The 53,378-nt window shown below is 57.0% G+C and carries 50 protein-coding genes (1 of these 50 cut by a window edge); 25 read left to right on the forward strand and 25 right to left on the reverse strand.

Annotation, left to right across the window (positions count from 1 at the left end; genetic code table 11):
• The 8 genes from tatA to B3K78_RS01100 form a co-directional block, all read right to left on the reverse strand.
• Positions 1 to 203 carry the 5' portion of a Sec-independent protein translocase subunit TatA gene (gene tatA, locus B3K78_RS01065; protein ID WP_204996204.1) on the reverse strand. It extends 37 nt beyond the left edge of the window, so only the first 203 of its 240 coding nucleotides appear in the window; its start codon is at positions 201 to 203; its stop codon lies beyond the left edge, outside the window.
• A 15-nt stretch (positions 204 to 218) separates the two neighbouring features.
• Positions 219 to 581: a phosphoribosyl-ATP diphosphatase gene (locus tag B3K78_RS01070; protein WP_286693976.1), complete on the reverse strand. Its 363-nt coding sequence runs from the start codon at positions 579 to 581 to the stop codon at positions 219 to 221.
• Complete coding sequence (hisI, locus tag B3K78_RS01075; RefSeq protein ID WP_444804250.1) at positions 571 to 978, reverse strand: phosphoribosyl-AMP cyclohydrolase; 408 nt, start codon at positions 976 to 978, stop codon at positions 571 to 573. Before hisI ends, B3K78_RS01070 begins: the two co-directional genes overlap by 11 nt.
• A gap of 34 nt (positions 979 to 1,012) precedes the next feature.
• On the reverse strand, positions 1,013 to 2,644 hold the full coding sequence (gene ubiB / locus B3K78_RS01080; protein ID WP_286693977.1) for a ubiquinone biosynthesis regulatory protein kinase UbiB: 1,632 nt from the start codon (positions 2,642 to 2,644) through the stop codon (positions 1,013 to 1,015).
• Between the two features lie 14 nt (positions 2,645 to 2,658).
• The gene (locus B3K78_RS01085; RefSeq protein WP_036256368.1) at positions 2,659 to 3,273 is read right to left on the reverse strand and encodes a ubiquinone biosynthesis accessory factor UbiJ; all 615 of its coding nucleotides are present in this window, start codon (positions 3,271 to 3,273) and stop codon (positions 2,659 to 2,661) included.
• Between the two features lie 8 nt (positions 3,274 to 3,281).
• Entirely contained in the window at positions 3,282 to 4,031 is a 750-nt protein-coding gene (gene ubiE / locus B3K78_RS01090) for a bifunctional demethylmenaquinone methyltransferase/2-methoxy-6-polyprenyl-1,4-benzoquinol methylase UbiE (RefSeq protein WP_204996208.1), read from the reverse strand.
• Positions 4,032 to 4,117: 86 nt separating this feature from the next.
• Positions 4,118 to 4,786: a replication protein P gene (locus tag B3K78_RS01095; RefSeq protein WP_286693978.1), complete on the reverse strand. Its 669-nt coding sequence runs from the start codon at positions 4,784 to 4,786 to the stop codon at positions 4,118 to 4,120.
• Positions 4,695 to 5,837: a DnaT-like ssDNA-binding domain-containing protein gene (locus B3K78_RS01100; RefSeq protein WP_286693979.1), complete on the reverse strand. Its 1,143-nt coding sequence runs from the start codon at positions 5,835 to 5,837 to the stop codon at positions 4,695 to 4,697. Before B3K78_RS01100 ends, B3K78_RS01095 begins: the two co-directional genes overlap by 92 nt.
• Positions 5,838 to 5,914: 77 nt before the next feature.
• Between B3K78_RS01100 and radA the strand changes: the two genes are divergently transcribed.
• Positions 5,915 to 7,276, forward strand: a complete 1,362-nt coding sequence (radA, locus tag B3K78_RS01105) for a DNA repair protein RadA (RefSeq protein ID WP_286693980.1) — start codon at positions 5,915 to 5,917, stop codon at positions 7,274 to 7,276.
• Positions 7,277 to 7,297: 21 nt separating this feature from the next.
• Here the strand turns inward: radA and B3K78_RS01110 are convergent, their stop codons facing one another.
• Positions 7,298 to 9,763, reverse strand: coding sequence for a penicillin-binding protein 1A (locus tag B3K78_RS01110; protein ID WP_286693981.1), 2,466 nt, complete (start codon positions 9,761 to 9,763; stop codon positions 7,298 to 7,300).
• A gap of 170 nt (positions 9,764 to 9,933) precedes the next feature.
• On the opposite strand from B3K78_RS01110, the gene pilM reads away from it, so the two are divergent.
• From pilM to hemE, 10 genes are all read left to right on the forward strand, one after another.
• A complete protein-coding gene (pilM, locus tag B3K78_RS01115) occupies positions 9,934 to 11,001 on the forward strand; it encodes a pilus assembly protein PilM (protein WP_286693982.1) in 1,068 nt (355 codons plus the stop codon).
• Positions 11,001 to 11,561 (forward strand): PilN domain-containing protein, encoded by a 561-nt coding sequence (locus B3K78_RS01120; RefSeq protein ID WP_204996212.1) that lies wholly within the window; start codon positions 11,001 to 11,003, stop codon positions 11,559 to 11,561. Before pilM ends, B3K78_RS01120 begins: the two co-directional genes overlap by 1 nt.
• A gap of 3 nt (positions 11,562 to 11,564) precedes the next feature.
• The gene (pilO, locus tag B3K78_RS01125; RefSeq protein WP_286693983.1) at positions 11,565 to 12,188 is read left to right on the forward strand and encodes a type IV pilus inner membrane component PilO; all 624 of its coding nucleotides are present in this window, start codon (positions 11,565 to 11,567) and stop codon (positions 12,186 to 12,188) included.
• Positions 12,188 to 12,715 (forward strand): pilus assembly protein PilP, encoded by a 528-nt coding sequence (locus B3K78_RS01130; protein WP_286693984.1) that lies wholly within the window; start codon positions 12,188 to 12,190, stop codon positions 12,713 to 12,715. Before pilO ends, B3K78_RS01130 begins: the two co-directional genes overlap by 1 nt.
• Positions 12,716 to 12,738: 23 nt before the next feature.
• A complete protein-coding gene (locus B3K78_RS01135) occupies positions 12,739 to 14,919 on the forward strand; it encodes a type IV pilus secretin PilQ (protein WP_286693985.1) in 2,181 nt (726 codons plus the stop codon).
• Between the two features lie 7 nt (positions 14,920 to 14,926).
• Complete coding sequence (aroK, locus tag B3K78_RS01140) at positions 14,927 to 15,457, forward strand: shikimate kinase AroK (RefSeq protein WP_204996216.1); 531 nt, start codon at positions 14,927 to 14,929, stop codon at positions 15,455 to 15,457.
• Between the two features lie 53 nt (positions 15,458 to 15,510).
• On the forward strand, positions 15,511 to 16,599 hold the full coding sequence (aroB, locus tag B3K78_RS01145; protein ID WP_286693986.1) for a 3-dehydroquinate synthase: 1,089 nt from the start codon (positions 15,511 to 15,513) through the stop codon (positions 16,597 to 16,599).
• 158 nt (positions 16,600 to 16,757) lie between these two features.
• Positions 16,758 to 21,206, forward strand: coding sequence for a glutamate synthase large subunit (gene gltB, locus B3K78_RS01150; protein WP_286693987.1), 4,449 nt, complete (start codon positions 16,758 to 16,760; stop codon positions 21,204 to 21,206).
• A 28-nt stretch (positions 21,207 to 21,234) separates the two neighbouring features.
• Positions 21,235 to 22,653 carry a glutamate synthase small subunit GltD family protein gene (locus tag B3K78_RS01155; protein ID WP_204996219.1) on the forward strand — a complete coding sequence of 473 codons (1,419 nt, stop codon included), beginning with the start codon at positions 21,235 to 21,237 and terminating at the stop codon, positions 22,651 to 22,653.
• Positions 22,654 to 22,741: 88 nt separating this feature from the next.
• A complete protein-coding gene (hemE, locus tag B3K78_RS01160; protein WP_204996220.1) occupies positions 22,742 to 23,806 on the forward strand; it encodes a uroporphyrinogen decarboxylase in 1,065 nt (354 codons plus the stop codon).
• A 57-nt stretch (positions 23,807 to 23,863) separates the two neighbouring features.
• Here the strand turns inward: hemE and B3K78_RS01165 are convergent, their stop codons facing one another.
• A complete protein-coding gene (locus tag B3K78_RS01165) occupies positions 23,864 to 24,418 on the reverse strand; it encodes an NAD/FAD-utilizing enzyme (protein WP_204996221.1) in 555 nt (184 codons plus the stop codon).
• Between the two features lie 224 nt (positions 24,419 to 24,642).
• On the opposite strand from B3K78_RS01165, the gene B3K78_RS01170 reads away from it, so the two are divergent.
• Positions 24,643 to 25,206 (forward strand): DUF1415 domain-containing protein, encoded by a 564-nt coding sequence (locus B3K78_RS01170; RefSeq protein ID WP_286693988.1) that lies wholly within the window; start codon positions 24,643 to 24,645, stop codon positions 25,204 to 25,206.
• Positions 25,207 to 25,216: 10 nt separating this feature from the next.
• On the opposite strand, the gene B3K78_RS01175 is transcribed toward B3K78_RS01170, so the two are convergent.
• Positions 25,217 to 25,762, reverse strand: a complete 546-nt coding sequence (locus B3K78_RS01175) for a DUF4136 domain-containing protein (RefSeq protein ID WP_286693989.1) — start codon at positions 25,760 to 25,762, stop codon at positions 25,217 to 25,219.
• 88 nt (positions 25,763 to 25,850) lie between these two features.
• Positions 25,851 to 26,423 carry a DNA-3-methyladenine glycosylase I gene (locus tag B3K78_RS01180; protein WP_286693990.1) on the reverse strand — a complete coding sequence of 191 codons (573 nt, stop codon included), beginning with the start codon at positions 26,421 to 26,423 and terminating at the stop codon, positions 25,851 to 25,853.
• Positions 26,424 to 26,526: 103 nt separating this feature from the next.
• On the opposite strand from B3K78_RS01180, the gene B3K78_RS01185 reads away from it, so the two are divergent.
• Positions 26,527 to 27,318 carry a M48 family metallopeptidase gene (locus B3K78_RS01185; protein WP_027874075.1) on the forward strand — a complete coding sequence of 264 codons (792 nt, stop codon included), beginning with the start codon at positions 26,527 to 26,529 and terminating at the stop codon, positions 27,316 to 27,318.
• A 43-nt stretch (positions 27,319 to 27,361) separates the two neighbouring features.
• Here the strand turns inward: B3K78_RS01185 and cysE are convergent, their stop codons facing one another.
• Both cysE and trmB read right to left on the reverse strand, forming a co-directional pair.
• Positions 27,362 to 28,180, reverse strand: a complete 819-nt coding sequence (cysE, locus tag B3K78_RS01190; protein ID WP_239547747.1) for a serine O-acetyltransferase — start codon at positions 28,178 to 28,180, stop codon at positions 27,362 to 27,364.
• Positions 28,181 to 28,228: 48 nt separating this feature from the next.
• A complete protein-coding gene (gene trmB / locus B3K78_RS01195; RefSeq protein WP_286693991.1) occupies positions 28,229 to 28,903 on the reverse strand; it encodes a tRNA (guanine(46)-N(7))-methyltransferase TrmB in 675 nt (224 codons plus the stop codon).
• Positions 28,904 to 28,983: 80 nt separating this feature from the next.
• Here trmB and B3K78_RS01200 point away from each other — a divergent pair, with 80 nt between their 5' ends.
• Entirely contained in the window at positions 28,984 to 29,706 is a 723-nt protein-coding gene (locus B3K78_RS01200; RefSeq protein ID WP_286693992.1) for an acyltransferase, read from the forward strand.
• Positions 29,707 to 29,755: 49 nt separating this feature from the next.
• A complete protein-coding gene (locus B3K78_RS01205) occupies positions 29,756 to 30,139 on the forward strand; it encodes an MAPEG family protein (RefSeq protein ID WP_286693993.1) in 384 nt (127 codons plus the stop codon).
• Positions 30,140 to 30,186: 47 nt separating this feature from the next.
• Here the strand turns inward: B3K78_RS01205 and B3K78_RS01210 are convergent, their stop codons facing one another.
• The 4 genes from B3K78_RS01210 to B3K78_RS01225 are packed head-to-tail and all read right to left on the reverse strand — an operon-like array spanning position 30,187 to position 34,709.
• A complete protein-coding gene (locus B3K78_RS01210; protein ID WP_286693994.1) occupies positions 30,187 to 30,576 on the reverse strand; it encodes a nuclear transport factor 2 family protein in 390 nt (129 codons plus the stop codon).
• 37 nt (positions 30,577 to 30,613) lie between these two features.
• Positions 30,614 to 31,516, reverse strand: coding sequence for a YjiK family protein (locus tag B3K78_RS01215; protein ID WP_286693995.1), 903 nt, complete (start codon positions 31,514 to 31,516; stop codon positions 30,614 to 30,616).
• 33 nt (positions 31,517 to 31,549) lie between these two features.
• Positions 31,550 to 32,641, reverse strand: a complete 1,092-nt coding sequence (locus B3K78_RS01220) for an MBL fold metallo-hydrolase (RefSeq protein ID WP_286693996.1) — start codon at positions 32,639 to 32,641, stop codon at positions 31,550 to 31,552.
• Between the two features lie 52 nt (positions 32,642 to 32,693).
• Positions 32,694 to 34,709 carry an NADPH-dependent 2,4-dienoyl-CoA reductase gene (locus B3K78_RS01225; protein ID WP_286693997.1) on the reverse strand — a complete coding sequence of 672 codons (2,016 nt, stop codon included), beginning with the start codon at positions 34,707 to 34,709 and terminating at the stop codon, positions 32,694 to 32,696.
• 75 nt (positions 34,710 to 34,784) lie between these two features.
• Between B3K78_RS01225 and B3K78_RS01230 the strand changes: the two genes are divergently transcribed.
• The 3 genes from B3K78_RS01230 (at position 34,785) to B3K78_RS01240 (ending at position 37,385) form a co-directional block, all read left to right on the forward strand.
• Positions 34,785 to 35,462 (forward strand): TetR/AcrR family transcriptional regulator, encoded by a 678-nt coding sequence (locus B3K78_RS01230; RefSeq protein WP_239547748.1) that lies wholly within the window; start codon positions 34,785 to 34,787, stop codon positions 35,460 to 35,462.
• A gap of 208 nt (positions 35,463 to 35,670) precedes the next feature.
• A complete protein-coding gene (locus B3K78_RS01235) occupies positions 35,671 to 36,627 on the forward strand; it encodes an ABC transporter ATP-binding protein (protein ID WP_204996232.1) in 957 nt (318 codons plus the stop codon).
• The gene (locus tag B3K78_RS01240; RefSeq protein WP_286693998.1) at positions 36,624 to 37,385 is read left to right on the forward strand and encodes an ABC transporter permease; all 762 of its coding nucleotides are present in this window, start codon (positions 36,624 to 36,626) and stop codon (positions 37,383 to 37,385) included. The genes B3K78_RS01235 and B3K78_RS01240 overlap by 4 nt, the downstream gene beginning before the upstream one ends.
• Positions 37,386 to 37,435: 50 nt before the next feature.
• Here the strand turns inward: B3K78_RS01240 and B3K78_RS01245 are convergent, their stop codons facing one another.
• The 5 genes from B3K78_RS01245 to B3K78_RS01265 all read right to left on the reverse strand — a co-directional run bounded on the left by B3K78_RS01245 (position 37,436) and on the right by B3K78_RS01265 (position 42,591).
• Complete coding sequence (locus tag B3K78_RS01245) at positions 37,436 to 37,972, reverse strand: hypothetical protein (protein ID WP_286693999.1); 537 nt, start codon at positions 37,970 to 37,972, stop codon at positions 37,436 to 37,438.
• Positions 37,973 to 37,985: 13 nt separating this feature from the next.
• Positions 37,986 to 40,214 carry a xanthine dehydrogenase family protein molybdopterin-binding subunit gene (locus B3K78_RS01250; RefSeq protein ID WP_286694000.1) on the reverse strand — a complete coding sequence of 743 codons (2,229 nt, stop codon included), beginning with the start codon at positions 40,212 to 40,214 and terminating at the stop codon, positions 37,986 to 37,988.
• Between the two features lie 10 nt (positions 40,215 to 40,224).
• A complete protein-coding gene (locus B3K78_RS01255) occupies positions 40,225 to 40,683 on the reverse strand; it encodes a (2Fe-2S)-binding protein (RefSeq protein ID WP_204996235.1) in 459 nt (152 codons plus the stop codon).
• 168 nt (positions 40,684 to 40,851) lie between these two features.
• Positions 40,852 to 41,853, reverse strand: a complete 1,002-nt coding sequence (srkA, locus tag B3K78_RS01260) for an SrkA family protein kinase (RefSeq protein ID WP_286694001.1) — start codon at positions 41,851 to 41,853, stop codon at positions 40,852 to 40,854.
• An 18-nt stretch (positions 41,854 to 41,871) separates the two neighbouring features.
• Complete coding sequence (locus B3K78_RS01265; protein ID WP_286694002.1) at positions 41,872 to 42,591, reverse strand: ComF family protein; 720 nt, start codon at positions 42,589 to 42,591, stop codon at positions 41,872 to 41,874.
• 79 nt (positions 42,592 to 42,670) lie between these two features.
• Between B3K78_RS01265 and bioB the strand changes: the two genes are divergently transcribed.
• From bioB to bioD, 4 genes are read left to right on the forward strand one after another with little or no spacing between them, the layout of a single operon-like run.
• A complete protein-coding gene (gene bioB, locus B3K78_RS01270) occupies positions 42,671 to 43,729 on the forward strand; it encodes a biotin synthase BioB (RefSeq protein WP_286694003.1) in 1,059 nt (352 codons plus the stop codon).
• 5 nt (positions 43,730 to 43,734) lie between these two features.
• Positions 43,735 to 44,940 (forward strand): 8-amino-7-oxononanoate synthase, encoded by a 1,206-nt coding sequence (gene bioF / locus B3K78_RS01275; RefSeq protein ID WP_286694004.1) that lies wholly within the window; start codon positions 43,735 to 43,737, stop codon positions 44,938 to 44,940.
• Positions 44,937 to 46,502 (forward strand): malonyl-ACP O-methyltransferase BioC, encoded by a 1,566-nt coding sequence (bioC, locus tag B3K78_RS01280; RefSeq protein ID WP_286694005.1) that lies wholly within the window; start codon positions 44,937 to 44,939, stop codon positions 46,500 to 46,502. Before bioF ends, bioC begins: the two co-directional genes overlap by 4 nt.
• A gap of 12 nt (positions 46,503 to 46,514) precedes the next feature.
• Complete coding sequence (bioD, locus tag B3K78_RS01285) at positions 46,515 to 47,210, forward strand: dethiobiotin synthase (RefSeq protein WP_286694006.1); 696 nt, start codon at positions 46,515 to 46,517, stop codon at positions 47,208 to 47,210.
• On the opposite strand, the gene B3K78_RS01290 is transcribed toward bioD, so the two are convergent.
• Positions 47,187 to 47,606 carry a hypothetical protein gene (locus B3K78_RS01290; protein ID WP_286694007.1) on the reverse strand — a complete coding sequence of 140 codons (420 nt, stop codon included), beginning with the start codon at positions 47,604 to 47,606 and terminating at the stop codon, positions 47,187 to 47,189. The two genes, bioD and B3K78_RS01290, sit on opposite strands and share 24 nt — an antisense overlap.
• 259 nt (positions 47,607 to 47,865) lie before the next feature.
• Between B3K78_RS01290 and B3K78_RS01295 the strand changes: the two genes are divergently transcribed.
• The 3 genes from B3K78_RS01295 (at position 47,866) to B3K78_RS01305 (ending at position 51,853) form a co-directional block, all read left to right on the forward strand.
• A complete protein-coding gene (locus B3K78_RS01295; RefSeq protein WP_286694008.1) occupies positions 47,866 to 49,653 on the forward strand; it encodes an acyl-CoA dehydrogenase C-terminal domain-containing protein in 1,788 nt (595 codons plus the stop codon).
• A 103-nt stretch (positions 49,654 to 49,756) separates the two neighbouring features.
• Complete coding sequence (locus B3K78_RS01300; protein WP_286694009.1) at positions 49,757 to 51,544, forward strand: acyl-CoA dehydrogenase C-terminal domain-containing protein; 1,788 nt, start codon at positions 49,757 to 49,759, stop codon at positions 51,542 to 51,544.
• A gap of 120 nt (positions 51,545 to 51,664) precedes the next feature.
• The gene (locus B3K78_RS01305) at positions 51,665 to 51,853 is read left to right on the forward strand and encodes a DUF3094 family protein (protein ID WP_286694010.1); all 189 of its coding nucleotides are present in this window, start codon (positions 51,665 to 51,667) and stop codon (positions 51,851 to 51,853) included.
• Positions 51,854 to 51,900: 47 nt separating this feature from the next.
• Here B3K78_RS01305 and B3K78_RS01310 read toward each other — a convergent pair.
• Positions 51,901 to 53,378 (reverse strand): CocE/NonD family hydrolase (locus B3K78_RS01310; protein ID WP_286694011.1); only part of this gene is annotated, 1,478 nt, incomplete at its 5' end.

Below are 53,378 nucleotides of genomic sequence, written 5' to 3' on the forward strand. Positions count from 1 at the left end.
TGAGCACTGTTGGCTTCGCCGTCGGCCTCTTTTTGCTCAATGTTTTTGGCCTTGTCGTCTTCGCCATCAAGGCTGTCTTTAAAGCCTTTTACGGCGCCGCCGAGGTCGCTGCCGATATTTTTAAGCTTCTTGGTACCAAACAACAGCACCACAATTGCCAGAATGATCAATAGTTGCCAGATACTAATACCACCAAGTCCCATTGCTACTTACCTCACTTATTGTTTGTTGTTGCCGCGCTGTGCTTTTTCATCATGGCCGGAAAGCCCAAAGCGCCGCGCAAGTTCATGTAAAACATCGCTGTGGTCGATGCCCAGGTGTTGAAGCATAACCATCGTGTGGAACCACAGGTCTGCGGTCTCATAGATTACGTCTTGATGGTTGCCACTGTGCTCGGCATCCTTGGCGGCGATGATCGCTTCCACGGATTCTTCGCCGACCTTTTCCAGAATTTTGTTGAGCCCCTTGTGGTACAGGCTGGCTACATATGAGCTGTCGGCGTCAGCGCTTTTACGCTCGGCGAGCACCGCATCTAACTCACTGAGTATCGATGTATCCGCGGCATCAGAATTACTTGTCATAGATCTCTTCCGGGTTCTTTAGTACCGCTTCCTGGGTTTGCCACTGCGCCTCTTTCAGGCTGCGATAGAAGCAGCTCTGGCGCCCTGTATGGCAAGCGATGCCGCCTATTTGTTCAACCTGCATAAGAATTGCGTCGCCGTCGCAGTCTAGCGCGATGTCATGAAGCGTTTGTGTATGGCCGGAACTCTCACCCTTGCGCCACAAAGCCTGGCGCGAGCGCGACCAATAAACGGCGCGTTGCTCGCTCACGGTCAGTTCAAGCGCTTCGCGATTCATCCATGCCATCATCAGCACGCGACCGCTGTGCACGTCTTGTGCAATGGCAGCGACCAAGCCAGCGTCATTCCATTTGACCTGGTCTAACCACTGTTTACTGTCTTGCCGCTGCATAAACATACTGCCTTCGTTTTCTGCGTGCGCCTACTTTACATTAGCGCGAGCGAATTAAGAAATATAAACCGGCGCCTAGCAAGGCGAGGCTCGCGGTGGGCAGTGACTGCAAGCCAAGGCTGATTTCCGGATCGGCGATCAATGCGGCGGCCAGCAGGGCGACGATACCCAGTCGTTGGTTTCGCGCGCGCCTGTCGCGTTGCTCAGCCTGTTTTTCCGCCTGTTGTAATTGCAGGCGCAGTGCGTCGTTTTGCGCTTGCTGCGGCGGTTGGCCGCGCTCAAGCAGCGTCTCGGGTAATTGCGGAAGTTGCTCCAGCCAGCCGGGCAGTCGGTGGCCGACGCGCTTCAGCATACTCTGGGGCGAATAGCGGTCGCGGATCCAGCGCTCCAAAAAAGGCATGGCGGTTGCCCACAGGTCGAGCTGCGGATACAGCTGGCGCCCCAGGCCCTCTACATTCAGCAAGGTCTTTTGCAACAGCACCAGCGAGGGTTGTACTTCCATATCGAAGCGGCGAGCAGTTTGAAACAGGTATACCAGCAACTGGCCGAAGGAAATTTCTGACAACGGTTTTTCAAAAATCGGTTCGCTGACGCTGCGGATGGCGGCTTCAAATTCGTGAACTTTGGTGTGCGGAGGCACCCAGCCGCACTCGACATGGAGCTCTGCGACTTCGCGGTAGTTGCGCTGGAAGATCGCCAGTAGGTTGCGCGCTAAATAGTACTGATCGAAGTCGCTGAGGCTGCCGATAATTGCGCAATCAATAGCGATGTACTGCGGCGACTGAGGGCGGCCTTCGGCAACGAAAATATTGCCGGGGTGCATGTCCGCGTGGAAAAAGCTGTCGCGAAAAACCTGGGTGAAGAAAATTTCCACGCCGCGCTCGGCGAGCTTCTTCATATCCGTGCCCTGTGCGTTCAGGGTCTCCACATCGGTAACGGGGATGCCGTGAATGCGCTCAATGACCAGCACGTTGCGGCGGGTATAGTCCCAGTAGACCTCGGGCACATAAAGAATATCTGAGGCGGCGAAATTGCGGCGCAGCTGCGAGGTATTGGCGCCTTCGCGCTGTAGGTCCAGCTCGTCATAGATGGTGTGACGATAGTCTTCAACGACCTCCTCGGGGCGAAGGCGGCGGCCATCGGGGAGGTGGCGGCGGACAATGCGAGCAATGCTCTGCATTAACTGGATGTCTTTGCCAATCGTGGTTTCGATGCCGGGGCGAACGACTTTAACGACGACCTGCTCGCCGGTCTTCAGCGTTGCGCAGTGCACCTGGGCAATGGAGGCCGAGGCCAGCGCGTTGCGATCGAAAGAGGCAAACACGTCATCGACGCTTTGGCCCAGCGCTTTTTCAATTACGGCGACCGCCTGGTCGCTGGGAAAAGGCGGTACGCGGTCTTGCAGTAATGCGAGTTCTTCGGCGATGTCGTCGGGCAGCAGGTCCCGCCGGGTAGAGAGCAGTTGGCCGAATTTGATAAAAATCGGCCCCAGCGACTCAAGGGCTAAGCGCAGTCGCTGCCCTCGGCTCAACGCCGGTGCAGGGCACAGGCGCCAGGGGCCGCAGCGCAGAAGTAGGCGCAATCGCAGTGGCAGTTTGTCCTGGGGAAGCAGCAAGTCGATGCGATAGCGACAGACGATAATGAGTATGGCAAGCAACCGGCGCAGGCCCATTCGGTATTCCTTTGTTACTGAGTTTTCAGGCGCTGCTGTAGGCGACGAAGTTTCGCTTCGAGACGCTCACTGCGGGCGTTCAGGTCGTCGATATCTTTGAACATCGCTTCTGCCTGCAGGGGGTGGGGCAAGAGTCGACTCTCTTCTAGTAAAAAGTCTTCAAGCTGGCGGCGCAGGTTTTTCCCGGTCCCGCTCAGCCAGCGATGCCCGGCGCGCAAGCCCCGGCCAATTTGGTGTGCGGCAACGTCGCCAAAGGCCTCGGCCAGTGGGTGTTCCCAGTCTAGTTGCAATTCGGCCAGTAGCTTGCGCAATGCCAGCAGGGGGGCGGTGTCGCCGCTGACTTGAATATTGCCGTTAATCAACGCTGCCGCCGGATCGTCAGCGGAGGCGACGGCGGCGAAGTCTCGCCAGTGCCCTCTCAGTGCGGTGCTCGGTGATTGTGGTGCGTGCAGCCCCAGTTTTAGTCGCTTGCCGTTAATGCTGAGCCCGATATTCAAGTCGGGCTCGCGCAGTTCCAGGGCAAAGCTTTCGCCATCGAGCTCGGCGAGTTTGGCGGCGCTACTCGGGTCGAGCTGCAGTGCTCGGTTGACCGCGTCCTCCAGCCCTGAGAGGGCTGCAGTGCTGATCATGGGGGGGATCACGGCTTGACGCCCCGGTGAACGGCAACCACGCCGGCCGTCATATTGTGGTAGCGGACCTCGGCAAAACCGGCTTCGGCCATCATTTCCTTAAGGGTTTCCTGGTCCGGGTGCATACGAATGCTCTCGGCGAGATAGCGGTAGCTGTCTTCGTCATTGGTGATGAGCTTGCCCATGCGCGGCAGAATGTCGAAGGAGTAGCGGTCGTAGACCTTGCTCATTAATTCATTGGTCGGCTTGGAGAATTCCAACACCAGCAAGCGCCCGCCTGGCTTCAGTACGCGCAGCATAGAGCGCAGCGCGGCGTCTTTGTCGGTGACATTGCGCAGGCCAAAGGCGATGGTAATGCAGTCGAAGCTATTGTCCGGGAAGGGCAGGCACTCGGCGTTGGCCTGCACATACTCAATATTACCGACAATGCCGCGATTGGTTAGTTTTTCGCGGCCCACCTGGAGCATTGAGTCGTTGATGTCGGCAAGCACAACCTTGCCTTCACTGCCAACTAAACGGCTGAATTTGGCCGCCAAGTCGCCGGTGCCGCCTGCGATGTCGAGCACGCTATTGCCGCGTCGGACGCCGGAAAGTTCAATGGTGAAACGCTTCCAAAGTCGGTGAATGCCCCCGGACATGAGGTCGTTCATTAAGTCGTATTTGCCGGCTACCGAGTGAAATACGCCGGCTACCATGTTTACTTTTTCACCGCGGTTGACGGTTTTAAAACCGAAGTGGGTTGTTTTGTCGTCTGCCATAGTCTTTGTCCCGAGGGGCGTGGGGCGCTGATCGCGCGCGTGCGGCGATATTGTATCCGCTGCGACGGCGGCCTGCACGGCCGTTGTTAGATATTCAATTTACTGCGCATTTCCCGCATACGACGGCGCTGTTCTTCCGGTTCCAGAGGCTTTGCCTCCGGTGCGGGGAGCGCCTCTGGATGCGGGGGTTCTAGTGTGTGACCGCTGCGCACCTGCTCGCACAGCGCCTGGTAGTGGCGCTTGTAAACCGGGAAGGCCTGCTGCTCGGTATTGTTTGCCAGAAAATACCAATCGCTTTTGCGTCCAGCGTGGTAAACCGCAGGGTGGGACCAGCGGTATTCATTTTTGGGTGAGGGCGCTCTGCAAGCCTCTACATAGGCGCTGTGGGGGTCTGGCAGGCCCAGTGCTTGGTCGTCGGGTTCGCAGTATTTCAAAATGCCTTTGATCGTCGGCAGGAATTCAGACTCGCGAATAGCGCGATGACAGGCTGCGGTAATTTGCTCTGGTGGAATATGGCAAAGGTTGCTGAACCAAAGCTTCTTGGCATAAGAGAGCTTTTCGGCGTTTGCGAAGGCTTTGTTGTATTGGTTGTGATAGACGAGCTCAAACTCCGCAAACATGCGGTTGATGGCGTCGATAACAGCGCTCTTATCCGGCAGTGGCTTAGAGGCCGTCGGCCCAGCTTCGGTCGGTGTGTTTGTCGATGAAGCCAGTTGCCGCTTGGCTTGATCCAGAAGCTTTTTGCTGTCGTGCATCGTATTTGTCCAGTTGGTGACTGTGTGCCCAGCGATATTTTACATGCTGTAGAAACTTTGTATTCCAGGAGCGTTGGGTCTGGCCGCTGTCACGCCAGAACAGTATAAACTCGGGAATCTGCTCGCGGGCAAAGTCGGCATCGATCCTCGCCATGCGCAAAATTTCAAAGACTTCCGGGCTGGGCTGCCAGTCGTTGCGAATCGGCACATGGGCTTGTTCGTGGCTGACGGCATTCGTGTATCGCGCCCACTGCAATCGAATATGTTGTAGGAATCGAGAGTTCCAGTTGCTATCTTGCGTGCCGCGCTCGCGCCAGTAAAGAATGAACTCGGGAATGGCGTCTTCAATGAAGTGCTCACTGATGCCGTCGCGCAGCAGGATGTCGAGAGCGTCTCGGCTGGGGCGCCAGAGATTGTCGATGACTTGGTGCCGGGCTTGCTCTATTTCAGCGTATTGCTGTTTTTTCCAGCGGCGGCTGACGTACTGGCTAAATGTGCTGCTCCAGGAGCTTCTGGCTTCGCCGCTTTCGCGGTAGTGGGCGATGAACTCCGGTATACACGCTTCGATAAAGTGGTTGCTCACCCGGTTGAAGCGGGTGAGGTATTCCACGGCGGCGGGGTCGGGGCGCCAATCGGCACTAATAAGCTGGCGTCCGGGAACGGCCTGGGTGGGTGCGCTGCTGCGCACTGCCGGTTCGGGCCGTGTTGATGCCGGCCGAGCTGGGGCGTTTTGGGGCGCGCCGGTTTGCTGAGCGGGCATGGCAAAGCGAATGTTGCGGGCATTGCTGATCAGCGCGCCGCCGATAATAATGAGCCCCTGGTCGTGGAGTTGTTGAAGCAGGCGGTCAATATCGGCGCTTTGCCAGAACGGCAGTTGTTCTTCGAGCCGCTGGCGGTCAATAAGCAACCAGTCTTGACCCTGGCGTGGGCGGACTTCCAGCAGGGGCTGCCAGTCGGCGAGCAACTGGTATAGCAGGGCGCACTCCAGGCCAATGGTTGCTGCCAGAGTGGGCGATACCAGTAGGGGTCTTTCCAGTAGTGGCGCCGACATGAATCATTATCCTCGCTTGGCAGAGTATTGTACGGGCTAGTCGCCTGTTCTGTCAGCACAGCAGCGGAGCACAAAGTATGGCGAAGGCCAAAACAGCCTATGTTTGTAGTGATTGCGGTTCCGACCATCGCAAGTGGCAAGGGCAGTGTCAGGACTGTGGCGCCTGGAATACGCTTACCGAGGTGCGCTTGGCTGCGGCAGGTGCCGCCTCGGCGCCTGCTGGGCGCCAAGGCTATGCCGGCGCTGTTGGCGAACTGCAAAGTCTGTCGAGCGTTCAAATAGAGGATTTACCGCGAATTGCTAGCGGCTTTGAAGAGCTGGACCGGGTGCTCGGCGGTGGTTTTGTACCGGGTTCGGCGGTGCTGCTTGGCGGTCACCCCGGGGCGGGGAAGAGCACCTTGTTGTTACAGGTGCTGTGCCGCTTGGCGACGCGCAGCCGCTGTTTGTACGTCACCGGGGAGGAGTCACTGCAGCAAGTGGCCTTACGTGCACGCCGTCTTGGTTTGTCGGCAGAGGAGTTGCAGTTGTACTCCGAAACCAGTCTGGAGGCGGTATTGGCGCAGGCGAATCAGCACCGGCCGTCGGTGTTGGTGGTCGACTCGATTCAGGTATTACATAGCGAGCAGGTGAGTTCGGCGCCCGGCAGTGTTTCCCAGGTTCGAGAGTGCGCCGCGGCGTTAACGCGCTTTGCCAAGCAGACCAATACGGTGTTGATTATGGTCGGCCATGTGACCAAAGACGGTGCGCTGGCTGGCCCGAAGGTGTTGGAGCACATCATTGATTGCTCGATTATGTTTGAGGGCGGCAGTGACAGCCGTTATCGCACCCTGCGCGGCCATAAAAACCGCTTTGGCGCGGTGAATGAGCTGGGCGTGTTTGCCATGACTGAGCAGGGCCTGAAAGAGGTTAAGAACCCGTCGGCGATTTTCCTGAATCGCGGTGATGTGCAGGCGGCGGGCAGCGTGGTGATGGTGGTGTGGGAGGGCACTCGCCCTCTGTTGGTAGAGATCCAGGCGCTGGTTGATGAAAGTAATTACGGCAATCCCCGTCGGGTTGCGGTGGGGTTAGAGCAGAACCGCTTGGCGATGTTGCTAGCGGTGCTCCACCGTCACGGAGGATTGCAGCTCGGCGATCAGGACGTGTTCGTCAATGTGGTTGGTGGCGTCAAGGTGCTGGAGACCGGGGCTGACTTGGCGCTGCTGTTCGCCATCGTATCGAGTTTTCGCGACCGCGCCTTGCCCGAAGACTTGGTCGTTTTTGGCGAGGTGGGCTTATCGGGGGAAATTCGCCCTGTGCCCAGTGGGCAAGAGCGCCTTCAAGAAGCGAAAAAGCACGGCTTTAGCCGCGCTATCGTGCCTAAGGCGAATGCTCCCCGCGGCGATATCGCAATGGATGTCGTCGCGGTCAGCACGCTTGCCGAGGCCATCGAGGCAATGTAACGCTGCCTCGCTGCGGCGCCTTTAGAACAGTTCTATCGGCTCGCCGCTGTCTTCTCCATAAGGGTTGCTGCCACCGCTGCTTGTGTTCACAGTAGTGGGCGCATTCTCTGCCCGGAAGTATTCAAAGATTGCATTGCTCTGCCCCGGCGCGGCCAGGGTGCCGGTTTCCGGGTCAATACGCACCGACACGATACCCTCGGGTTGTTTTAGGTAGCGCTCCTGGCGGCCCTGCAGTGCGACTTTCATATAGTCGATCCAGATTGGCAGGGCAACAGAGCCACCGTACTCGCGGCGGCCGAGCTTCTGGTTTTGGTCGAAGCCGACCCATGTGGAGGTGACCACGCCGCTGCTGTAGCCAGAGAACCAGGCGTCGGTTGGCCCGTTTGTGGTTCCCGTCTTGCCGGCAGCATCGCCGCGTTTTAGGACTCGGGCTTTGCGCCCGGTGCCGCGTGATATAACGTCCTTGAGAATGCTGTCGATAAGGAAGACAACTTCCTCGTCGATCACTCTCTCTGCCAGATCCTGCTGGCCGGCGGCGGTGTCGGCATGGAGGTCATCCAAAGAATCTGCTTCCACCATGCTATCGATGTCGTCGAGCCTGTCCAGGCCAGCTTCGCAGTTGCGGCAGGCGACTTTCGGTTCGGCGCGGTAAAGGGTGTTGCCATCGCGGTCGATGATTTGTTCTATCAGCCACGGCGACACCTTATAGCCACCGTTGGCAAACGTGGCGTAGCCGGTAACCACGTCGAGAGGCGTCAGTGAGTGGCTGCCCAACGCAAGAGAGAGGTCTCTTGGGAGGGTGCGGCCGTCGAAGCCAAAGCGGGAGACGTAGTCGATGGCGGTATTGATTCCCAGCTCTCGTAAGAGTCGAATCGATACCAGGTTCCTGGACAGGTACAAGGCTTTGCGCAGTCGCATTGGGCCGTTAAATTTGCCGTTGGAGTTGCTCGGGCGCCACGTTCCCCCCAGTGAGGCGTCATCGAATACGATGGGGGCATCATTGATGATGCTTGCTGGTGTAAAGCCATTGGCCAGTGCAGCGGTGTAAATAAAGGGTTTAAACGCTGAGCCTGGTTGCCGGGCAGCCTGAGTGACGCGGTTGAATGAGCTTCGCTGATAGCTGTAGCCGCCGACCAAACTGAGAATGGCGCCGGTGTCTGCGTCCAGTGAAACCAGCGCTCCCTGAATGGCGGGTAGCTGTGAAAAAATCCAGCGCTTGGGGAGTGATGAACTCATGCGCAGTCTGACAACGTCGCCAGGGGCGATAAGTTCATCTACGGATTCCACTTCGTAGCTATTTCGGTCTTCATTAATATACCGAACGCTGCCGGCAAAACCCTGTTCCCAGTCGAGGGTGGTTTGCTCGCCGGTGGCGAGTAAGAATGTTGCGCTCTGACTCTCTATGTGGAGAACAAGGGCTGGGTGCCAGGGGCCGATGGCGCCAATGTCGCGAAGCTTGTCGCTAAAGTGCTCGCGCTGTTGTTCGTTGAAATCGGCGGGGAGCGGCCATTGTTGTTCAGGGCCCCGATAACCGTGGCGACGATCGTATTCGATAACGCCGTTTATAACGGCCTGGTTTGCGGCAGTTTGTAGGGTGCTGTCGACGCTGGTGATGACGCTGTAGCCGTTTTCATAGGCATCGCGGCCATAGCGTTTCAGCATTTCGACGCGGACCATTTCGGCGGCGTACGCGGCACTGACGTCGAGTTGTGTACCGTGTCGGCGGGCGGTGATGTTTTGCTGTTTAGCCGCTTGGTAATCGGCTTGGTTGATATAGCCCAGCGCAAACATTCGGCCGAGTATCCAGTTTCGGCGAATCCGGGCTCGCTCTGGGTTGGCAACAGGGTTGTAGGCCGATGGGGCTTTGGGTAGTCCGGCGATCATTGCCATTTGGGCAAGGCTGAGTTCCTTAATGGACTTGCCGTAATAAGTTTGCGCGGCGGCCTCGATGCCATAGGAGTGGTTGCCGAGAAAGATTTTGTTGAGGTAGAGCTCGAGGATGTCGCCTTTGCTGAGTTTGCGCTCTATTTCGATGGCGAGAAAAATTTCGGTGAATTTACGCGTGAAGGTGCGCTCTTGGCTCAAAAAGTAGTTCTTTGCGACTTGCATGGTAATGGTCGAGCCGCCGGTTTGAATGCTGCCGCTGGTGATCAACTGCGATGCCGCGCGCAGCAAACTGGTGAGGTCGACGCCGCGGTGTTGGTAGAAGCGGTCGTCCTCGGCGGCCAGAAACGCCTTGATGAATGTGTCGGGGACTTCTTGAATGCTGACCGGTGAGCGGCGTTTTTCGCCGAATTCACCGATAATCTGGCCGTCTCTGCTATATATACGCAGAGGTGTTTGCAGCTCGACATCGCGTAATTTTTCCGCCTCGGGGAGCCGTGGCGCTATGTACAGGAAGGCGGCGCAGAACACCATGACAGCGCCACAGGCACCAAGGAGTGCCAGAAGGCTAAAAGAACGTAACAGCGAAGTAGTGCGAGCCATATTTTTCCAGTTATGCCAATGGGCTTTTAAAACGCGGACAATAGGATACCCAAATCTGTGACACTATCCGGGTATTTTTTTCATAACTATTTGCGCAATGGTATACACTGGTATTTAATCTTGCATATAAGAATTCGCCCTAAGTCCACGATGTAAATAGGAAAATAACAGTGCTAGATGGCTTGTTAGGCGGTCAAAAATCTCGCAATTTGCTCGGTGTAGATATCAGTTCCAGTGCGGTAAAAGTGCTGGAGTTGAGTCGTAGCGGGGAAAAACTTCGCGTTGAAAGCTACGCCGTAATGTCGCTGCCGCCTCAGTCCGTGGTTGAAAAAAATGTGGTTGAGGTCGAAGCCGTCGGTGAAATCATTAAGGCCGTATACAACCGCTCTCGGAGCAAGGTGACCAAGGCCGCGGCCGCTGTGCCCGGGTCTGCGGTGATTACCAAAATGCTGCGAATGCCCGCTGATATGAATGATAACGCCATGGAGGCGCAGATCTCCCTGGAAGCTGATCAATACATCCCCTATCCGCTTGATGAGGTGGCGCTGGACTTCGAGGTTGTTGATGTTGCCGAGGACGAGCCGGATCAAGTTGAAGTCATGCTGGTGGCCTGTCGCCGAGACAACGTCGATAGTCGTGTTGAAGCGCTGGAGATCGGTGGTCTGGAACCGAAGGTGATGGACGTTGAGGCCTACGCGGTGGAGCGCAGCTTTGAGCTGATGGCGCCGCAGATTGGCGTGGATGAAAATACCGTTGTCGCGATCGTCGACATCGGCGCGAGCATGACCTCGCTAAGCGTGATCGTCGATGGTGAGACGGTATACACGCGCGACCAAGTGTTCGGCGGTCGCCAGCTCACCGAGGAAATTCAGCGTCGCTACGGCTTGAGTGCCGAAGAGGCGGGATTGGCGAAGAAGCAGGGCGGCCTGTCGGATGACTACGACAGTGAGGTGCTGGCGCCCTTTAAAGAAGCCGCCATTCAGCAGGTTTCGAGGTCTTTGCAATTTTTCTTTTCGGCGAGTCAATACAGTGCTGTTGATACTATTTTACTCGCCGGCGGCGTTGCCGCGATGCAGGGTTTGGCTGAAATGGTCGAAGAGCGCCTGGGCGTAAATACGGTGGTTGCGAATCCCTTTGCCAATATGGCGATTGCCTCAGGAGTCGATGCCATGCGCTTGAGCAATGATGCTCCTGCCATGCTGGTGGCTTGCGGTTTGGCGCTGAGGAGTTTCGACTGATGGCGAATATTAACCTTTTGCCCTGGCGTGAAGAGCGCCGCCAGCTAATCAAGAAACAGTTTCTTATTATTCTGGGTGCCTCAGTGGCGGTTGCCGCACTGCTGATCATGCTGACGATGAGTATTTTTAACAGCGCCATCAGCGGCCAGGAAGGCCGTAATCAGTATTTGCAAAGCCACATAAAACGCATAAACAAAGAGGTGGCTGAAATTCGTGATCTGGAGCTGCGCAGGCAACAGCTGCTCGACAGAATGAATATTATCCAAAACCTTCAGGGCACACGCCCGTTAATTGTGCGGGTTTTTGATGAGATGGTTCGCACGCTACCTGACGGCCTGTTCTTTACCTCTGTGGTTCGCTCCGGCAATCGCATCGATGTTGAAGGCATTGCAGAGTCGAATAACCGGGTGTCGAGCCTGATGCGTAAATTAGACGCTTCCAGCTGGTTTTCCGAGCCAAACCTTACGGCGGTGAAGGCAGCAGAGGAATACGGTGATCAGGCGAGCAACTTCAAGCTTTCCTTCCGTATCAGCGCCCCTTCCCCTGAGAAGGAGAAATAAGAGATGGCCGTGCAGTGGCAGGAGTGGGTTGACGAGGTCAAACAGTTTGATATCAACGATATCAACGAGGGCAATATTGGTGCGTGGCCGGTACTGGTTCGCACTGCGCTTTGGGTGCTGGCCTTTGTGCTGGTATTGGTGGGCGGCTATTTTTACGTGATTGCCGACTTGCGGGTGGAGCTGGACAACGCCGTTGCCAAGGAAGCGAAGCTAAAAACAGAGTTTGAGAAAAAAGCATTTAAAGCGGCGAAGCTCGAACCGCTTAAAAAACAAATGGCGGAAATGGAAGAGTCATTTGGTATTTTGCTGGGTCAGCTGCCGGCCGATACCGAAGTGCCAGGCCTGCTTGAGGATATGACCGAAAAAGCCGTGGATAACGGCTTGGAAATTGACAGCATTAAGCTGCAGCCGGAGCGTACGCAAGAATTTTATATTGAGCTACCCATCGCCATCGAAGTGGAGGGCACCTACCACGATTTGGCGGCCTTTGTGAGCGGTATTGCGAGCTTGCCGAGAATCGTGACGCTCCACGATTACAAAATCAAAACGAACAAGCAGCTTGGCACCCAAAGCATGTCGATCACCGCGAAAACGTATCGCTACAAAGAAATTGACGGGGGATCGTAATGAGATATTTACGGCTCGCCATACCTGTGCTGTCCACGACGCTACTGGCATGCAGCAACAGTGGGCAATACGCCGATATTGATGCCTTCGTCGCCGAAAAGCGTGCAGCGCCCAGTGGTGTTATTGAGCCGATTCCCGCCCTGCAGGCTTATCGTGCCTTTACCTACACCGCATCTGGCTTGCGTGGCCCCTTCACGCAGCCCGTGGACGTAAAAGAGATTGCGCGACTGGAAGCATCCTCCAATGTGAAGCCCAATCTAGAGCGTGAGCGCGAATATTTAGAAAGCTTCTCTATCGATGCGTTGAAAATGGTCGGCACGGTGCGCTTGAACAAGGTGCTGTGGGCGCTGATGAAAACCCCCGATGGCGGTGTGCACCGAGTCAAAGAGAATAATTATTTGGGCCGCAACCACGGCAAGATTATGAAAGTTGGCGACAACTTTATTTCGGTTGTTGAAATTGTTTCCACCGGCGGAGAAGGCTGGGTGGAACGGCCGCGCTCATTAGAGCTGAGTAGCGGTAAGTGAGAATTCGAGAGGCGGAGAGATTCATGAAAACCCGAACGCAGAAGCACCTCGCCGTGCAGTACATGGCGCGAGGCCATCGCGCACTTATGGGCCAGTGTTTACTGCTGATATCCCTGCTCGCGTCGGCCGCTGTGTCGGCATCGAATCTGACTGATGTGGAATTCAATGCCCTGGAGGGCGGCCGCTTTGAGGCGCGCTTCCAGTTTGATGGCGCTGCGCCCGAAGTGAAGGGCTACACCATTGAAAAGCCTGCGCGCATTGCATTGGACTTGATTGGTGCAAAGAATCAGCTCGACCAGAAAAAATTTCCGCTGGCGTATGACAATGCCAGCAGTGCCATTGTGCTGGAGGGGCGGGATCGCACCCGCGTGGTACTGAACTTAGTCAGCCTGGCGCCCTACGAAACGCGAGTGGAAGGGAACGAGTTGGTCGTCGCGGTAGGTGGCGGCGGCAGCAAGGCCTACCTCAAGGAAAAGTATAACAACCCTGTTTTGTCGATGGCTGAAGCCGCTCCTGAAGCGAGCGGCAATCGCATCACTGACCTGGATTTTCGCCGCGGCGATGCTGGTGAGGGCCGTCTGGTCATTAAGCTGGCTGACGACAAGGCGGACATTAATGTCTTTGTCGAAGGGCCGCGAATCAAAATTGACTTTAGTGGTGTTGCACTCCCAGAGAGCCTTCAGCGACGTTTCGACGTGGCTGATTTCGCCACGCCGGTTAAGTTGATAGACGCGCGCATGGGGGAGAAGGGCGCGAAGTTATCGCTGGATGCGCGTGGAGAGTATGACTATCTCGCCTACCAAACCGACAATGAGTATGTGGTTAGCGTCAAGCCGCTGACAAAGGCAGAGGTGGAAGAGCGTCGCAAAGAATTTGCCTTTGTCGGCGAAAAGCTGTCGCTCAACTTCCAGGACATTGAGGTGCGCTCGGTTCTGCAGTTGATTGCCGACTTCACTGAACTCAACCTGGTGGCCAGTGATACCGTAAAGGGGAATATCACCCTGCGCTTGCAGAATGTGCCTTGGGACCAAGCGCTGGAGTTAGTGCTGAAAACAAAGGGCTTAGACAAGCGCCAAGTTGGCAACGTGCTGATGGTGGCGCCTGCTGCGGAGATCGCCGAGCGTGAGCGTCAGGAGATTGAGGCGCAGAAACAGGTCGAGGAGCTGGCCCCGCTACAGAGTGAATTTATTCGTATTCGCTATGCGGATGCCTCAGAACTCTTCAAGCTATTTAAAAACGAAGGTGATGGCGACGGTGGTAGCGGCGAGGGTTCTGCCAAGAGCATTTTGTCGCCGCGCGGAAATGTTATTGTCGATGAACGCACCAATTCTCTGTTGATTACGGAGACCGCGGATCGACTTGAAGAGTTTCGCCGTTTGGTGGCGCTGATTGATGTGCCGGTGCGCCAAGTACAAATTGAGGCGCGTATTGTTCGCGCTTCATCCGACTTCGATCGCGCTCTGGGTGTGCGTTGGGGCGGCGCCTACGTGAAGCAGAAAGGCAATGAAATTTATTCTGCAAATGGTGATTTGGAGAGTGATCAGGCCACACGAAATAATTTTGTCGACGCCTTGGTGAGCGGCTCAAATAGCTTTGACGCCGTCCCCGGTTTGGTGACAGATCTGGGTGTTGCCGGTGCAGCGGGCTCCTTTGCCCTGGGTTATATCGGCTCTGATGTGTTGCTGAACTTGGAGCTTTCTGCACTGGAGTCGAAGGGCCGCGGTGAAGTTGTCTCCCAGCCGCGCATCGTCACCGGCGATAAGGAGCCCGCCATTATCAAAGCGGGTACCGAAATTCCCTACCCAGAAAGTTCGGCCAGCGGTGAAACAACGATTGCCTTCAAAGAAGCGGTGCTGAAGCTGGATGTCACGCCAATTATTACGCCTGACGACCGAATTATTATGGATTTGATCATTAATCAGGATACGGTAGGGGATCTGGTGATCGCGACCGGTCTTGGTGGTCAGGTGCCGACCATTGACACTACCGAATTGCAGACGCGCGTTTTGGTCAGCAATGGTGAAACCGTTGTTTTGGGCGGCGTCTACGATCAGCTGGATGTTGAAACCGTAACGAAGGTACCCTTCCTGGGCGATATCCCCTTCCTGGGGCGTCTGTTTAAATCTACCAGTGTGACTCGCGAGAAGCAGGAAACACTTATTTTTATTACTCCTCGGATACTCGCGGACAGTTTGATAGATTGATGGAGCAATGCGGAAAACGGAAGTTATATATTTAGTCGGGCCAATGGGGGCAGGGAAGAGCACCATTGGTAAGCTGCTGGCTGACAGCCTGAACATGGAATTCTACGACGTCGATCGAGAGATTGAAGAGCGAGCCGGGGTAGACATACCCTGGATATTCGACATGGAAGGCGAGGAAGGCTTTCGCGAGCGTGAGGCGCAGATGCTTAGCGACCTCAGTGACAGCCCCGGAGCGGTAGTTTCTACCGGTGGTGGTGCGGTGCTGCGCGATGATAATCGCGCATTGATGATGACGCGGGGTACGGTTGTTTATCTTCGCACCTCGGTTGACGAACAAATTCGGCGCACAGCGAAAGACCGCAAGCGGCCCTTGCTTCAGCAGGGTAATCCTGAGGAGACGCTTAGGCGCTTAATGGCCGAACGAGAACCTCTCTATTTACAGTTGGCTGACTACAGTATTACCACTGATCAGCGAAGCCCACGCACAGTCGTGCAAGAGTTGGTCGAAAAAATTCGCAGCGGCGACCTGTCGTCGTGATGCTGATATAATTTCCCGCCTACCTCTTTCCACTAACAATATCGGGCAATTCCATGAAGCAGCTTCAGGTGTCGCTGGGTGAGCGCAGCTACCCTATTTTCATTGGTCGCGATTTACTGGCCGGCGAAGGCCTGGACTGGCAGCGCTACATAGGCGGCAAGCAGGCCTGTGTTGTTAGCAATGATCGCGTGGCTCCCCTCTACCTCGATGCAGTTGCTAGTCAGCTTGAAGGCAAGCAACTCTCCACGGTGGTTCTGCCCGACGGCGAAGCGAATAAGACGCTGGATGTTATGGCCACCGTTTTTGATCGCCTGCTCACCGATAACCACAACCGCAGCACTACGCTGATCGCCCTGGGTGGCGGTGTCGTAGGAGATATGTGCGGTTTCGCAGCAGCGAGTTACCAGCGAGGCGTCGCTTTTATTCAGCTGCCAACTACGCTGTTAGCGATGGTTGACTCCTCTGTTGGAGGGAAGACGGGCGTTAACCATCCGCTCGGTAAAAACATGATTGGTGCCTTTCACCAGCCTGAGTGTGTGGTGGCCGATCTGAGTTTGTTGGACAGCTTGCCAGAGCGCGAATACGCGGCGGGTATCGCTGAGGTGATCAAGTACGGGCTCATCTGCGACGCGCCTTTCTTTGAGTGGTTAGAGCAAAATATCGATGCACTGATGGCTCGCGATGGCGAGGCCCTGGCTGAGGCGGTGTTTCGCAGCTGTGAAAACAAAGCCAAAGTGGTCGCTGAAGACGAGAGAGAAGGCGGGCGTCGCGCTATCTTGAATCTCGGGCATACTTTTGGCCACGCAATAGAAACCGCCGAAGGTTACGGAAGCTGGCTGCACGGCGAGGCGGTTGCCGCGGGAATGTCGCTGGCAATGGCCTTGTCAGTATCGCTGGGGTGGTTGGATGCAGAGGTATTGCGCCGTGGCAATGCGCTAATGGTGAAAGCCGGTCTGCCGATATCGCCCCCGCCAGCGATGAATGTGGCGCAGTTCCTGCAACTCATGGGCCGCGACAAGAAAGTGATAGATGGGCGCTTGCGCCTGGTGCTTTTACAGGGCCTGGGTGAGGCGGTAGTTACCGAGGCGGCGAGCCCGGAGCAAATCGCGCAGATATTGGTCGATGCAGGTGTCCAGCCATAAGATTTTTGGCTGAAATTTGAGCAATTTTTGGCCGGCGTTTGTCCGGCTTGCTGCATACGTGTAGAATGTCCCTCCTTTTTTCGGGTACGCAAGCGTGCGCCGAGCTGTCATTTCGACTATCTGCTTGTTTTTCTTATATATTTTGTGAGAGTCGTTTTATGAGTACAGGCCTGTACAGACCTGAAGATGTGCGCGACAACTGTGGTTTTGGGCTAATTGCCCACATGCAGGGCACTGCTAGCCACGAATTGTTGAAGACTGCCATCGAATCACTGACCTGCATGACTCACCGCGGTGGTATCGCGGCAGATGGCAAAACCGGTGATGGCTGTGGTTTGCTGTTGAAGAAGCCGGACAGCTTTCTGCGCCAAGCGGCCCGCGACGCCTTTGGCGGCGAGCTGACCGAGTTATATGGTATCGGCCAGATCTTTTTAAGCCAGGACGAAGGCAAGGCGGCGGCTGCGCGAGCGACTCTTGGAAAGATTCTTGGTGAAAACGGCCTGCAGCAAGCGGGCTGGCGCCCTGTGCCGGTCGATGCATCGGTGTGTGGTGATATCGCCTTGGCAAGCCTGCCACGCATTGAGCAGCTGTTTATCAACGTTGAAGGCCTGACTGCCCAAGAGCTGACCACGCGCCTGTTTATTGTGCGTCGTCAAGTCGAAATGGCGCTCGCTGATGACAGTGAGTTTTACATTTGTAGCCTGTCCGCCGATGTCGTGTCATACAAAGGCTTGGTCATGCCGGTGGATTTGCCCCATTTCTACCTCGACCTTGCCAACCCCGAGTTGGAAACGGCGATTTGTGTTTTCCACCAACGCTTCTCTACCAACACCATGCCGCGCTGGCCCTTGGCTCAGCCATTCCGCATGCTGGCTCACAATGGTGAAATCAATACCGTTGAGGGCAACCGCAACTGGGCGGACGCGCGCACCAAAAATTTCAGCAGCCCCCGCATTCCCGATGTAGAGGCTCTGGCGCCGCTGGTGAATCGCACGGGCTCTGACTCGTCAAGCCTGGATAATATGCTTGAGCTGTTGGTGGCCGGTGGTATGGATCTGTTCCGTGCCGTTCGCATGCTGGTGCCACCTGCTTGGCAAAATATCGAACACATGGATGCCGACTTGAAGGCATTCTACGAATATAACTCCATGCACATGGAACCCTGGGATGGCCCTGCGGGTTTGGTAATGACCGACGGCCGTTACGCGGTATGTATGTTGGACCGCAACGGTTTGCGTCCGTCACGCTGGGTCATCACCAAAAATGGTTTCATCACCGTTGCCTCGGAAATCGGCACCTACGGCTACCAGCCGGATGACGTCGTTGCCAAGGGGCGCGTTGGGCCAGGGCAGATTCTGGTTGTTGATACCGAGACCGGCGAAGTCCTGCACACGAAAGATGTCGATGAGCGGCTGAAAAGCGCCCACCCCTACAAACAGTGGTTGCGTGATAACGCGAATCGCCTGCAGGATCAGCTCGGCCAGGGCAATCGCCCGGCGTTGCCCGAAGCGGATCACTTGGAAAGCCTGCAAAAATATTTCCAGGTAAGCTTTGAAGAGCGCGAGCAAGTGCTGTCGCCTCTGGCAGATAGCGGCAACGAGGCCGTTGGTTCGATGGGTGATGACACGCCAATGGCTGTGCTGTCGCGCAGCGAGCGGTCGCTGTACGACTACTTCCGACAAAAATTCGCTCAAGTTACCAATCCGCCCATTGACCCACTTCGTGAGTCCATCGTGATGAGTCTGGAGACGTTGCTGGGCGCAGAGCAAAATGTCTTCGAGCAAACGGCCGATCACGCTGATCGCTTGATTCTAAGCAGCCCGGTTTTGTCGCCAGACAAGTTTGACCGATTGATGGCGGTAGATTCGCCACGTTATCCGCGGGTAACCATCGACCTTTGCTACGACCCTGCAGAGAAGAACCTGCAGCAAGCCGTTCGCGATGTGGCGGCGGCGGCAGAAGACGCCGTGCGCGGTGGCGATGTGATTCTTGTGTTGAGCGACCGTGCTGTGGAGCCCGGCCTGTTGACCGTGCACAGCTTGCTGGCCACCGGTGCGGTTCACCACCACTTGATCAAGCAAGGTCTTCGCTGTGATGCCAACCTGGTGATTGAAAGTGGTAGCGCTCGCGATTCTCACCAAATGGCTTGTCTGTTCGGTTTTGGCGCCACCGCCGTCTACCCTTATATGTCTTTTGCTGTACTGAGCGACATGCTGAGCAGCGGAGAAATTCTCGGTGACGAGCAAACAACCTACGAAAATTACGTTAAAGGCATTAACAAAGGCCTGCTGAAGATCATGTCGAAAATGGGGATTTCATCGATCTCCTCATACCGTGGTGCCCAGCTCTTTGAAGCCGTTGGCCTCGACGATGATGTGATCAATAGCTGCTTTAAAGGTGTGGCTAGCCGCATCGCCGGCGTTAACTTTGCTCAGCTTCAGCAAGATCAGGAAGCCCTGGCGACCATCGCCTGGTTGCCGCGCAAGCCAATCGATCAGGGTGGCTTGCTCAAGTACGTTCACGGCAAGGAATACCACGCCTTTAACCCAGACGTTGTGATGCGTCTGCAAGAAGCGGTTAAGAGTGGTAACTACGCTGACTGGAAAAAGTACGCGGAGCTGGTGAATACTCGCCCGGTTGCTACCCTGCGCGACCTGTTGGATTTCAGCGGTGACGTCACCCCCATCCCGCTTGAGGAAGTTGAGCCTGCAGAGAAAATTCTCAGCCGCTTTGACTCCGCCGGTATGTCGCTGGGTGCATTGAGCCCCGAGGCTCATGAAGCACTAGCGGCGGCGATGAATCGCCTGGGTGCGCGTTCAAACTCCGGTGAAGGTGGTGAAGACCCTGCCCGCTTCGGTACCGAGCGCGTTTCAAAAATTAAGCAGATCGCATCGGGCCGCTTTGGTGTTACGCCTCACTACCTGGTGAATGCCGAAGTACTGCAAATTAAAGTCGCTCAGGGCGCCAAGCCCGGTGAAGGTGGCCAGCTGCCGGGTGGCAAGGTCAATGCGTTGATCGCGCGCTTGCGCCATTCAGTACCGGGTGTAACGCTGATTTCACCGCCGCCTCACCACGATATTTACTCTATCGAGGATTTGGCTCAGCTGATTTTCGACCTCAAGCAGGTGAACCCGCAGGCGCTGGTGTCGGTGAAGCTGGTATCTGAGCCCGGTGTGGGCACCATCGCCGCTGGTGTGGCGAAGGCCTATGCGGACTTGATCACTATTTCCGGTTACGACGGTGGTACGGCGGCGAGCCCGATCACGTCCATCCGTTATGCTGGCTCACCTTGGGAGCTCGGTCTGGCAGAAGCCCAGCAAACGCTGCGTGGCAATGGCCTGCGCGGTAAAGTGCGGGTGCAAACCGACGGTGGCCTGAAGACCGGCCTGGATGTCGTGAAAGCGGCTATCCTCGGCGCAGAGAGTTTCGGCTTTGGTACCACGCCGATGGTAGCTCTGGGCTGTAAGTACCTGCGTATCTGTCACTTGAATAACTGTGCTACCGGGGTTGCGACTCAGGACGAACGCCTGCGTGACGACCACTTTATCGGCACTGTTGAAATGGTGATGAACTTCTTCAAGTTCGTCGCAGAAGAAACGCGTGAGTGGATGGCGCAGATTGGCGTACGCAGCATGGATGAGCTTATCGGTCGCACCGACTTGCTTGTTCAAAAAGCAGGCGAGACGGAAAAGCAGGGACTGTTGGACCTGTCGCCCATTCTTCACAAAGATGCCGATGCTGAAGGTCAGCCAGAGTTTTGCCAGGTTGCCCTCAACGAGCCCTTCGATAAAGGCGAAAAAGCCGAAGCAATGGTGGCGGCTGTATTGTCGGCCATCGAAGCAAAATCGGGCGGCGAGTATAGCTTCCACGTCAATAACTGTGACCGTTCAATTGGTGCGCGGATATCCGGTGAAATTGCCAAGCGTCACGGCAATCTGGATATGGAAGATGCACCGATTGTGTTGCGCTTGGAAGGTACTGCCGGCCAGAGCTTTGGTGTGTGGAACGCGGGCGGCCTGCATATGTACCTCGAAGGCGATGCCAACGACTACGTGGGTAAAGGTATGGCGGGCGGTAAGCTGGTGATATATCCCCCGCGTGGCAGTGCCTTTGCCAGCCAGGAAACCTCTATTGTCGGCAACACCTGCCTTTACGGCGCGACCGGCGGTAAGTTGTTTGCGGCAGGTACGGCGGGTGAGCGTTTCGCAGTGCGCAACTCCGGGTCTCATGCTGTTATCGAGGGTGCCGGTGACCACTGCTGTGAATACATGACCGGTGGCAACGTCACCGTGTTGGGCAACACCGGGGTGAACTTTGGTGCGGGTATGACGGGCGGTTTCGCCTACGTACTCGACGAAGAGAACACCTTCGTAGATCGCTATAACAGTGAACTGGTGGAGATCTGCCGGATCACCTCTGAGTCACTGGAAGCTTACCGCGCTCATTTGCGCGGCAATATCGAAGAGTTTGTTGAGGAAACAGGCAGTGCCTGGGGGCAGCATATTCTCGATAATTTCGACGACTACATCGGCAAGTTCTGGATGATCAAGCCAAAAGCAGCAAGCCTCAGCCGCCTGCTGGAAACCACCAGACGGCGTCCGGAATAAGTAGCCGCGTAGCGAAGAGGTAGAAGATATGGCTGAACGTTTGCAGAATACATTTCAGTTTCTTGATGTGGGTCGCCAAGACCCCAGCAAGAAAGATATGGTGCAGCGCCGCGAGGCTTTTGTAGAAATTTACGAGCCTTACAAAGAAGAGGAAGTTCAGCATCAGGCGCACCGCTGCCTGGGCTGCGGCAACCCTTACTGTGAGTGGAAGTGCCCGGTACATAACTTTATTCCCAACTGGTTAAAGTTGGTGAGTGAGGGCAATTTGTTTGAGGCGGCAGAATTAAGCCATCAGACAAACAGCTTGCCGGAAGTGTGTGGGCGTGTGTGTCCGCAAGACCGCCTGTGCGAGGGTGCCTGTACCCTGAACGACGGCTTCGGCGCGGTAACCATCGGCTCAACGGAAAAATACATTACCGACACCGCGTTGGAGCTGGGCTGGCGCCCGGACATGTCCAAGCGTGTATGGACCGACAAAAAAGTTGCCGTCATTGGTGCGGGGCCTGCGGGCATTGGTTGTGCCGACGTTCTGGTACGTGCCGGCGTGAAGCCTGTAGTGTTTGATCGCTACCCTGAAATCGGCGGCTTGCTGACCTTTGGTATTCCTGAGTTCAAACTCGAAAAGTCCGTGGTGCAGCGTCGTCGTCGCGTGCTGGAAGAAATGGGCGTGGAGTTCCGCCTGAATACCGACATCGGCACCGACATCACCATGGAGCAACTGCTGGCCGATTACGATGCCGTGTTCATGGGAATGGGTACCTATAAGTACATGAAGGGCGGTTTCCCGGGCGAAGACCTCGACGGCGTGTACGACGCACTGCCGTTCTTGGTGTCTAACGTCAATCGCAACATGGGTTGGGAAAAGGATGCTGGCGACTTCATTAGCGTCAATGGTAAGCGCGTGGTTGTGCTCGGTGGCGGTGATACCGCAATGGACTGTAACCGCACGTCGATCCGCCAAGGTGCGCAAAGCGTAACCTGTGCATACCGCCGCGACGAAGAAAACATGCCTGGCTCGCGTCGCGAGGTGCAAAATGCGCGTGAAGAGGGCGTGGAGTTCTTGTTCAATCGCCAACCTGTTGCCATTGTTGGCAACGGCAAAGTTGAAGGCGTAAAAGTGGTAACCACTCAGCTTGGTGAGCCCGATGAGAATGGCCGCCGCCGCCCGGAAGCGATTCCCGGTAGTGAAGAAATTATCCCTGCCGATGTGGTCTTGGTTGCCTTTGGTTTCCAGCCGAACCCGCCAGAGTGGTTAAAGGATCAGCAGGTTGAGCTGGAGTCTTGGGGCGGCGTTAAGGCGCCCGAGCAACAATTGTTTAAATTCCAGACCACAAACCCCAAAGTGTTTGCTGGGGGTGATATGGTACGCGGTTCCGATTTGGTGGTAACTGCAGTCTGGGAAGGTCGTCAAGCTGCAGAAGGTATTCTCGACTACCTGAAAGTATAGCCAACGACGGACGCCGAGCCCGGTTGTAGCAGCATTGCTGTGCCGACCGTGCTCGGCGTCGTCGTGTTTGAAGCAAGGTGATGGTGCCATGAGTGAATTGAAAAACGATACGTTTTTACGGGCGTTAATGCGCCAGCCGGTGGATTACACGCCGGTATGGATGATGCGTCAGGCTGGCAGGTATTTGCCTGAGTATCGGGCGACACGCGGTAAAGCGGGCGATTTTCTGTCGCTTTGCAAAAACACAGAGCTGGCTTGTGAAGTGACCCTACAGCCGCTGGAGCGCTACCCGCTCGATGCCGCTATCCTGTTCTCGGATATATTGACGATTCCCGACGCCATGGGCCTGGGGCTGTATTTTGAAACCGGAGAGGGGCCGCGCTTTCGCAAAACGGTGCGCAGCATGGCTGACGTAGAGGCGCTGCCGGTTGTCGATGGTGAAAACGACCTGACCTATGTCTGTGACGCCGTGCGAGCGATTCGCAGCGCTCTCAATGGTCGCGTGCCGCTTATCGGCTTTTCTGGCAGCCCGTGGACACTGGCCACCTATATGGTAGAAGGCGGCGGCTCTAAAGATCACGGGCGCTGCAAGGCGCTGGCGTTCGATGAGCCGGAAACCATGCACGCCCTTCTGGACAAGCTGGCGCAGAGCGTTACCGCTTATTTGAATGACCAGATTCGCGCCGGTGCGCAAGCGGTGCAGATATTTGATACCTGGGGCGGTGCGTTGGGGCACCGCGCCTACCAAGAGTTTAGCCTGCGCTATATGAAGCAGATCGTCGATGGCTTGATCAAAGAGCACGACGGCCGTGCCGTACCCGCAATTCTGTTCACGAAAAATGGTGGCCAGTGGCTGGAGAGTATGGCCGATACCGGCGCTAATGCACTGGGCCTGGACTGGACGACGGATATTGGCGCGGCGCGCAAACGGGTTGGCGACAAAGTGGCGCTGCAGGGCAATATGGACCCCGCTATGCTGCGCGCCTCACCCAAGCGGATTCGTGAAGAAGTGGCGACCATTCTCGCCGAGTATGGCAGTGGTGTGGGTCATGTTTTCAACCTGGGCCACGGTATCACGCCGGAGGTCGACCCCGAGCATGCGGGGGCCTTTATCAACGCGGTGAGAGAGTTGTCGCCGGAATACCACCGCTAAACAACGCATAAAAAAACCACGCTAAGCGTGGTTTTTTTATGGCTGCCTTGTGCCGGCTCAGGGCATAACCTCAACAAAGTGCCGCCAGCGGTTCTGCAAGCCGATTACCCATGCCGGAGCGCCTTCCCCGGTCCCGGAGAATTCCAGCTCGGGGTAGTGTGCGGTCACGCGGTTCAGGGCGCTTTGCTCACGACTGCCCGCATCGATCATTAGCAGGTGTCGCCCGCTACTCAGTGCTTGTTCAAAGCGCTTGAAGTCGTGGTGAGGCTCTTGAATACCGAATAAGCCGCCTTCCCAGGTGAAAAAGCCCAGAACCACGATTGCCAGAAAAACAAAGGGTGTCCAGCCGGCAATCTGCGTCACCCCAGAATAGTGAGCGCTCGCTAACACTAGGGCGAAGCCACCTAGGCCGATGAGTGCTCCGCGCTGCATGGCAAACACAACATCTTTGCGCAGTACCGCCTCCACCTCGTTGAGTTTACGCTGGGCGACACCACTATCATCGTGGCTGAGTACATGAATTTGAGGACGGGACAGGCCGTTCTCTTCCAGATCGTGTTCAATGGCGGCTAACTTGTCGAGATTGTCCGCCAGAAAGAAATATCTTTTCATTGACTGCTCCCAATCTTATCCGCGGCGAGAACGCCGAATGTGTTAAACCGCTGACACCTCGCTTGTGCTCAATGTAAGTGTAGCAGTACCTACATTACGCGCTTGGCACGCAGCTGGCTCTGCTTATGGCGAATCCGTCTAGCGCGGGTTGGCCAAATTTCGATCAGTTATATTACGACGGGCCGGGAGGTATACTGGCGGCCTGAACACTAGGAGAAAAGCACATGTCGGACGTCGCGGCGGGTAAGGCGCAAATAGTGGCTGAAGTGAGTGATTGGCTGGACTCAGTAGTGATTGCTCAGCAGTTGTGCCCCTTTGCGGCGAGGCCCAGGCAGCAGGGAAGCATTCGCATTGCTGTTGCCGATGAGCAAGATCCGCAGGCGCTGCTCGAACGGTGTTATGCAGAGCTGATGAAATTGGCCGACACCGACCCCGGCACACTGGAAACCAGCCTGCTGGTGGTGCCAGCACTGCAAGAGAGTTTTGACGATTACTGGGAGTTTGTTGGTATTGTTGAAGACCTGCTGGAGAGCAGCCCTTGGCGCGGGCAGTTTCAAGTGGCCAGTTTTCACCCCGAGTACTGTTTCGAGGGTTGCGAGGCAAGCGATCCGGCAAATTACAGCAACCGGGCGCCGTGGCCAATTCTCCACCTCTTGCGCGAGGACAGCGTAGCCGCGGCGGTGGCCAGTCACCCTGACATCCACGGCATCCCCGAGCGCAATATGACTTTGCTACGGGAAATGTCAGCAGAGGCGCTGGCAGGCTTGTTTCCCTGGCGCAATCGCTAGCGCCGCAGCGTTAGCGCGGCGGAAATTGCGACCAAATTTCGCCAACGGCACTGTCTATTCGAGCTTGGTTAACCTTGGGGTCCTGGTCGTCCAGTTCAATGACCAGTGAACCGCGCCAGCTCAATGCTTTGCTGGACCCGTCCAGTAAGTCGATAAGAATTTGCACATTGCGATTGACTTTGTCCTTGCCGAGCGGCACGCCGACAGAGGTGCTAAGGCCGAAATTTCCGGAGAAACTGCCCAGTCCAATCCCCAGCCGCGGGCTGCGGTCAATGGTGTTGGCCGCCTGGGCAATGTAGTAGCGCACCAGGAAATCTGCGCCGTCAGGACGCAGCTTATACAGGCCGGCATCCAGTCGGGTTTTCAGCGCGCTTTTGACTTGTTCGGCGATAAACGGTGAGACACTTTTGTCGGCGCCGCTGTCTTCAGACCAGCTGTACTGCTGATAGCTAGCGAAGTTCGCGCGAGGATTGTAGTCGGTGCGTACATCCGTGCTGCTGCAGGCACTGACTAGCAAGGCAGTGAGCAGGCTGAGTGCAATTCGTATGGTTGTCATGTGGAAGCCCCTTGTCGCGCTGTGCCGCGCCTAAATAGAGTATACGGTAATTAGTCCACGCTGGAGGCCATTAGTGCCCGAGCCAGCATCAGGCCAGGGCGGCACATTGTTGGTGAGCCGGGCAGCTGACTATATGGTCATTAACCAAGCCCATCGCCTGTAAATAGGCGTAACAGATCGTGCTGCCAAAAAAGCGGAAGCCGCGCTTCTTCATATCTTTGCTAATGCCATCTGAAAGCGGCGTAGTGGCCGGGACATCGGCCAGGCTTTGCCATTGATTTTGAATCGGTCTGTGTTCAACAAAGCCCCACAGGTAGTGGGCGAAACTGCCATATTCCTGCTGTACTTCAAGAAAGCGCTGGGCGTTATTGATCGCGCTTTCTATCTTCATGCGGTTTCTAATAATCGAGGGGTCGGCCATTAAGCGTTCAATATCGGCCTGCGTAAATGCCGCCACATGCGGCGCGGAGAAATTGGCGAACAGCCTGCGATAGCCTTCGCGCTTACGCAGTATCGTTAGCCAGTTGAGTCCGGCCTGAGCGGACTCGAGAATCAAAAACTCGAATAATTTGTGGTCGTCTCTGCAGGGTCTTCCCCACTCGTCGTCATGGTAGCGTCGATATTGTTCGTCACTGCCACACCAGTCACACACTTCGCTCACGGGGCGTCCTCAGTTAAGGTGATTGCCAGCCAGGCTGGAGCCTGTGCCATAATGTACAACGTATCAAACGTACTCATAGATTGCCGCTTTTTGGAGAGAAGGAATGAAAACAATACGGATTGTCGCCCTTGCTGCCGCCGTACTTACCCTGCTTGCCTGCGTTGAGTCTCCGACTGGGCGGCGACAAATGATGTTGTTTTCTAACGGCGAAATGTCGCAGATGGGTGTCGCGGCCTTCGATGAAATGAAGCAGAAGATGACGGTCAATCGCGATGGCAAGGTCAACGGCTATGTCACCTGTGTTGCCGATGCAATCACGGCGCGTTTACCTGCACAGTGGCGCGGCAGCTGGGAAGTGGTGGTGTTTGAGGAAAAGTCTGCCAATGCCTTTGCGCTGCCCGGTAAGAAAATTGGCGTGCATACCGGCATCTTTAGTGTCGCGAAAAATGCCGACCAGCTGGCAACCGTGCTCGGACATGAAGTTGCCCACGTCTTGGCTCACCACAGTGCAGAGAGAATGTCGTTGCAAAGCGTTACCGGCACTGGTGCTCAGCTGCTGGCGGTGTTGCTGGGCGACAGCCCACAGAAAGCCACGGTAATGGGTATGCTGGGGCTCGGTGCGCAATATGGCTTGGTGCTGCCCTACGGCCGCGCCCAGGAGTCTGAAGCCGATGTATTGGGAGTAGACCTGATGGCGCGAGCCGGCTTTAACCCGGCAGCCAGTATCGATTTATGGAAAAACATGAGCGCCGCGGGCAATGGCCAGCCGCCCGAGTTTATGTCGACCCACCCCTCTCACCAAACCCGGATTAACGACTTGCAGCGCCAACAGAAAAAAGCGGCGCCGCTGTATCAGCAGGCGCGCGCTCAGGGCATTCGCCCTAACTGTGGTTGAGCAGTCGTTGTCGCAGCAGACTATTTGTTTTCGCGTACAAGCCTTAATCGTCACAGCAGGCGCTGTGATTCATGGATAAGGCCGGTGCCTCGGTATCGGGTTTGCCAATCACCTTAGCGGGCACGCCAGCGACGAGGCTGTGCGGCGGTACGGCTTTTAATACCACGCTGCCGGCCGCTACATGGGAGCCTTCGCCAATGCGAATATTGCCGAGGATTTTTGCTCCCGCGCTGATCAACACGCCGTCTGCCACTTTGGGATGGCGGTCGCCATGTTCCTTGCCCGTTCCTCCCAGTGTCACCGACTGCATAAGTGAAACATTGTTGCCGACAACGGCGGTCTCGCCGATCACGATACCGGTGGCGTGATCCATCAATACCCCGTGTCCCACCTTTGCGGCAGGGTGAATATCGACACCGAACTCACAGCTTATGCGGTTCTGAAAAAACAGCGCCAATGAGCTGCGCCCCTGGCGCCACAGCCAGTGGGCAACGCGGTAGGACTGCAGAGCGTGATAACCCTTAAAATACAGGAAGGGCACTGACAACAAGCTGCAGGCAGAATCGCGCTCCAGCACGGCGCACAGGTCGGCGCGCAATGCTTTGCGAATGCAGGGCTCAGCGGCAAATGCCTGATCGATCACTTCTCGGACCAACAGGCTCGACGCTGCGGGGCTGTCCAGCATATGTGCCAAGTGATAGCTCAGGGCATCTTCAAGGCGGTCGTGGTTGAGTATGGTGGCGTGCAGGAAACTGGCGAGCACAGGCTCGCGTTCAACTTCTGCGGCGGTTTCCTCTCGGATACTTTGCCAAACCTTGTCGTCGTGGGCGGAGCTGCTCATGGTGTTGTCATCTGTATTCATCGCTCGCCGAGTATAACGCCTACGTCTGCATTCAGCATTGTTTTGCGCTTAATTGGAGCTGGTGCATCGCCACAGCGTTTGGCCAGCAAGCTGGTACTTTCTTTCAAAAGGCGTGAGCGGGTGTTCAGCAACAAAGGTACCGAGTTCTGCGGTTCTGCCCGCGATTTTCAGCGCGTGGGCAAACTCTTGTACGTATACCGGCCAGTTGCTGCGCAGCTCAATTTGTCCGCCCAGGGTTAACAGACTGGGAAATAAGGGCGAGCCATGCACCCGGTAACTAAGCTGCCCGGGTTTGGGCCACGGGTTGGGATACAACAAATAGTGGGCGTCGGCCTGCCAACCGGCCTCGCAGGCCAGCCGCCAGAAGTCGTCCACATCCGCGCGCACTAGCAGGTAGTTGTCTCTGGCGTGCTGGCAGTGCGAATTATGCTTGTCGAGGCGGGCTGCGGATTTGTCGATACCGATAACGGCGCAATCAGGATAGCGCTCAGCCAGTCGCCAGGTACTTTCACCGACACCGCAGAATGAATCGATAATAAGAGGGCTGCGCTGTTGTTGCAGCCACGTATTCGCTTCGTCAAACGCCTGCTGATTGTGCTTTGCATAGGGCTTTAAAAAGGCGTGGTGAAGGTGTTTGCGCACTACCTCTTCCAAGCGCTCGTGAATGGCGGTCTGGCTGCTTTCGATGCGCCGTGACTGCCGGCCATCGCTGGTTTTTTTCATGAATTGGTAACCTTGTTGGAATTGCTACCCTCATCAAGCCCTGCGACACTGTGCGGCAATAACAACAGTGCGAGTTCGCTATGCGTCAGGATCGGCGCCCCTACTGGGTGAAGAAAAATTATCTGCGTTTCAGGCATTGGTACACCCTGCATTTTCTGCGGCCCGCCTGTGACGCGTTGGGTGATTATCCCACGTTTATGAAACCCTGGTATATCTCCATATCGGGGCCCAACGTGTCCATTGGCCGCTGCGCCACCGTGATCGCAGAGCCAGAGGCGCGGGTGAAGATCGGCGTGTGGGGGCGCGAACCCGACCAGGGGCGCATCAGCATTGGCGACTATGTATTAATCAGCCCCGGCGGGCGGATCTCCGCCAGTGATGAAATCGTGATCGGCGACAGCGTGATGATGGCGAATGGCGTCTACATTACCGACAGCGATTGGCACGACATTTACGACCGCACTGCGCGCAGTGAGGAGGTCAAGCCGGTGCATATTGGCAACAATGTGTGGCTGGGTGACCACAGCACCGTTCTAAAGGGCGTGACGATTGGTGATAACAGCGTGGTTGCCGCCGGGGCGGTGGTTACTCGCGACGTGCCGGCCAATGTGGTGGTGGCGGGGAATCCTGCCAAAGTGGTCAAGCAGCTCGATCCCGAGCGCCCGATGAAAACCCGTGCCGATTACTTTGCCGATCCGCAGGGGCTGCAAAAATTCTTTGATGGCGTGGACAAAATGGTGCTCGGTAAAAACGGCACCTTGAATTGGCTGCGCTGTTTACTGAAACCGGGGCCCAATGATTAGGGCACCTCAATAACGATAAATCACTTAATCAATCGCTAAGGGGAAAACAATGACAATAGCACTATGGTGTGTACTGATTGCGGGAATGATGTCACCGCTGACCGGCCTGTTGGCTAAAGGGGGCAAGGTTGGTGGCAAGTCCTACGACAACAATCACCCGCGCCAGTGGTTAGCGCAACTGGAAGGGCGCCCAGCGCGAGCCGTTGCGGCAATGAACAACAGCTTTGAGAGTTTTCCGCTGTTTGCGGCGGCGGTGATCATTGCGCACTTTTCCAATGCGCCAGCGGATACCCTGAATTTACTGGCCATGGCCTATGTGGCGATTCGTGTGCTTTACACCGCTTGCTACTTACTTAACTGGGGTGCGCTGCGCAGCTTGGTATGGTTTGCCGGTGCCGGCGTCGTCATCACCATGTTCTGCATTATCCCCTAACGGGCCGAGGCGCTGGGGCCTTGCTGCCAGCGCCTGTTAATCGCAGTTTACGAAGCTAGCGCCTCCAGCATCTCTGCCATTTTTTGGTGTATCAAATTAATCGCTTTGAGTGGTCGCAGCATCACTTTAAAGTCAGTGATTTTTCCCTCTGCATTCCAGCGAATCATATCCACACCGTTGACCTGAACGCCGTCGATGACGACCGCGAATTCCAGCACTGCGTCATTGGCGCCCTCGACCTCGCGTACGTAGTGAAAGCTGTCATTAACTAACACTTGAAACGCCGCGGATAAATACAGTGCCGTCACGTCCTTGCCGCGCTGCGGGGTGTGGACGATGGGTGAGTGAAATACTGCGTCATCGGCGAGTAAATTTTCCAAGCCGGTTGTATCGCGGCGGCTTAGTAGTTGGTGCCAATTTTTTATTGTGGGGTGCATAGGCAGAGGTCCTTTTACTGTGCGAGCCCTGCGGGGCTCAATGCGATGTAGGCTGAAAGCTTAGCAGCTTTGTCGGAAGGCCTTCGCTACCCAGTAATATTGTGTTGCCATCGCGGCTAATGGCGATCGATTCCGCTTGCCGCAATGGCGGTGCCCCCAGTGCTTGGGGAGACGTGTTCAACACACTTAGCCAGCTTTGCCGATTCTGCCGCACAAAATAGTAACTCTCGCCGAGGGTACTGATTACCGCCGCGCTACCATCGGCGGCGAAATCCAGGCCGGTGGGGGAGTGCTGGGTAATGCCACCCTTTCTTTGCGGGGTGTGTGACTCAGTGGTGGGTAGGCTTTTGATCTCGCCCAGTGCGCTGAGTAACACGGGTTCGTCGGGCAGGCTGTCCAGCGAAAAACGGTACAGTTTCGGGTGGCGCTCTCTCTTGCTCAGCAGGTAGACCATACGTTGCTCAGGGTCCACGGCAAGCCCTTCCACATCGCGGGGGCCGCCATCGAAAACCAGGGTATAGCGCCGCAGTAGGGTTAGTGATGGTGCCTGTGGGGCCCCGCCCTCTCCCAGCAGGTAAATGTCGGTCATCGGTCGAATCGCCAGGTTATCTCCGATGTCTCCAACGAGAAGATAGTGGGCGTCGCCCTCACTAAAGCTCGCCATGTCTTCCCAGTCGGCGGCGCTGGCACCGCGCACGCTCACCGACTTCAGCTTGTCCTCGCCGGGCTTAATCAGATACAAGGTGGGGCGGTCGCCGCTGTCATTGTGGGCCCAATAGTAACCGGGGTGGGCGCCGCTCGCCGCGAGCCCGCTCAACTCTGACAAGGGGCGCTGATTCAGCGTATATTCTTGGGTTTGCCAGTGGCGTTCAGCTGCACTGCTGGCAAGTGTTGTCAGCAAGAGTGGCAGGGTCAGTAAAACCGGCAGGAAACGAGACATAGAATGACCTGGGTAAAAGTGTCAGTGTGCCGATTATGGATGAATAATTTGTGACGGCATAAGCTGTCGAGTTTCGCCAATTTGCATGGTGTCGAAGCTGCCGGGTGACAAGCCAGCGTCTTCAACCGCCCTGCGCAAATCGTGCTGCGGCGCATCGATATCTTCTGCCGACAGCTGAAACGTCGCCCAATGTATACCGATACTCTGTGCTGCACCAATATCTCGATGTATCTGCACTGCCTCAGCGGGGTCGACGTGTTGTTCTTTCAGGAAGCTTCTTGGCTTATAGGCGCCGATGGGAATCAGGGCCAAGTCGATACCGGGGAAGCGCTCGCCAATGCTTTTGAATTGCTCGGTGTTGTACCCGGTGTCGCCGCCAAACCACAGCTGCATATCGTCTATGCGCAGATGCCAGGAGGCCCACAGCGACTTGAAGCGATCGGTGATGCCCCTGCCAGACCAGTGTTGCGACGGTGTGGCGGTGGCGGTGAGGGAGTCAAGTTGGAAGGTTTGCCACCAGTCGCGCTCGACGATTCTTGTCGCGGCGATGCCAAAGTCTTGCAGGGTGTCACCGAGTTTCAGCGGCACCAGATACACCGGCTGGTTGCCAAGTGCGCGAATGCTGCGCTCATCTAAGTGGTCGTAGTGATCGTGGGAGATAATCACCACATCAATCGGTGGCAACTGGGGTGGGCCAATGGGCTGGGCAACCAAACGCTCCGGGCCGAGCCATTGTACCGGCGACGCGCGCCGAGAAAAAATGGGGTCGGTTAGAATGGCTAATCCCCGGTATTGCAGCAGAAAGCTGGAGTGCCCCAGCCACGTTACTTGCAGGGGGGCTGATGGGGAAATATGAAGATCGGCGACCTCAGTGACAACGCGAATGCGCTGGCGTTGAGAGGCTTGGTCGGCAATGGTTAAGTCAGAGAAAAAGCGCAGTCGGAGTAATTCCCAGAGGCTCTTGTTGAACGTTGGCCAATAAGGATTGCGGAACTCGCTCTCGCCATGATGGGCCGGCTTTGCCGTCTCGGCATGCAGGGGGGTTACGATTGCCAATGTCAGGCTGATAAGTAGCAAAACGGCGCAGCGCTGATGGCGCCCCGCTGTGTGGTTTTGTATGCGCATCGTGCTTCCCCCTTCCTGCGCAGTATACGCAGGAAGGGGGGCGAGGCGATGATTACAGGCTGGCGGCGAGGCGAGTGCCCTGGTCGATGGCGCGTTTTGCATCCAGCTCGGCGGCGACATCGGCGCCCCCGATCAGGTGAACGGGCTTGTTCAAGCCGTCGCAGAGTTCGCGGCGAGGCTCCTGGCCGGCGCAGACAATCACGTTGTCGACGGCTAAGGTTTTCTCCTCGTCACCGACGCGAATACGCAGGCCCTGGTCATCAATACCGAGATACTCACAGCCGGCGACCATATTCACGCCTTTGTGCTGCAAGCCAGCGCGGTGAATCCAGCCGGTCGTTTTGCCCAGGCCGTTGCCCACTTTGCTGGTTTTACGCTGCAGCAGGTGAACCTGACGCGGTGAGGGCGAAGGCTGAGCGGCTACACCCTCGATGCCGCCGCGCGCTTGCAGCGTCATATCAACACCCCATTCTTTCATGAAGGTTTCAATGTTCTGGCTGGCATCGCTGCTGTGTGTCAGTGCTTCGGCAACATCAAAACCGATGCCGCCCGCGCCGATAATGGCGACGTTCTTGCCAACGGGTTTGTCGTCGCGCAGGACGTCCAGGTAGCTCATTACCATGGGGTGGTCGATGCCGGGAATGGCGGGGGTGCGCGGCACAATGCCTGTCGCCAGTATGACTTCATCGAAATCGCCGTCATTTAGCATATTGGCGTCCACGCGTTGGCCGAGTTGCAGCGTTACGCCAGCCAGTTCCAGGCGGCGGCCGAAGTAGCGCAGGGTCTCCGCAAACTCCTCTTTACCCGGCACTTTGCGGGCAATATTGAACTGCCCACCGATAACCGGCTCAGCATCGAACAGCGTTACATTATGGCCGCGCTCCGCGGCGGTGCAGGCAAAGGCCAGGCCCGCAGGGCCGGCGCCGACCACTGCCAGACGCTTGGGTGAGTTTGTTGCGGCGATGTTCAGTTCGGTTTCGTGACAGGCGCGTGGGTTAACCAAGCAGCTGGTCATGCGGCCGGTGAACACGTGATCGAGACAAGCCTGGTTGCAGCCGATGCAAGTGTTGATTTCGTCACTGCGGCCTTCGGCGGCCTTGACGATAAACTCGGGGTCGGCAAGGAAGGGGCGGGCCATCGACACCATGTCGGCGTCGCCTTCGGCGAGGACGCGCTCAGCAACGTCAGGAGTGTTGATGCGGTTAGAAGTAATTACCGGAATGCTGAGCGCTTCGCGGAAACGCTTGGTTACCCAGGTGAAGGCAGCGCGAGGCACCTTGGTGGCGATCGTTGGGATGCGCGCTTCGTGCCAGCCGATGCCGGTATTGATCAGCGTAGCGCCGGCTTTCTCAATGGCTTTACCCAGTTGTACAGCCTCGTCATAACTGCTGCCGCCCTCTACCAGGTCCAGCATCGACAGGCGGTAAATGATGATGAATTCTTCGCCCACCGCTTCGCGTACGCGGCGTACCACTTCAACGGCCAGGCGCATACGATTCTCGTAGCTGCCACCCCACTGGTCGTCGCGCTGGTTGGTGCGAGCGGCCAGGAATTGGTTAATGAAGTAACCCTCGGAGCCCATAATCTCAACGCCGTCGTAGCCGGCCTTTTGGGCCAATGTGGCGCTGCGAATAAAGTCTTGGATTTCCTGTTCGATATCGTCTTCAGTCGCCGCCTTGGGAGTGAAAACATTGATGGGGGCACGGATCGCTGACGGCGCGATGGGGTTTTCGTTAAACGCGTAGCGGCCAGTGTGCAGGATCTGCATGCAGATCTTACCGCCCTCGGCGTGGACGGCGTCGGTCACAATACGGTGGCCTTCGCAGTCTGCTTCGGTTTCCAGCATTTTGGTGTGTTCGTGGGTCGAGGCGCGCTTGTTGGGGCCAAAGCCGCCGGTCACGATCAGCGCGACACCGCCGCGAGCGCGCTCAGCAAAGAACGCCGCCATGCGTTCGAAGCCGTTTTCAGCTTCTTCCAGGCCGGTGTGCATGGAGCCCATCAGGACTCGGTTTTTCAGCTGAGTGAAGCCCAGGTCCAGGGGCTGCATTAATGTGGGGTAGGCGCTCATGGTGGTGTCCTCTCATTGACGTAACTTGACGCTGTCCAGATGCCAAGGCTAGAGACAAATGTTGACGCTGTCAAGATGGACGCTATCGCCGGTGGCTGCTATATTGCCGCCATGTCCCAAGCCCCTGCCAACAAGCCATCCGGCGCCTACCATCACGGTGATCTGCGTGCGCAGCTTCTGGATGTTGCCGCGCGTCTGCTGCGTGAGGAAGGTGAGGAAGGACTGTCGATGCGGCGTCTGGCGCAGGAGTTGGGGGTTTCTCGCACCGCCCCCTATCATCACTTCAGCGATAAGCACAGTTTGCTCTGCGGGATTGCCGAAGAGGGCTTTCGTCGTTTTCGGCAAGTCAATGCGGACGCCGAACTTTGGAATGTCGACACCTTCAGCGAGGCGAGTTTGCAGGCCTTTGTTCGTCGCTACGTCAATTTCGCGGTAAGCAATGCCGAGTATTACGACCTAATGTTTGGCGGCAAACTGTGGAAGTCGGCGGCGCTCACAGCGAGTCTCAAAGCGGAGGCCTACACGGCGTTTCGCGAGTATGTTGACCACTTTCGCCAACTGCAGGCAGGCGGTATTTTCGCCGCGAATTTCGACCCACTGCGTTACGCGCAATTAAGCTGGTCGACCCTGCACGGTATGAGCCGCTTGCTGATCGATGGTATCTATCTGGACAGCTCAACCGTAGAAGAAATGTGTAACACGGCTGCCGCTATGTTTTGGCGACAGTGTCGGCCGTTGAACACTAGCGGTTGAACGTGCCGCTCAGCTGGGCGACACTCTCGCTCAGTGTGTGAAAACCTCAATGATAACCCCGAATCATTCCGGCTTTGCCTCTGCGCCTGCCATCCGCTCCCACTGTTATAGCTGGGCGGCGAGGTGCGCATCGAGTGTGCTGTGAAAGGAGGGCTTTGACCTCGCGGCGAGCACGGTTCGCCGCATTGCGGGTAAATTAGGAGCATTTGTGTCCTCTGTTATTAGTGTGAAAGACGTTAGCAAAGTCTATGACTCAGGCTTTCAAGCGCTGCGCGGCGTCAACTTGGATATTCGGCGCGGCGAGATCTTCGCGTTACTCGGCCCTAACGGGGCCGGTAAAACCACCTTGATCAGCATTATCTGCGGCATTGTGAATGCCACGGCCGGGCAGATTCACGCCGGCGCCTTCAACATCGTTTCCGATTACCGGCGTGCCAGGCAGCTTATTGGCTTAGTTCCTCAAGAACTGTCGACCGACGGTTTTGAGAGCGTATGGGCCACGGTGACCTTTAGCCGGGGCTTGTTCGGCAAGCCGAAAAATGATGCTTATCTGGAGCAAATACTTCGCCAGCTATCGCTGTGGGATAAAAAAGACGAGCGGATTATGGCGCTATCTGGCGGCATGAAGCGGCGCGTAATGATTGCTAAGGCCCTGTCTCATGAGCCTGAAATTTTGTTTCTCGACGAGCCCACGGCGGGGGTGGATGTCGAACTGCGGCGCGATATGTGGCAGATGGTTCACGGCCTGCGCGAGCGAGGTGTGACGATCATTTTAACCACGCATTACATTGAAGAGGCCGAGGAAATGGCCGATCGCATCGGTGTTATTCGCCGCGGCGAAATTGTGCTGGTTGAAGAAAAGAACCGCTTGATGGAAAAGTTGGGGCAAAAGCAGCTGCGCCTGCAATTGCAGCAACCACTTAGCGAGCTGCCCGCCGATCTTGGAGGCTATCCGCTGAGCCTGACTGACGATGGCCACGAGCTGGTATACCACTACGACAGCCAAAGCGAACACACCGGCATTGCCGAATTGTTTCGTCACTTGGAAATGCACGGCATCGATTACAAAGACCTGCATTCAACCCAGCGCTCGCTGGAGGAAATTTTTGTCAGCCTGGTTGCCGACAGCGATCAGTCGTCAGCAGCGGTGGAGGTGGAGCAGTGAATTTGCATGCAGTGCGCGCAATCTATTTGTTTGAAATGAACCGAGCCTGGCGGACGCTGCTGCAAAGTATCGCGTCGCCGGTGATTTCGACCTCGTTATATTTCGTGGTATTTGGCTCGGCAATCGGCTCGAAAATGGTCGCTATCGACGGCATCAGCTACGGCGCGTTTATTATTCCTGGGTTGGTGATGTTGGCGCTGCTGACCGAGAGTATCTCCAATGCCGCGTTTGGTATTTTCTTCCCTAAATACAACGGCACCATCTACGAGCTGCTGTCAGCACCCGTTGCCCTGCCAGAGATTCTACTGGGCTATGTCGGGGCGGCGGCGAGCAAGTCGGTTATCATCGGGTTGATTATGCTGGCGACCGCTCGGCTTTTTGTCGACTACAGCATCGCGCATCCCTTTTGGATGCTCGGCTTCTTGGTGTTAACTGCGGTGACCTTCAGTTTATTCGGTTTCATTATTGGCGTCTGGGCCGACGGCTTTGAGAAATTGCAGATAGTGCCGATGCTGATCGTGACGCCGCTGGCGTTTTTGGGCGGCAGCTTTTACTCAATCAGCATGTTGCCACCGCTGTGGCAGACCATTACCTTGGCGAATCCGGTGGTCTACCTGATTAGTGGTTTTCGCTGGAGTTTTTACGACGTTGCCGACGTGAACGTCGGTGTCAGTCTGGGGATGACCGTATTCTTTTTGCTGTTGTGCCTGGCCTTGATTACCTGGATGTTTCGCAGCGGTTATCGGCTTAAGCAATGACGGTGTAACTGCCGCGACAAATACGGTAGTCACACCATCAGGTGAGTGTCTTAACAGGGGCCGCCTGCGTTCACCCATTGCTCCAAAAGTTCAACAAAACTGGTGTGGTCCACGGGCGGGAGTGTTCGGCCCTCGCCGGGATCAAAGCCCCACAGCACCAGAGGGTCCTCCTCCATGTGTTTGAGCAGGGCTTGCAGGTCTTTGCCGCCATTTTTACTTTGGTCTTTCAGCACCGTGCAGAGTTCTCTCGGCCCCATACCTTCCCAGCCCATGCTCAGTGGTGCCAGGCCCCAGTGCGGCGCGCCAGGCACTTTGTCTTCCGCCACGTTTTGTTCCTGGTGGCAGGCTGAACACTGCAGGGTCGGCGCGCCGTGATTATCTTCACCGCGCATAACCAGCTGGTCGTGGCGGCGGCGTTCATCGCCCTGACGCGGGAAGTCGGTCAAGGTGTGGCAGTTCAAACACCGCGGGTGGGTAAGCACCTCGTAGATCGGTGTAAATAGCGGCGACTGTGCCAGAGCGCCGCCGCTGACCAATAGGGCCAGCGCCGCGCTCAAGCCGAGCCAATAGTTGCGTAGTAATAGCATGCTCCGGCTCCTGTTAGGCGGGGTGTTGTTCGGCTAGGGTATAGCCGAGGTTTTTAAGCGGTAATTCGCGAATTTTCTCGCCGGTTGCCGCAAAAATAGCATTTGCTAACGCTGGGCCCAGCGCCGGTACGCCCAGTTCGCCGACACCGCCCGGCGACTCGTTACTCGGCAATACAACGGTATCAATTTGCGGCACTTGGAACATGCGCAGCATTTTGTAGTCATCGAAATTGCTCTGCTGAACCACGCCGTCCTGCAATTCGATCTCGCCGTAAAAGACGCTGGTCAGCGCAAAGATTACCGCGGACTCAACCTGGGCCACCACCAAGTCAGGGTTGATGGCCGTGCCGACATCAATCGCGCTGACAATCCGGTGAAGGGTAATGACTTTATCGTCGGACACGCTGAGCTCCACAACTTGAGCGACGTAGCTCATCCAGTGGTTCAGCACGGCGATCCCCTGACTGCGACCGCCCCCTGTGCTGCCCCAGTTCGATGCTTGCGCGGCGGCGTCCAATACCGCTAACAGGCGGGGCTTGCTAGCGAGCATGCCGCGTCGATATTGATAGGGGTCGCGGCTGTAGCTGACGGCGATATCGTCGATAAAGGTTTCCTGGGCAAATACATCGGTGAATTTGTTGACCGAGCGCATCCACAGTGAGGGCATCTGCGGCTTGAGCGTCAGGTGGGCGTCCATCAATACATTGTCGATGTCGTAGGGCATGCCGGTCTCAAGGTCTGTTAATTCCTTAAGGGGCGGCAACTGGCCCTCGGCCAGGGTGTCGAGCAGCTCTTCGGCATACAGTGACGCCGTGACATCCTGCGTGACCGCGCGGTGCGTCCAGGCAGTGATATTGCCCTGATTGTCCATGGAGGCGCCGACGCGCACGGCCGCGGCGGGCCGGTAGTAGCCCCCCTTCATGTCGTCTTCGCGGGTCCACATGACCTTCACGGGTTTTTGGGTTGCCTTCGCCACGTGGCAGGCGTCGCGCACGTAGTCAGCCAGCGGGTTGCCGCGGCGGCCAAAACCGCCGCCAGAGGACATGGTGTGGAAGGTGATCTGGTTGGGCAGTAAGCCGAGAATCAGCGACGCAAAGGTCTTATCCAGCGTTGGTGATTGGCTGCCCGTCCAGATGTCGGCTTTGCTGCCGGTGTAGTCCACCGTAACGTTTAGTGGCTCCATTGCCGCGTGGGCCTGGAAGGGGAAGAAGTAATCAGCGCTGCGATTTTCCGCTGCGGCGAGTTGAGCCACCGGAACCAAACCGTCAACACGAATCGGCAGGCCGGGTAAGTTGAGCTTAAAACTATACTCACCGCGCGTGTCATTGGAATCTGTGCGTCCGGCCAACAGTTCATTCCAGCTGACTTCAAGGGCTTGGCGCCCTTTCTCCGCCGACCAATAGTCGTCGGCGACCACGGCGACGCCAGAGGGGATGGTGTGTACTTCGCGCACGCCGGGCACCGCCATAGCGGCATTGCTGTCGACACGCAGTGCCTGACCAAAAAAGCGCGGCGGGCGGGCAATTACGGCCGTGAGCATGTCGGGGATATCGACGTCGATACCGTAAATATGCGAGCCGTTGACCTTCTCCGCAGCGTCTTTGCGCTGTTTGGACTGGCCAATAATGCGGTAGCTTGCCGGGTCTTTTAGCGGCGGATTACTCGGAACCGGCTGGTTGGCCGCTGACTCGGCGAGTTCGCCGTAGCTGGCGCTGCGGCCATTGAGGTCGTCGTAGACCACACCGCGCTCTGTGCGCAGGCTGTCTGCGGGCACCTCCCAGCGCTCGGCAGCAGCGTTGACCAGCATTTGCCTAACCGCGGCGCCGACTTGGCGCTGATTGTCGAAATAGCCACGAGTGGTGGCACTGGCCACCGTGAATTGCAGCAGGCCGCCAAAATAGGGGTTGTTAAAGCGCGCGGCAACAGGTGAGTGTTCGGCGGTAACAAGGTCCCAGTCGGCGTCGAGTTCTTCGGCGACGATCATTGGCATCGATGTCAGCGCGCCCTGGCCAATTTCTGAGGCGCCCACCAAAATGTGTATACGGCCATCGCTGCCAATGCGCATAAACTCACTAACGGTGAACTGCTCTGCATCACTGGGGCCGCCATTACCGGGGGGCTGCGGGTCTTGCGGGTTGGAACCGCCCCCGCCACCACCGCCTCCACAGGCAACAAGTAAGCCGCCCCCTGCGAGAGCGCTGACGCGTAAAAACTGTCTGCGGGTATATCCTGAAGTGCTCATGCGCGCCCCCTTACAGTTGTTCGTCTGCGATCTTGTGAATGGCCTTGCGAATGCGGGCATAGGTGCCGCAGCGGCAGATATTGCCAGACATGGCTTCGTCAATATCGCGGTCGCTGGGCGAGCGGTTTTCGGTGAGTAAGGCGGTGGCCGCCATCACCTGTCCGGACTGGCAGTACCCGCACTGGGGAACGTTTAGCTCTTGCCAGGCCTGCTGAACCAGCCGACCGATCTGCTGTTGGTCAATCGCTTCCACGGTGGTGATGTTGTGGCCCTCTGCGGCGCTAATTGGCATGACGCAGGAGCGGGTGGGCTGGTCGTCAACATGCACCGTACAGGCGCCACACAGGGCTTGTCCGCAGCCGTACTTGCTGCCCGTGAGCTTTAAGTCTTCGCGCAAAACCCACAGCAGGGGTTTATCTTCGGGTACGTCAACGGTGTGGTCTTCACCATTTACTCGGATTGTAAACATGACTTCTCCTGCACTCTTATTATGTGTGGAACGGTGGAGTGCTTTGGCAATTGTAGAGTGTTTGATCGCGCTGCGCTTGCACCTAGCGCACAGTCCAGCAACGTTGCCGCGATAGTGTAAACTCTATCTTTACGAACGTTAATCTGCTTTGGATCACGCGGTGAAAATTTACACACTCAGCTTGAGGGCGGGTTCCTGAACCAGTGCCAGTTGTTCGCGCAGCATCAGTATGTGCTCGCCCCAATAGCGCTCGGTGTTAAACCAGGGGAAGGCGCGGGGAAAGGCGGGGTCGCTCCAGCGCTGCGCTAGCCACGCCGCATGGTGCATGATGCGCAGCCCGCGCAGGGCCTCCACCAGCACTAATTCGCGGCTGTCGAAGCTGCGAAATTCCTCGTAGCCCTCGACCAGCTCCATCAGCGCTTTTTGGCGGGCATCGGTATCGCCGGAGAGAAACATCCACAGGTCTTGGATAGCCGGCGCCATGCGGCTGTCGTCAAAATCGACCAGCTGGGTGTCGCCGTCGCGCCACAATATATTGCCAACGTGACCATCGCCGTGGCAGCGAATATTGCGCGCTTGGCAGTCGCTAAAACGTTGTTCAATTAACGCCAATAAGTCGCGGGCCAGGCTCTCGTAGGCCTGGCGCAGGCTGTCTGGGATAAAGTCATTTTCCAGCAGATAGTGGCTGCTGTGCTCGCCAAAGGTTTGTGGGGTGAGGGTCGGGCGATGTTGAAAGTCTTCCGTTTCGCCTACTAGGTGAAGGCGGCCAAACAGGCGCCCCAACTGAAACAGGTTTTCCATGTCATCCAGCGCCGGGGCGTGACCGCCGCGCCGGGGGTAAAGCGCGAAGCGATAGCCTTCGTGCTCGAACAGACTCTGCCCATCGTCGTTTTGCCAGGGCGGGATCACTGGGATGTCTGCATCATAAAGCTGCTGCGTGAAGCGATGTTCCTCGCTGATTTGGGCGTTGCTCCAGCGCTGCGGGCGATAAAACTTAACCACGAGAGGCTCGGCGTCTTCGATGCCGAACTGATAAACCCGGTTCTCGTAGCTGTTTAGCGGGAAGACGCGTAGGTCGCTGACAAACCCCAGCGACTCGACGGCGTCAATAACGCGGTCGGGGTCGAGAGCGGCAAAGTTTTGCTGGTCGGTATTGTCGTTGGCCTTCATGGTATTCCCATTGGCGAGTCATTGACCGGGCGCGGGAGTCCGGGCCAGGCACCAGACGTCTACTCGCGTTGCGCCGGCGCGCAGCAGTATAGCGGCCGCCGCATTGGCTGTCGTGCCTGTGGTCAGTACATCGTCTACCAGCGCCAGGTGCTTGCCGCGAATGCGTTCTGGGTGAACCACGTCGAAGGCATTTTTCATATTGCGGCGGCGCTCTGCCGCCGTTAGTCCCTGCTGTGGTGGTGTTGCATGCTGGCGGCGAAGCAGATCCGCGACCGGAATCGTCAGGGCGTTCCCCCAAAATTGACTGACAAGCAGCGACTGGTTGTAGCCGCGTTGCCAGCGCCGCCGCCAATGCAGGGGTACGGGCACGAGCGCATCGGGAAGCGGCTCGGCAGCCGCCGCCGAGCAGCGCTCTAACCAAAGTTGTGCCAACAGGCGGCCGCTGGGCGGCTTGGCGTGATGTTTAAAGTCGGCGAGCAGGCTGTCCACCGGGAAGCGGTAATTCAGCGCACACAGGCATTGATGAAAGCGCGGCGGCCGTTGTAGGCAGCGGCCGCATAGCTCGGCATTCGCCGTGGCTAGCGGCAGCGCGCAGCGTCGGCAATGGTGGCCCAGCCAGGGCAGCGTGTCGCGACAGGCGGGGCAGATCTCCGTGGTGGCGCCGCTGTGATCCAGGCACAGCAGGCACTGGAGTGGGAAGAGGCGTTGCAATGAGGCGCGAATCGACTTGTAAACCATGGCGTCCTGCGTTGGTTGACAGCGAAGGGGCTGCCTGTATCATTATAGCCTTTCGATCAGCCCCTAGAGATTGTCAGATATGAGCAGTATGGAAGCGTCTTCAATTCGTCACGACTGGAGCCCTGAGGAAGTTCAAGCCCTGTTTGAACAACCCTTTAACGACCTGCTGTTTCAAGCACAAAGCGTTCACAGAGCGAATTTTGATGCCAATAGCGTTCAGGTAAGCACGCTGCTGTCGATCAAAACGGGCGCTTGCCCGGAAGACTGCAAATACTGCCCGCAGAGCAACCGCTACGACACTGGCTTGGAAAAAGAAAAGCTAATGGAAGTGGAAAAAGTGCTGCAAGAGGCACGTGCTGCCAAAGCGCAGGGGTCGACCCGGTTCTGCATGGGGGCAGCGTGGCGCTCACCCAAGAAAAAGGACATGCCCTACGTGACCGCCATGGTGAAGGGCGTGAAAGAGATGGGGCTGGAAACCTGCATGACCCTTGGGATGCTCAGCGGTGAGCAGGCTGCGGAGCTGGCTGAGGCGGGGCTGGATTACTACAACCACAACCTCGATACCTCGCCGGAGTACTACGGTGAAATTATCACTACACGCACCTACGGCGACCGCCTGAACACGCTGGCGAATGTGCGCGATGCGGGCATTAAAGTGTGCAGCGGAGGAATCGTTGGCATGGGCGAGTCCGTGAAAGACCGCGCCGGCCTGCTTATCCAGTTGGCCAACCTGCCGGAGCATCCTGAGAGTGTGCCCATCAATATGTTGGTGCGCGTTGAAGGGACGCCCCTGGCTGAAGAAGTTGACCTCGATCCCTTTGACTTTATTCGCACCATCGCGGTGGCGCGTATCCTGATGCCCAAGTCCCACGTGCGCCTGTCGGCGGGGCGTGAAGAGATGAACGAGCAAATGCATGCCCTGGCGTATTTTGCCGGTGCCAACTCCATCTTCTACGGCGAAAAGCTGCTTACCACGCCAAACCCCGAAGCCAACAAGGATCTGCAGTTGTTCGAGCGCCTCGGTATCAAGCCCGAGCAGCGCTGCGCTGAGGCCGATGATGAGGCGACGGAAGCGGTTCTGCTGGGTGAGATGGAAAAAGCGCGCAACGACAAATTTTTCTACGACGCAACAGCATAAACGCCGTGACAACGCCATCCATGGAGCTGCACCTACAGCAGCGGCTGGCGGAGCGTCGCGAGCAGTCTTTATATCGACACCGCCGAGAGCTGGGGAGTGCACAAGGTGCGCGAATCCAGCTCAACGGCCGCACCATGCTGCAGTTCTGCAGTAATGACTATCTCGGACACGCCGGCCACCCCAAACTCGTTGAAGCCATGCAGGCCGCCGCCAAAGACTATGGTGTGGGCGGTGGCGCATCGCACCTGATCTGCGGCCACTCCAGTCTGCACCACGAGCTGGAGGAGCGCCTCGCCGAATTTACCGGCCGGGAGCGCGCGCTGCTTTTTTCCACCGGCTACATGGCGAATTTGGGGCTTATTGCTGGCTTGATGCAGCGCGGCGACCACCTGCTAGAAGATCGTTTGAACCACGCCTCGCTGCTGGATGGCGGCTTGCTAAGCGGCGCAAAAATGCAGCGCTTTCAACACAGTGACACGGCGGATCTTGAGCGCCGACTAAAAAAACTCCCCCATACTGGCCAGCGCCTGATAGCGGTAGACGCGGTTTACAGCATGGACGGTGATCTGGCCCCTCTGGTTGAGATGGCCGACCTGGCCCGCGGGCACAATGCCTGGCTGATGGCCGACGACGCGCACGGCTTTGGTGTACTGGGCGAGCGCGGTGCAGGAACGGCTGAAATGCTCGGCCTAGATACCCAGCAATTGCCAGTGCTCATGGCCACACTCGGCAAGGCGCTGGGCAGCTTTGGCGCCTTTGTCGCCGGAAGCGCCACATTGATCGAAAGCCTGATCCAGTTTGCGCGCCCCTATATTTACACCACCGCCATGCCCCCCGCAGTCGCGGCGGCAACGCTGGCATCGCTGGACCTCCTGCACAGTGAGGGTTGGCGTCGGCAGCGCTTGGCTGAGCACATCAGCTTTTTTCGGGCGGAAGCGAAGCGCCTGGGGCTGCCGCTAATGGCATCGCAAACCGCGATTCAGCCGCTGATGGTGAATGACGATGCCCTGGCATTGGCGCTGAGTCGTGAGTTGGAAGCTCGCGGCGTATTGGTTTCCGCTATCCGCCCCCCCACCGTGCCGCTCGGTACCGCGCGGCTGCGCATCACCTTGAGTGCCGCGCATAGCCGGGAAGATATTGAACAGCTGTTAACGACGCTCGAATCAGCATGTTGGGATGTGGCGCCGCAATTGCTGGAATTTCATTCGTGAGTGCACTCTACCGAGAGCGCCTGCCGTCAAGCTCAGATGCCTCTGCAGAGCTGGTGCTGCTGCACGGCTGGGGTAGCTGCAGTGAAATTTGGCGGCCGCTGTTGCCAGCACTGCGAGCGAATTTCTCGGTGACGATTATCGACCTGCCTGGCTGCGGTCGCAGCCCGCTACTGGCCGATATGTCGGTTGAATCTGTTGTGCAGGCGCTGCTGGCGCAGCTGCCCGCCCGCGCCTTATATGTGGGCTGGTCGCTGGGAGGGCTGCTGGCAGGCGAGCTGGCGCTCGCTGAACCGCAGCGAGTGAGCGGCTTGGTTCGCCTTGCCAGCAATTTGCGTTTTGTTGCCAATGAGCAGTGGTCGCTGGCCATGCCCGGAGAAGATTTTGCCGCGTTCTACACTGGCTTGCTGGAGCAGCCAGAAAAAACACGGAAGCGTTTCAATACCCTGCAATTGCAGGGCGATGTCAGCGCACGCGCGCTGCGTCGACTGTTGCCGTTGTGCCACGCGGAGCCGGAGGCGCTGCGCTGGGGGTTGGATTGCCTGCGCGAGCTGGATCAGCGCGAGACCTACGCGGGCTTGTCGTGCCCGGTGATGAATATCTACGGCAGTGACGATGCGCTGGTGCCAGCCGCCCTGGCAGAAACGGTGCCCGCTGCGCGCAGCCTGTGTTACGCCGGAGCAGGGCATATCCCTTTTTTGTCGCAGCCAGAGCAGTTTGTTAGCGACATTATCCTCTTTGAAAAAGACTATATTGCCGAGGCGACGCCACCGGGTATTGAGCGTCATTTTGAAAAGCGCGATGTCGCGCGATCCTTCTCCCGGGCGGCAAACAGTTACGACCGTGCCGCGACCTTGCAGCGCCGGGTCGCGGACGAACTATTTCGCTTGCTTGCCCACCAACGTGCACCACAAACGCTGGTCGACCTGGGCTGCGGCACCGGCTACAGCTTGCCGGCGTTGCGTCAGCGCTTTAACGATGCCCAGCTTGTTGGTGTCGACCTGGCTGAGGGGATGCTTGCCTATGCCAGCGAGCATCACTCTGAGGACTGCCAGCAATGGGTCTGCGGCGATGCTGAAGACCTGCCGCTGGCCGATGCCCGTGTCGATCTGCTGTTTTCCAGCCTGTCTTTGCAGTGGTGCGAAAATGTATCGGCGCTGTTTTCAGAGATTGACCGGGTATTGGCCCCGGGCGGCAAAGCCTTCATCGCAACCCTTGGCCCCGAGACATTGTTCGAGCTTCGCGAGGCGTGGCAAAACGTTGATGGCTATGCCCATGTGAACCGCTTTATTCCCCGACAGGCGCTGGACACGGCCATTGCCGCGTCGGGGCTGCGGGTGCAGTGGCGGGAGGCTACCGAGGTGCTGTATTACCCGACGGTGACCGCCCTAACCCGAGAGCTCAAACAGCTGGGCGTGAGCAATGTGAATCGCGACCGCCCTCAGGGGCTGGCTAGTCGCAAACGCTTGCAAGCGCTGCAGCAGGCCTATGAGGCATTTCGCCAACCGGCCGGGCTGCCTGCCAGTTATCAGGTGTGGTACCTGGAACTGGATAAACAACCCTAGAGGAGCACCCTGATGACGCGCCGCCAAAAGCTGTTTATCGCTGGTACCGATACCGATGCGGGCAAAACCCTGATCGCCTGTGGCGTGCTCGAAGCCGCCAGGCAGCAGGGCTTGCGCACCCTGGCGCTGAAACCGGTAGCGGCGGGGGCGGAGTCGGTCGATGGCGAGTTGCGCAACGACGATGCGCTGGCGTTGATGTCGGCGATGTCTGAGCCGATGAGTTACGAGCAGATAAATCCGGTGGTTTTTGCAGAGCCGATTGCGCCGCATATCGCGGCCGAGCGGGCTGGGCGGCGTTTGAGCGCTGCCCAATTGGCGGGCTATTGCCGCGGCGCGATGATGCGCCCCGCTGACCTGTTGTTGGTAGAGGGTGCCGGAGGCTGGCGAGTACCATTAAACCAGCGCGAGACCCTGGCGGACTTGGTCATCGAGCTAAATTTGCCGGTGGTTCTGGTGGTGGGAATGAAGCTCGGTTGCATTAACCATGCGCTGTTAAGCGCGGAGGCAATTCGCGGCGACGGCTTGCCGCTGGCGGGCTGGGTGGCAAATAGGGTCGACCCGGAAATGGCTCGGTTTGACGAGAATCTTGAAACCTTAAAAGCGATGCTTCCTGCGCCTTGTCTCGGCGTGGTGCCGCACCTGGGCAAGGGGGCAAGTGGTGTGGATGTGGCACCGTTTATCGACCTAGCGGCGCTGCAAATCCCCTGATGCCTTGGCGGCGCGCGCCAGTGCGCGTCGACATTTCTCTACGGCTTCTTCCATCGTGGTGGCTTCATCGCGAGCTTGGCTAATATCCTCAAACATGGCTTTCACCGTATCTCGCTGCAGGGCATTGGAATAGATGTAGCAGTGAAAGGCGCAGCCGTTGTCTGCCGCCCACGCGGCAAACTGCTTACCCATTTCTATGACTTCGGGGGTGTGTAGCTCATAACTGCGCAGGTCGATGATCCGCGCCCAGGGACGGCCATTTAAACGGCGAATGTGCGCGCGTAAATCGCGGCCATAGTGCTCGGCGGCTTCGGCGTTCCAGGTACCTAATAGCTCAGCGGTGATAATGTCATCGTCGCAGTGGAGTCTGTGCTCACCGTGGGGGCGGTAATTCATAGGTTTTCGTCTATGGTTCTTAGTATCTGGGGCCAAGATTAGCGTCATCCATCTTTTTGGCTAAATCCGTAGAATTCCCTAGCAAAGCGTCATAATTATGTAAGTTTATGTTTTTGCTGGGTTTAGTGCTTATTTTATTGGCCGAGATGACAAAATCCTTGATCTTTTCGGCCTTGCGCAACGTAGATAAATCGATATAGTTGTCACCGTCAACATTGCAGCGATTCATCGCTCGCAGTAACTAACGTGAGGTTTCATCATGCCGCAATATAAAGCGCCACTACGCGATATCAATTTCGTACTCAAAAATGTGCTCAACGCAAACGAGCATTTTGCGAGCCTGGCCGGCCGTGAAGAAGTGAGCGAGGATCTGCTGGACGCCATCCTTTCTGAAGGCGCCAAGTTTTCTGAAAACGTACTGTCACCGCTGAACCAAGTGGGTGACCAAGAAGGCTGTGTATGGTCGGAAGACGGCGTAAAAACGCCAACCGGCTTTAAAGAAGCCTACCAACAATTTGCTGAAGGTGGTTGGCCATCAATGACCGCCGACGCCCGTTTTGGCGGCCAGGGCCTGCCCAACTCACTCGGCCTGGTTGTGACCGAAATGGTTAGCTCAGCGTGTTGGGCGTGGGGTATGTACACCGGCTTGTCTCAGTCGGCTGCGCGCCTGCTGGAAAACTACGCCAGCGAAGAGCTGCAAAACGAATACCTGCCTAAAATGACCGACGGCACCTGGGGCGGCACAATGTGTCTGACCGAGCCACATTGCGGTTCGGATCTGGGCATTCTGCGCACCAAGGCCGAAGCCAATGCCGATGGTAGCTACAACGTGACCGGCACCAAGATCTTCATCTCGGGTGGCGAGCACGACATGATGGAAAACATCATTCACCTGGTACTGGCTCGCATTGAAGGTGCGCCAGCGGGAACCAAGGGCATCTCCCTGTTCCTGGTACCGAAATTCCTGCCCGATGCAGACAACAACGTCGGCGAGCGCAATGGCGTGAGCTGTGGCAGCATCGAGCACAAAATGGGCATCAAAGCCTCTGCAACCTGTGTGATGAACTTCGACGGTGCCAAGGGCTTCCTGGTTGGCGAAGAGAACCGCGGTCTGCAGGCGATGTTCCACATGATGAACTCTGCCCGTCTGGGTACTGCTCTGCAGGGCTTGTCTGCCGGTGAAGCCTCATTCCAAGGTGCGCTGGAGTACGCTCGCGAGCGTCTGCAAATGCGTTCACTGAGCGGCCCGAAAAACCCAGAAGGCCCCGCTGATCCGCTGATCGTACACCCCGATGTGCGCCGTATGCTGCTAACTCAGAAAGCACTGGCTGAAGGTAGCCGAGCGTTTATCTACTGGGTGGCGCAACTGGTCGACACGTTCTACTTCAGTGGCGACGAGCAAGCGCGTAAAGACGCAGAAGAGCTGTCTGAACTGCTGACGCCGATCGCCAAGGCCTTCGTTACCGAAACCGGCCTGGAGTCTGCCAACTACGGTATGCAAGTGTACGGTGGCCACGGCTACATTTCAGAGTGGGGCATGGAACAGATCGTTCGCGACCTGCGCATCTCTACACTGTACGAAGGCACCACCGGCATCCAAGCCCTCGACCTGTTGGGTCGCAAAGTAATGGGTACTGGCGGCAAGCAGTTGATGGTCTTCACCAAGATCATTCACAAGTTCTGTGAAGAGCAGGCGTCACGCCCAGAGCTGGAGCCGTTCATCAGCAAGCTGGCTGAATTGAACAAAGAGTGGGGCGAAGTCACCATGAAGCTGGGTGAGAAAGCCATGCAGAACCCCGATGAAGTCGGTGCTGCATCGGTGGACTACCTGATGTATTCTGGCTACATCTCACTGGCTTACATGTGGGCACGCATGGCCGCTGCCGCCGTAGACGGCGCTGCCGACGACGAGTTCCTGAAAGCCAAGCTGCAGACTGCGAAGTTCTATTACGATCGCCTGCTGCCGCGTACTGAATCGCACAAACTGTCCATGCTCAACGGCGCTGACAGTTTGATGGAGATGCCCGAAGAGGCATTTGCGTTCTAAATTAGCAAGGTCCCAAACGAGCAACGCCCACCCTTCGGTGGGCGTTTGTGCATTGCGTTATGGATAGCGACTGATCGTCGCGAAAGAATGTGGAGAATCAGATATGCCCGAATATAAAGCGCCGCTGCGTGATATGCAGTTTGTCCTGCACGAGGTATTTAAGGCCGAGCAGCTTTGGCAAAACATGCCGGGAACCGAGGAAGTTAACCGCGAGCTGGCGGATGCGATCCTTGAAGAAAGTGCCAAGATCAATGAAAACCTGATCGCCCCTTTGAGCCAGTCTGGCCATGAAGAGGGCGTGAAGTGGGACGACGGTGTCGTCACCACACCCAAAGGGTATCCAGAAGCGTTTAAGCAACTGGCCGAGGGCGGCTGGGGTGGTCTGGCGGGTGAGCCGAATTACGGCGGCCAGAACATGCCCAAGATGCTGGTACTGTTGTTCGAGGAAATGCTGTACTCCTCCAATATCGCGATGGGTCTCTACCTAACCCTGACGTCAGGCGCGGCGCTGGCCATCGACAACCACGCCTCCGATGAGCTGAAGGAAAAATATCTGCCTAACATGTACTCCGGTCAGTGGGCCGGCGCCATGTGTTTGACAGAGAGCCACGCGGGTACTGACCTGGGTATGATCCGTACCAAGGCCGAGCCACAAGCTGATGGCACTTACAAAATCACCGGTACCAAGATCTTCATCACTGGTGGTGACCACGATCTGACCGAAAACGTTATCCACCTGGTGCTGGCAAAACTGCCCGATGCTCCAGCGGGTTCTAAAGGTATTTCACTGTTCTTGGTACCCAAGGTAAAAGTGAATGACGACGGCAGCCTCGGCGAGCGCAACGGCGTGAATTGCGGCAGCATCGAACACAAAATGGGTATCAATGCCTCGGCAACCTGTGTGATGAACTTCGACGGTGCCGAAGGCTACCTCGTTGGTGAAATCAACCGCGGTCTGCAAGGCATGTTCACCATGATGAACTACGAGCGTTTGTCAGTCGGTATTCAGGGGCTGAGCGCTGCGCAAACCGCTTACCAGTGGTCTTGTGAATACGCACGTGAGCGTCTGCAAAGCCGTGCACCGACTGGCCCTGTTAACCAAGCCGGCCCTGCCGACCCAATCGTTGTACACCCCGATGTTCGCCGCATGCTGCTCACCCAGAAAGCACTGGTTGAAGCGGGTCGCGCATTTGCTGTGTATGTGGGCAAACAGTTGGACGTGTCTAAATTTGGCGACGGCGATGCCAAGGCGCTGGCCTCGGGCATGGTTGAATTGCTGACGCCTGTTGCAAAAGCCTTCCTGACCGATAAGGGCTTCGAGGGTACCGTATTGGGTCAACAGTGTTACGGCGGCCACGGCTATGTGCGTGAGTGGGGCATGGAGCAGCTGGTGCGTGATGTGCGCATTGCGCAGATCTACGAAGGCACCAACGGCATCCAGGCGATGGATTTGATGGGGCGTAAGGTTGCCGCCAATGGCGCGAAAAACCTTCAGGCACTGATCGCTGAAATGCGCGCCTTCAGCGCCGACTCTGCATCGGTTGCGGGCATGGATGAATTCCTGAACCCGCTGAACGACGCGGTCGACAACCTCGAGTCGCTGACCAAGTTTGTACTTGAGCAAGCGGGCAGCGATGCCAACGCGATTGGCGCAGCCGCGAACGAATACCTGCACGTAATGGGCTTCACACTGTTCAGCTACATGTGGGCAATGATGTGTCGCACTGTGCTCAGGGGTGAAAGCCAGCAGGGTGAAGAGTTCGACAAAGCCAAGCTGCAAACCGCTCGCTTCTTCGTTCAGCGCCTGTTGCCACAGGCCAGCGCACTGAGCGCATCAATCCGCAACGGCAGCAGCACGTTGATGGATATTGCGGAAGAAGCGTTCGCGTAAACGCGGATATCCCACAGCCTGCCGTGCCCTGCACGGCGACGGCTGGAGTTGAAGGCGGCATCCTGTGATAATGGGGCCGCCTTTTTTTATGGCGATGTATTTATATTGGGGCGGTAATTGATGGAAAACGAACACAATAAGCTGTATCCCGAAGATCAGCTCAAAGTCGATGAATTTCTGAAGAAGGGTTATAACGACGTCGAGCGAAAGCCCTTTAAGCCGTTTAAATTGCTGCTGATTCTGGCTGCCTCGGTCACCTCGATGACCCTGCTGAGCCTTTGGCTGGCAACCTTTGTGGGTATTGGCTAAACGCTGCTGAACAACAAGCCGGAGGCGCAATGCCCCCGGCTGAATCCTTACTGAGTGTGAATGGGGAGCTGTACCGTGCCATTCACGCTAACCGGCAGAGGCGGTTGCACCAGGCCCGCAGGATACAAGTAGTATGGATGAATTCCATAGACCATCAGTCCCAGCTCATCGCCCACCTGTAAGTCTTCGTTCACACCCACCAGCTCCAATTGCTTGGCACCGATACCGCGCACCGGCCGTACCTGGTCGTTAACCAGCGCCGCGTCGCCGCCCCGGCGTTTACCCAGGCCAACATACAGCAGGTTGCCGTCACCGTTGCCGCCTTCCAATAGCAGGTTGGCGGTGGGAATGCCGGCCAGTAAGCCGTCCTTGTCTACCGTAATTAGCGGAATAAACTGACCCGCCGCGAGGGTTTTGTTGATCACTTCAGCGGGAATCAGATTCAGGATGTCATCGAGGGAGTCGGCGATGGAGGCCGGGTCCTGCAAGCCGCCCAATACGGCCTGCAATACGCCAGCGGTTTCGCCGGGTAGGCCCGCTAGCACCTCTAGCAAGGTGCCCAGTGGCAAGGCCTGTAAGAGGTTGATGACGTAGGCGGCACCGCCGGGAATTACCTGGCTGGCCGGCAGCAGGGTTGTGGTGCCACCGCGAACCACGCTGCTGAAACTGCGGCCCTGCTGAGACGCTGCGTGGCTGAAGCACACGTCGGGCAGGTCTTGTTGCGGTTCGCCCATCAATTTATTGGCGAGGAAATCCAGCGCGATGGTGGTGGTGTCGAACTGCTGGTCGTCGCAGTACAGGGTCTCGTCGGTGCCAAACAGGATCATTTCACCGGCATCTTGCAGCAGCGGCAAAATATGTCCCTCGCGCTGCACAAACAAGTGGGTGTCCCGGCCTTGGCCGGTCCAGCATTCGTAATTCTCAACAGCCTCGTTGGCATTGAATAAGATATCGTTAGCGCCCTGAATAAACAGTGCGTCTGCTTTGGATAAGGTGCCGCCGTCGCTGCGCTCACCCAGGCAGTAGGACAGCGGGCCGTGCCCGGCGAGTTTATCGATGACCGACTGGTCGATGTTGCCGGTGGAGTTGGCCTGCAGAAACGCCGGCCACAGGTAGTCTTCCAGGTTGCCCATCGAGGCAATGCCGAGTACGTCCAGCCAGCTGGTTTTGGGGCTGCTGTCGGCGTACAGGCTATAGGGCAGGTGGCTCCAGGTTGCCAGCGGCACAATAGCGTCGAAGCGTTTATCTACGCTTGAGCACACGGTCTGGAAGCCGCCGCCGTAAGAGAGTCCCACCGAGCCAATCAGCGGATCGCCATTGTCGCGCTTCAAATTCGGTAGATTGATTTCGGCCCAGTCGATGATGGAGGAAATGCTTTTGCAATCCACATCGGGGTCCATCACACTAATTTTCCCGGTGCTGTCACCGAAACCGCGCTGGTCGAAGCTGATCACATAGTAGCCCTTGTCCAGCCACGCTTGGCGAGCCACATCACCGGAAACATCTTTGGTTGTAAAAGCTTCCA

It is taken from the genome of Spongiibacter sp. UBA1325 (assembly GCF_002306875.1).
Classification (GTDB): Bacteria; Pseudomonadota; Gammaproteobacteria; order Pseudomonadales; family Spongiibacteraceae; genus Spongiibacter; species Spongiibacter marinus.

What these genes read in the sequence shown, in the direction of transcription:
- B3K78_RS01070 (WP_286693976.1), bottom strand. Translation starts at nt 581, where the DNA reads ATGACAAGTAATTCTGATGCCGCGGATACATCGATACTCAGTGAGTTA.
- hisI (WP_444804250.1), bottom strand. Translation starts at nt 978, where the DNA reads ATGTTTATGCAGCGGCAAGACAGTAAACAGTGGTTAGACCAGGTCAAA.
- ubiB (WP_286693977.1), bottom strand. Translation starts at nt 2,644, where the DNA reads ATGGGCCTGCGCCGGTTGCTTGCCATACTCATTATCGTCTGTCGCTAT.
- B3K78_RS01085 (WP_036256368.1), bottom strand. Translation starts at nt 3,273, where the DNA reads ATGATCAGCACTGCAGCCCTCTCAGGGCTGGAGGACGCGGTCAACCGA.
- ubiE (WP_204996208.1), bottom strand. Translation starts at nt 4,031, where the DNA reads ATGGCAGACGACAAAACAACCCACTTCGGTTTTAAAACCGTCAACCGC.
- B3K78_RS01095 (WP_286693978.1), bottom strand. Translation starts at nt 4,786, where the DNA reads ATGCACGACAGCAAAAAGCTTCTGGATCAAGCCAAGCGGCAACTGGCT.
- B3K78_RS01100 (WP_286693979.1), bottom strand. Translation starts at nt 5,837, where the DNA reads ATGTCGGCGCCACTACTGGAAAGACCCCTACTGGTATCGCCCACTCTG.
- radA (WP_286693980.1), top strand. Translation starts at nt 5,915, where the DNA reads ATGGCGAAGGCCAAAACAGCCTATGTTTGTAGTGATTGCGGTTCCGAC.
- B3K78_RS01110 (WP_286693981.1), bottom strand. Translation starts at nt 9,763, where the DNA reads ATGGCTCGCACTACTTCGCTGTTACGTTCTTTTAGCCTTCTGGCACTC.
- B3K78_RS01120 (WP_204996212.1), top strand. Translation starts at nt 11,001, where the DNA reads ATGGCGAATATTAACCTTTTGCCCTGGCGTGAAGAGCGCCGCCAGCTA.
- pilO (WP_286693983.1), top strand. Translation starts at nt 11,565, where the DNA reads ATGGCCGTGCAGTGGCAGGAGTGGGTTGACGAGGTCAAACAGTTTGAT.
- B3K78_RS01130 (WP_286693984.1), top strand. Translation starts at nt 12,188, where the DNA reads ATGAGATATTTACGGCTCGCCATACCTGTGCTGTCCACGACGCTACTG.
- B3K78_RS01135 (WP_286693985.1), top strand. Translation starts at nt 12,739, where the DNA reads ATGAAAACCCGAACGCAGAAGCACCTCGCCGTGCAGTACATGGCGCGA.
- aroK (WP_204996216.1), top strand. Translation starts at nt 14,927, where the DNA reads ATGCGGAAAACGGAAGTTATATATTTAGTCGGGCCAATGGGGGCAGGG.
- aroB (WP_286693986.1), top strand. Translation starts at nt 15,511, where the DNA reads ATGAAGCAGCTTCAGGTGTCGCTGGGTGAGCGCAGCTACCCTATTTTC.
- gltB (WP_286693987.1), top strand. Translation starts at nt 16,758, where the DNA reads ATGAGTACAGGCCTGTACAGACCTGAAGATGTGCGCGACAACTGTGGT.
- B3K78_RS01155 (WP_204996219.1), top strand. Translation starts at nt 21,235, where the DNA reads ATGGCTGAACGTTTGCAGAATACATTTCAGTTTCTTGATGTGGGTCGC.
- hemE (WP_204996220.1), top strand. Translation starts at nt 22,742, where the DNA reads ATGAGTGAATTGAAAAACGATACGTTTTTACGGGCGTTAATGCGCCAG.
- B3K78_RS01165 (WP_204996221.1), bottom strand. Translation starts at nt 24,418, where the DNA reads ATGAAAAGATATTTCTTTCTGGCGGACAATCTCGACAAGTTAGCCGCC.
- B3K78_RS01170 (WP_286693988.1), top strand. Translation starts at nt 24,643, where the DNA reads ATGTCGGACGTCGCGGCGGGTAAGGCGCAAATAGTGGCTGAAGTGAGT.
- B3K78_RS01175 (WP_286693989.1), bottom strand. Translation starts at nt 25,762, where the DNA reads ATGACAACCATACGAATTGCACTCAGCCTGCTCACTGCCTTGCTAGTC.
- B3K78_RS01185 (WP_027874075.1), top strand. Translation starts at nt 26,527, where the DNA reads ATGAAAACAATACGGATTGTCGCCCTTGCTGCCGCCGTACTTACCCTG.
- cysE (WP_239547747.1), bottom strand. Translation starts at nt 28,180, where the DNA reads ATGAATACAGATGACAACACCATGAGCAGCTCCGCCCACGACGACAAG.
- trmB (WP_286693991.1), bottom strand. Translation starts at nt 28,903, where the DNA reads ATGAAAAAAACCAGCGATGGCCGGCAGTCACGGCGCATCGAAAGCAGC.
- B3K78_RS01200 (WP_286693992.1), top strand. Translation starts at nt 28,984, where the DNA reads ATGCGTCAGGATCGGCGCCCCTACTGGGTGAAGAAAAATTATCTGCGT.
- B3K78_RS01205 (WP_286693993.1), top strand. Translation starts at nt 29,756, where the DNA reads ATGACAATAGCACTATGGTGTGTACTGATTGCGGGAATGATGTCACCG.
- B3K78_RS01210 (WP_286693994.1), bottom strand. Translation starts at nt 30,576, where the DNA reads ATGCACCCCACAATAAAAAATTGGCACCAACTACTAAGCCGCCGCGAT.
- B3K78_RS01215 (WP_286693995.1), bottom strand. Translation starts at nt 31,516, where the DNA reads ATGTCTCGTTTCCTGCCGGTTTTACTGACCCTGCCACTCTTGCTGACA.
- B3K78_RS01220 (WP_286693996.1), bottom strand. Translation starts at nt 32,641, where the DNA reads ATGCGCATACAAAACCACACAGCGGGGCGCCATCAGCGCTGCGCCGTT.
- B3K78_RS01225 (WP_286693997.1), bottom strand. Translation starts at nt 34,709, where the DNA reads ATGAGCGCCTACCCCACATTAATGCAGCCCCTGGACCTGGGCTTCACT.
- B3K78_RS01230 (WP_239547748.1), top strand. Translation starts at nt 34,785, where the DNA reads ATGGACGCTATCGCCGGTGGCTGCTATATTGCCGCCATGTCCCAAGCC.
- B3K78_RS01245 (WP_286693999.1), bottom strand. Translation starts at nt 37,972, where the DNA reads ATGCTATTACTACGCAACTATTGGCTCGGCTTGAGCGCGGCGCTGGCC.
- B3K78_RS01250 (WP_286694000.1), bottom strand. Translation starts at nt 40,214, where the DNA reads ATGAGCACTTCAGGATATACCCGCAGACAGTTTTTACGCGTCAGCGCT.
- B3K78_RS01255 (WP_204996235.1), bottom strand. Translation starts at nt 40,683, where the DNA reads ATGTTTACAATCCGAGTAAATGGTGAAGACCACACCGTTGACGTACCC.
- srkA (WP_286694001.1), bottom strand. Translation starts at nt 41,853, where the DNA reads ATGAAGGCCAACGACAATACCGACCAGCAAAACTTTGCCGCTCTCGAC.
- B3K78_RS01265 (WP_286694002.1), bottom strand. Translation starts at nt 42,591, where the DNA reads ATGGTTTACAAGTCGATTCGCGCCTCATTGCAACGCCTCTTCCCACTC.
- bioB (WP_286694003.1), top strand. Translation starts at nt 42,671, where the DNA reads ATGAGCAGTATGGAAGCGTCTTCAATTCGTCACGACTGGAGCCCTGAG.
- bioD (WP_286694006.1), top strand. Translation starts at nt 46,515, where the DNA reads ATGACGCGCCGCCAAAAGCTGTTTATCGCTGGTACCGATACCGATGCG.
- B3K78_RS01290 (WP_286694007.1), bottom strand. Translation starts at nt 47,606, where the DNA reads ATGAATTACCGCCCCCACGGTGAGCACAGACTCCACTGCGACGATGAC.
- B3K78_RS01295 (WP_286694008.1), top strand. Translation starts at nt 47,866, where the DNA reads ATGCCGCAATATAAAGCGCCACTACGCGATATCAATTTCGTACTCAAA.
- B3K78_RS01300 (WP_286694009.1), top strand. Translation starts at nt 49,757, where the DNA reads ATGCCCGAATATAAAGCGCCGCTGCGTGATATGCAGTTTGTCCTGCAC.
- B3K78_RS01305 (WP_286694010.1), top strand. Translation starts at nt 51,665, where the DNA reads ATGGAAAACGAACACAATAAGCTGTATCCCGAAGATCAGCTCAAAGTC.